The following is a 56,247-nucleotide window of genomic DNA, read 5'->3' on the forward strand; positions in this document are numbered from 1 at the left end:
AGCAAGGGCACCCACGCGCCGTCCGATCCCAGCCGCGCCCAGCTCGCCCCCCCCAGCGCCAGGACGACGGCGTCGAACTGCCCGGACGTGTCGCCGTCCGGCGTCGCGAAGCGCAGCGCTTCCCCCTCCCAGCCGAGCCAGCGGTGGCGCATGTGAAAACGTACACCGGCTTCCCGCAAGCGATGCAGCCAGGCACGCAGCAGGGGCGCCGCCTTCATGTCGGTCGGGAAGACCCGGCCCGAAGTACCGATGAAGGTGTCGATCCCGAGGCCGTGGATCCAGGCGCGCACGGCGTCCGGCCCGAAGGCATCGAGCCAGGCGCCGACCTGCGTGCTGCGTTCGCCATAGCGGAGAACGAAATCGGCATAGGGCTCGGAGTGGGTGATGTTCATGCCGCCCTTCCCGGCCAGCAGGAATTTGCGGGCGACCGAGGGCATCGCGTCGAAGACCTCGACCTGCACGCCGCCGGCGGCCAGGACTTCGGCCGCCATCAGGCCGGCCGGTCCGCCGCCGACGACGGCGACGCGCTGTGGAAGGGATGAAGGAATCGGCATGGGAAGCGGCACAGAAGATCGGGAGCCGCATTGTAGACGACAAGGCTGCGCCGGTCAGCCCCTGCCGAACGACTCAGGCCGCGGCAGCCTGCAACTGCGGCAGGGACGCCATCAGGTCCGCAAAGCGCTGCCCCTGGATCATCACGTGCTCGCGCGTCAGGCGCGCGGCCAGTTCGCCGTCGCCGTCGAGGATGGCCTGGACCATCTCGTCGTGCTCCGCATACGAATTGCTGACCCGGTCGCGCACGCGCAGCTGCAGGCGGCGGTAGGGCCGCAGGCGCCGGTACAGGCTGCGCGCCTGCTCGATCAGGAACTGGTTGTGGCTGCCGGTGTAGATCGCCTCGTGGAAGGCCTCGTTCTTCACATAGTAGTCGTCCGGGTCCTGCGAGGTCATCGCTTCCTTGCAGGCGGCGTGGGCCGCCCGCAGCGCGTCCTGTTCGGCCGGCGTCATGCGACGCGCGGCCAGGCGCGCGCAGATCGATTCCAGCTCCGACATCACCTCGAAGCGCTCGACCAGCTGCTGCGGTCCGAGTTCGGCGACCACGGCGCCGCGGCGCGGGCGGATCACGACCAGGCCCATCGAGGCGAGCTGGATCAGGGTTTCGCGGATCGGCGTGCGCGAGACGCCGAAGGATGCCGCCAGCTCGGTCTCGTCGAGGTGCTGGCCGGGGGCGAATTTGCCGACGGCGATCATCTCTTCGATTGCGTCCTTCAAGGTTTCCGACCTGCTCTTCATATGCTGCCCACTATTCATGTATTCGATATCTCATTATAAAAGCTAAGTATAGCTTGACAACGTATATTTTAAGTTTAATCTTGTATACACGAAGACGGACGATGCATACGGCTTGACCGCAGGCACGATCCGAACGATCACTACACTTCTTGGAGATAGATATGCCGGCAATCACCCGCAGGGCCGTCCTGGGCGCACTCGCTACCACCCCACTCTGGCTGCAGGCCGCACGTGCCCAATCGAACACGTCCCTCAAAATTTCGCACCAGTTCCCGGGCGGCAGCGTCACCCAGGGCGATTTCCGCGATCGCCTGTGCCGCATGTTCGCCACCGAGGTCGAAAAGCGCACCAAGGGCGCCCTGAAATTCTCGATCTATCCCGGCTCCTCCCTGATGAAGACGAACGCCCAGTTCTCGTCGATGCGCAAGGGCGCCCTCGACATGTCGCTGGTGCCGCTCTCGTATGCCGGCGGCGAAGTCCCGGAAGTGAACATCGGCCTGATGCCCGGCCTGGTGACCTCCTACGAGCAGGGCTACGGCTGGAAGAATGCCGAAGTCGGCAAGGAACTGGCACGCATCCTCGCCGAAAAAGGCATCGTGGTGGTGAGCTGGATCTGGCAGGCGGGCGGTGTCGCCTCGCGCTCCAAGCCGATCGTCGAGCCGGAAGACGCGCGCGGCCTGAAGGTGCGCGGCGGCTCGCGCGAGATGGACCTGATCCTGAAGGAAGCCGGCGCCGCCGTCGTCACCCTGCCCTCGAACGAAATCTATGCCGCGATGCAGACCGGCGCGATGGACGCGGCGCTCACCTCCTCGACCTCGCTGATCTCGTTCCGTCTCGAGGAAGTCTCGAAAGCCCTGACCACGGGCCGCACCGGCGCCTACTGGTTCATGTTCGAGCCGCTGATGATGTCGAAGGCCGTCTTCGACCGCCTGCCGAAGGACCAGCAGGCAGCCATCATGGCCGTGGGCGGCGAGCTCGAAGCCTTCGCCCGCAAGGAAGCGCAGGAAGACGACCAGGAAGTGGCGACCGTCTACCAGAAGAAGGGCGCCACGGTAGTCGACCTGAAGCCGGCGACCATCAAGAAGTGGCAGGCGATCGCCCGCAACACCGCCTGGAAGGATTATGCAGAGCGTAATCCGAACTGCGCCAAGCTGCTGGCCCTGGCGGAGAAGACGCTGTGAGCCACGGCTTCGAGCTCGAATCGGCACGGCTGCCCGCCGTGTCGGGCAGCGCGCCGGTCGCAGCGATGCAGCTGCTGCTGGCGCGCGTCAACTCGGTCCTGCTGAAGCTGTCGATGGTGGCGATGATCCTCACCGCCCTGGTGCTGACCTATTCGGTCGTGGCCCGCTACTTCTTCAAGACCCCGACCGACTGGCAGGACGAGGCTTCGGTCTTCATGCTGGTGGGCGTGACCTTCTTCTGCACGGCCTATGTCCAGTCCTTCCGTGGCCACATCGGCATCGAAGCCCTGGCCACGATCCTGCCGCCGAAGGTCAACGCCGCGCGCCTGTTCCTGGTCGACCTGCTCTCCCTTGCCTTCTGCGCCTTCTTTGCCTGGAAGTCGTGGGCGCTGTGCCATGAAGCCTGGGTCGACGGCCAGACCACGTCCTCGACGCTGGCGCCGCCGCTGTGGATTCCCTACTCCATGATGGCGGCCGGAATGACCCTGCTGGCCCTGCAGATCCTGGTTCAGGTGCTGGCCCACTTTACCGACAAGCGGGCCGTGGCCCCGACTGAAACCCGGAGCGCCCCATGAGCGACCTGACCCTGGGCGCCCTGTACGGCGCCGTCACGCTGATCGTCATGTTTTCCGGCATGCCGATCGCCTTCGCGCTCGGCCTGGTGGCCACCGCCTTCATGTACTTCTTCATGCCGGCCACCTCGCTCGACACGATCAGCCAGAACGTGTACGAGGAAATGGCCTCGATCACCCTGCTGTCGATCCCGCTCTTCATCCTGAAGGGCGCGGCGATCGGCAAGTCGCCGGCGGGCCGCGACCTGTACGGCGCGATCCACGCCTGGCTGCACAAGGTGCCGGGGGGACTCGGCATCGCCAACGTCTTCGCCTGCGCCCTGTTCGCGGCCATGGCCGGCTCCTCGCCCGCGACCTGCTCGGCGATCGGCTCGGCCGGCATCCCGGAGATGAGGAAGCGCGGCTATTCGCCCGGCTTCGCGGCCGGCATCATCGCCGCCGGCGGCACCCTCGGCATCCTGCTGCCGCCCTCGATCACCATGATCCTGTATGCGGTCGCCGCCGAACAGTCCCTCGGTCGCCTGTTCCTCGCCGGGATCGGCCCCGGCCTGCTGCTGGTGCTGATGTTCGCCGGTTACGCGGTCTACCGCGCACGCAAGGAATACGGCATGGCCAAGGCCGCCTATGAAGGCGGCGGCGTCAAGTCGGCCTATCTCGAGAACGAGCATTTCACGCTCTCGCAAAAGGTCGAGATGCTGCCGCGCGTGCTGCCCTTCCTGGTCCTGCTGATCGGCGTGATGATCGCGCTCTACGGCGGCTACGCGACGCCGTCGGAGACCGCCGGCCTGGGCGCACTGCTGGCGATCGTCCTGATCGCGGTCGTCTACAAGCTGTGGCACCCGAAGGACTTGTCTCCCTTCCTGGCCGCGACGATCAAGGAATCGACCATGCTGCTCCTGATCATCGGCATGTCGCTGCTGTATTCCTATGTGATGAGCTACCTGCACATCAGCCAGTCGGCCGCGCAATGGGTGGTCGACATGCACCTGTCGCGCTGGGTGCTGCTGTCGGTGATCCTGTTCATGGTGATCGTGCTCGGCTTCTTCCTGCCGCCGGTCTCCATCATCCTGATGACGGCGCCGATCATCCTGCCGCCGCTGCGCGAAGCCGGTTTCGACCTGATCTGGTTCGGCGTGGTGATGACGATCGTAATGGAGATGGGCCTGATCCACCCGCCGGTCGGCCTGAACATCTTCGTGATCAAGAACATCGCGCCCGACATTCCGCTGCGCGACGTGATCTACGGCGTCATGCCCTTCGTCGGACTGATGTTCGTCGCCGTCGTGCTGCTGTGCGTGTTCCCGCAGATCGCCACCGGCCTGCCCGCCATGCTGATGGGGGGAAGCTGATGAACGCGCCGGACAAGACCTGGAACACGCTCCAGGCCGACCGTAGGGCGCGCCTGGAAAGGACAGGCGCGGTGCTCGGGCGCGACCTGGACGGCAAGGCCGTCCCCAGCGGCCGGGTCCAGGACCTGCTGCACAGCGTGCTGGCCTGCGGCGACCGCGTCTGCCTCGAGGGGAACAACCAGAAGCAGGCCGATTTCCTGGCCGCGGCGCTGGCGGGACTGGATCCCTCGCGCATTAACAACCTGCACATGCTGCAGTCGGTGCTGGCGCTGCCGGAACACCTCGACGTGTTCGAACGCGGCGTGGCTTCGCGCCTGGACTTTTCCTTTTCCGGCCCCCAGGCCGGGCGGGTGGCGAAGCTGGCCTCGGCCGGCAAGCTGAACATCGGCGCGATCCACACCTATCTCGAGCTGTTCTCGCGCTACTTCATCGACCTGCCGCCGCGCGTGTCGCTGGTGGCGGCCGAAGCGGCCGACCGCAACGGCAACCTGTACACCGGCGCCAACACCGAGGACACACCGGCCATCGTCGAGGCGACCGCCTTCAAGAACGGCATCGTCATCGTCCAGGTGAACCGCATCATGGACACGCTGCCGCGCGTCGACATCCCGGGCGACTGGGTCGACTACGTGGTGCAGTCGCCGAAACCGTATTACATCGAGCCGCTGTTCACGCGCGACCCGGCCCTGATCTCGGAGATCCAGGTGCTGATGGCGATGATGGCCATCAAGGGCATCTATGCCGAGTACGGGGTCGAGCGCCTGAACCACGGCATCGGCTTCGACACCGCGGCCATCGAGCTGCTGCTGCCGACTTATGCGACCGACCTTGGCCTGAAGGGGAAGATCGGCCGTCACTGGGCCCTGAACCCGCATCCGGCGCTGATTCCGGCGATCGAATCGGGCTTCGTCGAATCCGTGTATTCCTTCGGTTCGGAGCTGGGGATGGAAGACTACATCCGCGCCCGCCCCGACGTGTTCGCGGTCGGCCCCGACGGCAGCATGCGCAGCAACCGGGCGCTGTGCCAGGCCGCCGGCCACTATGCCTGCGACATGTTCATCGGCTCGACCCTGCAGATCGACTTGCAGGGCAATTCCTCGACGGCCGTCGTCGGCCGCATCGCCGGCTTCGGCGGCGCACCGAACATGGGAGCGGATGCGCGCGGAAGGCGTCACGCGAGTCCGGCCTGGCTCAAGGCCGGCGCCGAGGCACGCGGGGAGCGCAACACGATCCCACGCGGCCAGAAGCTGGTCGTGCAGATGGTCGAGACCTTCCGCGAGCACATGCAGCCGGCCTTTGTCGAGCGCCTGGATGCCTGGGAACTGGCCGAGCAGGCCGGCTTCGAGATCCCGCCGGTAATGATCTACGGCGACGACGTGACCCACATCCTGACCGAAGAAGGCATCGCCAACCTGCTGCTGTGCCGTAGCGCAGAAGAGCGCGAACAGGCGATCCGCGGCGTGGCCGGCTACACCCCGGTGGGCCTGGGACGCGACCGGCGCATGGTCGAAAACCTGCGCGACCGCGGCGTCATCAAACGGGCCGAAGACCTGGGCATCGACAAGCGGCTCGCCACGCGCGACCTGCTGGCGGCCAAGAACATGAAAGACCTGGTGCGCGCATCGCACGGCATGTACGAGCCGCCGAAGCGCTTCCGCAACTGGTAACGATCATTGGTAGAAGAGACACCATGGAAAAGCTTACATACCGATTTGCAGGCGGCAGCCGCGCGCTGCCGCACACCGCGGAAGTCGTCGGCGTCGTCAGCTCCGGCAACCTCGAGGTGCTGATCGAATCGGCGCCCCTGAACGGAGACTGCGCGATCGAAGTCAATACCGCGGCCCTGGGCTTCGGCGCCACCTGGGAAGCCGTCATGCGCGACTTCCACGAGCGCTGGCAGCTGACGGACACCCGCATCGCCATCAACGACATGGGCGCCACGCCCGCCGTGGTCAGCCTGCGCCTGGACCAGGCCGTGGAGACCGTGCTGGGAGGCCCGCCATGAGCAGCTACCTGGAATTGTCGGCGCGCGAGCGCCTGGCCCAGCTCTTCGACGCGGGCAGCTTCACCGAATTCCTGCCGCCGAAAGCGCGCGTGATCAGCCCGCACCTGGCCCAGCTCGACGCCCCGGTCGCCTTCGATGACGGCGTCGCCGTCGGCCGCGCGTGCCTCGATGGCCGGACCGTCTTTGCCGCCGCCCAGGAAGGCGGCTTCATGGGCGGCGCGGTCGGCGAAGTGCATGGGGCCAAGCTGGTGGGCCTGCTGCGCCGCGCCATCGCCGAGCGCGCGGCGGGCGTGGTGCTGCTGCTCGAATCGGGCGGCGTGCGCCTGCACGAAGCGAATGCGGGCCTGGTCGCCGTTTCGGAAGTGATGCGCGCCGTGCTCGATGCCCGCAATGCCGGCGTGCCGGTGATCGCCCTGATCGGCGGCGCCAATGGCTGCTTCGGCGGCATGGGCATCGTGGCGCGCTGCACGAATGCCGTGATCATGTCGGAAGAGGCGCGCCTGGGCATGTCGGGACCGGAAGTCATCGAGACCGCCAGCGGCGTCGAGGAATTCGATTCGCGCGACCGCGCCCTGGTCTGGCGCACCACCGGCGGCAAGCATCGCTACCTGCTGGGCGACTGCCAGGAGCTGGTGGCGGACAAAGTGGCCGACTTCCGCGCCGCGGCCATTGCGACGCTGGATCGCCTCCAGGTGCAGGAGACTGCCCTGAGCCTGGCGGCCCTGGAAGCCGAGCAGGACATGCTGGCCCGGCGCCTGGATCGCTTCGGCACCCTGGAGGAACCAATGCAGATCTGGGCCGCGCTCGGGATCGCCGAGCCGCGCAGCCTGCCGCTGCTCGAAGCGGGGCCTTTCGTGGAACAGGTAGCCGCACACCGGATTGGAGCGAACTGATGGACTGGAACACAATCGCGAGCGCCCTGTTCCCGCGCGGGCACGACATCACCGAGCGCGACCTGTTTTTGAGCGGGACGGCCCAGGTAGGCGAGACGAGGGTGGCCGTCGTCGGCACCACCGGCCACGCGCCGATCGGGGTCGAGATCGCCCTGGCGCAGGCGCGTTTCATTTTGCAGACCGTGCGCGAGCACCCGGGGCGGCCGATCCTGATCCTGGTCGACACCGTCGGCCAGCGCCTGCGCCACCGCGACGAAATGCTGGGAATTAACAGCTACATGGCCCACCTGGGCAAATGCGTGGAACTGGCGCGCCGCCAGGGGCATCCGGTGCTGGGACTGGTGTACGACCAGGCCCTGTCCGGCGGCTTCATCACCAGCGGCCTGATGGCCGACGCCTGCTACGCGCTGCCCGATTCGACCATCCGCGTGATGGGCCTGCCGGCAATGGCGCGCATCACCAAGGTGCCCGAGGAGCGGCTGACCGAACTCGCGGCCAGCAATCCGGTCTTCGCGCCGGGGCCGGAAAACTACCTGCGCATGGGTGGGGTGCGAGAAATCTGGCAGGGCGAGCTCGGCGCGCAGCTGGAAGCGGCGCTGGCGGAGCTCGCCCCCGTCGACGAGCGCGCCGCGCTTGGCCTGGCGCGCGGCGGACGCAAGTTCGCGCAGCCCGTGATCGAAGCCATCATGGCGGGGCGCGATGTACTCGCGTCATGACCTGGTCTGGCTGACGGCGCAGGGGTGGAAAGAGGCAGCGAAGACGGTGCGCCCCGGCGACCTGCGATCGCTCGCGCTGTGGGAACGCCAGGGCTGGCCGGCGGTCGTGCGGCGGCGCGATGTCGGCCAGCCGGCCGGTATCGTTTCGCTCGGCATCGCGCTGCCGCCGGCCGGGGCCGACGCGCCGAAGGAGCGCATCGCGCTGCGCGTCCCGTCGCAGCATGTCGCGCGTCGCGCGGGTGCGCTGTCGCTGCCTGAGGCGATGGCGGCCGCACCCGAAACCTGGCGCGCGGACCTCGCTGCGCTGGGCGGCGGCACCGCGCTGCGTGCCTACGGTTCGCTCGCGCTGCAGGCCATCACCGGACTTCCCTACCTGACCCCGCGCTCGGACATCGACCTGCTGCTCGCGCCGCGCAGCCGCAGCGAACTCGATGCGGGAATCGCCGCGCTGTCGCGCCATGCGGACGCCCTGCCGCTCGACGGCGAAATCCTGTTCCCGGGAGGCGCGGCCGTGGCCTGGAAGGAGTGGCGCGACGCCCGCGACGGCATGCGGGTGCTGGTGAAAACGATGGACGCGGTGCGCCTCGATAGCCGCGCCGCGCTGCTGGCCACGCTGGAGGACCGATGAGCCTTGCCGCCATCGCCGCCCGCCGCGCACTGCTCGCGCCGCGCCCACCCGCCGCACCGGACCAGGCGCTGCATGGCGCCGTCGCGCGGCTGGCGCTGCGCTGCCTGTACGCCGAGCTGACGCTGTATCCGAAACCGGGCCTCGTTTCGCTGGTCGACAACGGCAGCCACGGCGACATGAATGCCGAGACCTTCATGCGCAGCCTGTTCGCGCTGCGCCATTATTTTTCCCGCATTTGCCGCGCAGGTGCCCACGGCGCGCTATTCGGCGAACTGAAGCGGCTGGGAATCGAGGCGGAAGCGCGCATGCTGCTCGCGACCCGCGGCATCAATACCCACCGCGGCGCGATCTTCAGCCTCGGCCTGCTGTGCGCGGCCATCGGCCGGGCGCGCGCCCAGGGTGTCGCCCTGACGCCCGCCGGCCTGCGTGCGGTGCTGCTGCTGCGCTGGGGCGAGGAACTGGCGGCGCATACGGTGCCGGGTGCACAGCAGTCGAACGGCCTGCGCGTGGCCGACCTGCACGGCGCCGGCGGCGCGCGCGAGGAAGCGGCGCTCGGCCTCCCGTCCGTGTTCGAGACCGGCCTGCCGGCGCTGCGCGCGACGCTCGCCGCGGGACGCGGCCTGCAGCAGGCGCGCATCGACGCCCTGTTCGCGCTGATGGCGCGCGTCAGCGACACCAACGTGTTCCACCGCGGCGGCGCGGCGGGCGCGGCCACCGTACGCGAGCAGGCGCAGGCCTTCCTCGACGCCGGCGGAACGGGCGATCCACACTGGCGCGAACGGGCGCTGGCCTGCCATCGCCTGTTCGTCGCGCGGCGCATCTCGCCCGGCGGCGCGGCGGACCTGCTGGCCGCCACCTGCCTCGTGCATGCTGCAACGAGCGGCACCCTGCCGTGAGCGCGCGCCTGCTGATCCTGTGTCCGGGCCAGGGCGGCCAGCACGCCGCCATGTACGACCTGGCGCGCGGCGATCCGGCCGGCGCCGCGCTGCTCGATGCCTGCGCGCCGGCGCTCGATCCGGATACCCTGTTCGACAACCGGATCGCCCAGCCGGCGATCGTCGCCGCCACCCTCGCCACCTGGGAAGCGCTGCGCCCTCGGCTGCCGGCGCCGGCGCTGGTCGCCGGCTACAGCATCGGCGAACTGGCTGCGCATGGCGTGGCGGGCGCTTTGCCTGCTCAGGATGCAATCGCACTGGCAAGCCGGCGCGCCGCGCTGATGGACGCCGCTGCCGCTGCAGGCGTGCGCGGCGCCCTGGCCGCCGTCAGCGCCCTGCCGCTCGAACGCGTGCGCGCGATCGCCCGGGCCTGCGACTGGCAGCTCGCCATCGTGAATGGCGAAGACGCTTGCGTCGCCGGCGGACCCGCTTCGACATACGAAACCTTTGCCGGCGCCTGCGAGGCCGCCGGCGCGCGCATGCAGCGCCTGCCGGTCGCCGTGGCTTCGCACACGCCCCTGATCGCCGCGGCGGTGCAGCCCTTTGCCGGCGCACTCGCCGGTGCGCCCTTCCACGGCTGGCAGTGCCCGGTACTGTCGGGGATCAGCGGTGTGCGCATCGCGAGCAAGGATGCGGCGGTCGAACACCTGTCGCGCCAGCTGGCGGAGACGATCGAATGGCGCGCCTGCATGGACGCGGCCGTCGAGAGCGGGATCAGCGTGGCGCTCGAGCTGGGGCCGGGCGCGGCGCTGGCGCGCATGTTCGCGGCGCGCCACCCGCAGGTTGCCTGCCGTTCGGTTGCGGAGTTCCGCAGCCTGGATGGTGTCGCCGCCTGGGTGGAGCGCCAATTCGAGCGCTAGCGGCCTCAATGTAAAGGAAGCTTGACATCACCGGAAACGCTGTCTACCATGTAAAGCATACTTTACATGGAGGCCAGTGTCATGCGTGAAAAGCGTATCGCCCGAATCTACTACCGCGAGCTGTTCGCCGCGTTCGCGCTCTACACCATCCTGCTGGTGGCGGCGATCAGGTTCGGGCGGCCGATGCCGGACAGCCTGCTGCGCACGGCGATCCTGGCCAGCCCGATGATCGGCTTTGGCGCGGCCATCTGGGCCATCGCGCGCCAGGTGCAGCGCGCCGACGAATACATCCGGATGCGGCTGCTGGAAAACATCGCGCTGGCCGCCGCGATCACGGCCGGCCTGAGCTTCACCTACGGCTTCCTCGAAACGGCCGGCTTTGCCAAGCTGTCGATGTTCACCGTCTGGGCCGTGCTCTGCCTGTCGCTCGGCGCAGTACAGCTCGTGCGCAAAGCGCTCGGCCGATGAACAACCATATTCGCGAACTGCGCGCCGAACACGGCTGGAGCCAGGCCCGCCTGGCCGAGCTGCTCGACGTTTCGCGCCAGACCGTGATCGCCATCGAGACCGGGCGCTACGACCCCAGCCTCCCGCTCGCCTTTGCGATTTCCCGTTTATTCCAGCAACCGATCGAAGCCATCTTCAACCCTGACCAGGAGCCCGCATGAAAGCCACCCTGTTGTTCGCACTGCTCGCCGCAAGCTTGACGCCGGCCTTTGCCGCTGACGTCCCGGCCGCCCCCAACCGCTTTGCCGGCGCCGTCGCACCGGCCGAGCGCTTCGAGCTGCAGGGCATGCTGGTCGAGCGCTTCGGTGCCGGCGGCAAGCCCTTGGTCCTGATACCGGGCCTCGCCACGGGCGGCTGGGTATGGCAGGAAACGGTGCGCGCGTTCGCCGGCAGCCAAGCCGTGTATGTCGTGACCCTGCCCGGTTTCGATGGACGCCCGGCGGTCGAGGGCAATCCCTTCGATGCGGCAAAAAGCGCGCTGAAGGAGCTGATCGCCTCGCGCCGGCTGGCCAGTCCGGTGCTGGTCGGGCATAGCCTGGGCGCGACGCTGGCGATCGCGCTGGCCGAGGAACTGCCGGGCCGGATCGGCGGCACGGTCGCCATCGACGGCCTGCCGGTCATGCCGCGCACCGAAGACAGCCCGCCGGAACAGCGCGCCGCGATGGCGGACGCGATGCGCCAGCGGATGGCGGCTGCCGACCCCGCCGCCTTCGCCGCCCAGCAGCGGCAATACATGCGCGCCATCGGCACGGTCGACATGGGCAAGGCGGACGACCTGGCGCAGCTGACCAGCCGCAGCGATCCCGCCGCCGTGGCGGCCTGGGTCGGCGCCGTGCTGGCACTCGACCTGCGCCCCGGCCTGTCGAAGATCACCGCGCCGGTACTCGTGCTGGCGCCCTTCTACGGCCCGGACAGCGCGGCCCAGGGCGGGATATCGTCGGCGGACAAGGTGGCGTATTATCGGGAACTGATGACCGGCACCCCGAAGCTGGAGGTCGCGCCGGTCGAGAATGCGCGCCACTTCGCCATGATCGACCAGCCGCAGGCGGTCAACGACGCGCTGCGCCGCTTCCTCAAAAACCTGTAAGGAGACAGCATGCCACCATTGGTCCATTGGATCGTCCAGTACCTGATCGCCGTCGTCTCGATGGCCGCGCTGCTGACCGGCATCGACATGATGGGCGGCGAGACCCTGCCGCGCGCCCTGCTCTCGGCCCTGGCCTGGTCGGCAGTCGCCTCGGCGCTGTTTATCGGCACCCGCTACCGCAACATGAAGCGCGGTATCGCCTGCGCCGTGTGCGACACGCTCGACAAGAAATAAGTTCCGTCCTCCTCCCTGATGCGCTTCAGTCCGGTATCTCTCCGCGCGAGGGATACTCGACAGTTATTCACGATGCATTTGTTAAGAAAACAAGATACTGCTTGACAAGCTTTATCAGGAGAATATTCTTATACATACCTAAAAGGTAGAAAAGTGAACGATGCGTGCCACAAGGCGCGCACGATTCGCCCGGTAGTGTCGTTTTACTCATCTTGGAGGATGAATATGTCGTTGAAGACAGGGCCGATTCTGGCTCGTAGAACCCTGCTGGGCGCGATCGCGTCCAGCCCCCTGTGGCTCGGCAGTGCATGGGCCGCGCAGTCGATGAAAATCTCGCACCAGTTCCCCGGCGGCAGCGTCATGGAAGGCGACTTCCGCGACCGGCTGTGCCGCATGTTCGCGGCCGACGTCGAAAAACGCACGCGCGGCAGCCTGAAGTTCTCGATCTATCCCGACGCCGCGCTGATGGCGCCGAACGCCCAGTTCGGCGCCCTGAAGAAGGGCAGCCTCGAACTGGCCCTGGTGCCGCTCTCGTATGCCGCCGCCGAGTCGCCGGAAGCGAACATCGGCCTGATGCCGGGCCTGGTGACCTCCTATGCGCAAGGCTATGGCTGGAAGAATGCGGAAGTCGGCAAGGAGCTGACCCGCATCCTGGCCGACCAGGGCCTGGTCGTGATCAGCTGGATCTGGCAGGCCGGCGGCGTCGCCGCACGCGGCACGCCGATCCTCGCGCCCGAAGACACGCGCGGCCTCAAGGTGCGCGGCGGCTCACGCGAAATGGACCTGGTCCTGCAGGAAGCGGGAGCGACCATCGTCAACGTGCCCTCGAACGACATCCATGCCGCGATGAAGAGCGGCGCGCTGGACGCCGCGTTTACCTCCTCGACCTCGCTGATCTCGTTCCGCCTGCAGGACGTGTCGCGTTCATTGACCACGGCGCGCAGCGGCGGCTACTGGTTCATGCTGGAACCGCTCCTGATGTCGAAGACCGTGTTCGACCGCTTGCACAAGGACCAGCAGGCCGCGATCATGGCGGTCGGCGCCGACCTCGAAAAGTTCGCGCTGCGCATGGCCCAGGGCGACGATGCGGCCGTGGCCAATGTCTATTCGCGCAACGGTGCGCGCGTGGTCGACATGGATGCCGACGCGCTCCGGAAATGGCAGGAGATGGCGCGCAATACCGCCTGGCGCGACTTCAGCGCGCGCAGCGACAACTGCGCCAGGCTGATGGCGCTGGCGGAAAAGTCGATCGTCGCACTGTAAAAAAAAGGGCGGCCCCGGCCGCCCTTTTTTGTTTACCCGCCGGTCACAGGCGGGAAGAAGGCCACTTCCCCGCCCTCTCTTACTTCCGTCTCCGGACCGCACATCACGTGCTCGAAGGCCATGCGCAGCGCGCGATCCTGGCCGAGGGCCTGCGCCCACACGCCGCCGCGTTCGACCAGGTGCGCGCGCACGGCGCCCACCGTCGTCACGCCCGGGGGCAGTTCGATGCGTTCGCTGGCGAGGCCGAGGGCTTCGCGCACGGACGCGAAAAATCGCAGTTCGATGTGCATGACGATGTGGTTTCTCCTAGTGTTGCAGTTCGGCGAAGGGAATGAAGCGCACGATGTCGCCTTCGTTGATGATGCGCCCCGGTGGATTGTCGATGATGCCGTCGCCCCAGACGGTCGAGGTCAGCACGCCCGAGCTCTGGTTCGGGAACAGGTCGAGGCCGCCGCCGGCATTCACGCGCGCGCGCAGGAATTCGTTGCGGCGGTCGGGCTTGGGCAAGCTGAAGTCGGCGCGCAGCTGCCAGGCGCGCGGTTCCACCGGTCCGCTCACGCCCTGCAGGCGCAGCAGGAAGGGACGCACGAACAGCAGGAAGGTGATGAAGCTCGACACCGGGTTGCCCGGCAGGCCGAGGAAGAACGCATGACCGTTTTCCCGCCGTACCTCACCGAAGGCCAGCGGCTTGCCCGGCTTGACGGCGATCTGCCACATGTTCAGCTGGCCCTCGGCTTCCACCGCCGGCTTGATATGGTCTTCCTCGCCGACCGAGACGCCGCCCGAGGTGATGATCAGGTCGTTCTCGCGCGCCGCCTCGACCAGCGTGGCGCGGGTGGCCGCGAGCGTATCGGGCACGATGCCGAAGTCGCTGATGACGCAGCCGAAGTTCTCCAGCAGGCCGCGCAGCGTAAAACGGTTCGAATTGTAGATCGCGCCCGGCGCCAGCACGCCGCCCGGCGCTTCGCCCGGCATGGTCAGCTCGTCGCCGGTAAAGAAGACGGCCACCCGCAGGCGCCGGCGCACCGGCAGGCTGGCCAGGCCGACCGAGGCGGCCAGTCCCAGCTCCTGGCTGCGCAGGCGCGTACCGGCGGCTAGGATGGTAGCGCCGGCCGCGATGTCCTCGCCCGTGCGGCGGATCCATTCGCCGCTCTTCGGGGTGTGGCGGATGGTGACGCTGTCGCCTGTCGGTTCGCATTGTTCCTGCATCACGACCGCGTCTGCGCCGGCCGGGATCATCGCGCCGGTGAAGATGCGCGCCGCGGTGCCGGGTTCCAGCGGCGCGCCCACCTGGCCGGCCGGGATGCGCTGGGTGACGCGCAGGACGGCGCCGCCATTGACGCAATCGGCCGCACGCACCGCATAGCCGTCCATCGAAGTGTTGTCGGCCGAGGGCACATCGATCGTCGACGCCTGGTCCTCGGCCAGCACGCGGCCGTTGGCTTCCAGGGTCGGCACCCGTTCGGTTTCCTGCACGGGACGGGCGGCGCCCAGCAGCGTGTCGAGCGCCTCGCGCACCGACAGCATCGGGCGCGGCGCCGGTTTCTCGGTGGCGCTCATGCTCACAGCCCCGTGTGCGCCGCGATGAAGGTCTTCATCTCGTCGACGTTCGGACGCATCACGACGAACTTCTGCGGCAGGCTTTCGATGTCCTCGAAGCCGGCCGGACGCTCGGCATCCGTACCCAGGGCCTCGAGGATGGTCTCGTTGAACTTCGCGGCCAGCGCGGTTTCCAGCACGATCATGGTCACGCCGGGCGCCATGTGTTCGCGCGCGACCTTGATGCCGTCGGCGGTGTGGGTATCGATCACGATGCCGTAATCGTCCGCCACCATGCGGATCGTTTCCAGGCGGTCGGCGTGGGTCGATTTGCCCGACACGAAGCCGTATTCGCCGACGCGCCTGAATTCGTCGCCGTCCGCACCCGGCGCGCCCGACAGGTCGAAGCCCCCGTGGGTGTCGACCTTGCGGAACAGCGCGTGGGTGCGCTCGCTGTCGCGTCCGACCAGGTCGTAGATGAAGCGCTCGAAGTTCGAAGCTTTCGAGATGTCCATCGACGGGCTGCTGGTGTGGAAGGTCTCGGCCGATTTGCGTACCCGGTAGACGCCGGTGCGGAAGAACTCGTCGAGCACGTCGTTCTCGTTGGTCGCGACCACCAGCTTGTCGATCGGCAGGCCCATCATGCGCGCGATATGGCCGGCGCAGATGTTCCCGAAGTTCCCCGACGGGACCGTGAACGAGACTTTTTGCGTGTTGTCGGTCGTCGCGGCGAGGTAGCCGCGGAAGTAGTACACGACCTGGGCGACGACGCGCGCCCAGTTGATCGAATTGACGGTGCCGATCTTGTGGCGTGCCTTGAAGGACAGGTCGTTCGACACCGCCTTGACCAGATCCTGGCAGTCGTCGAACACGCCTTCGACGGCGATGTTGAAGATGTTCGGGTCCTGCAGGCTGAACATCTGGGCGGTCTGGAAGGGGCTCATCTTCCCGGCGGGCGACAGCATGAACACGCGCACGCCGCGTTTTCCACGCATCGCGTATTCGGCGGCGCTGCCGGTGTCGCCCGAGGTGGCGCCGAAAATGTTCAGCTCATCCTCGTCCTTCGCCAGCGCATATTCGAACAGGTTGCCCAGCAACTGCATCGCCATGTCCTTGAAGGCCAGGGTCGGGCCGTTCGACAGCGCCTGCAGCACCAACTTGCGATTGCCCTCTTCCTCCAGCGTGCGCAGCGGCGTGATGTCGGCCGCCGACTCTCCGGCGCGCGCGTTGCGGTAGACCTCGGGCGTGTAGGTCTTGGCGGTCAGCGCCTTCAGGTCGGCTTCCGGAATGTCGGTCGCGAATTTGCGCAGGATTTCGTAGGCCAGCTCGGCGTACGGCAGCTTGCGCCAGGCGTTCAATTCCTCGCCGCTGACGCGCGGGTATTCGGCCGGCATGAACAGGCCACCGTCGGGGGCAAGGCCGCCGAGCAGGATGGAGGAGAAGGACTCGGGATTGCGGGAAGCGGACGCGCTGGTCGCGCGGGTAGACACGTATTGCATGTTGGGATAATCCGGTTGGGCTCGCGTTGACCATTTATTATAGTGCGAGCTGGGAAATCCTGTGTGCGGACGGGTTTTGCACAGGCGGCGCTGCGCGGAAGTGCCGCAGCTGCGCGCAGGGTGAACGCGTGGGCGGTGCCCACCCTACGTTACGCCTCGGTCAACGTAGGGTGGGCACCGCCCACGCGTACGTGCCAACGAATACCCGGCCGCCGATTCACATCGGCGATGCCGGAATACCACTACTCAACACGCGGCGTGGTTGACCGTCACCACATGAATCGCGAGACCACCGAGCGAGGTCTCCTTGTACTTCACCTGCATATCCGCCCCCGTCTGGCGCATCGTCTCGATCGCATTGTCCAGGCTGACGAAATGGGTTCCGTCGCCCTTCAGCGCCAGCGAGGCCGCCGTGATCGCCTTGATCGCGCCCATGCCGTTGCGCTCGATGCAGGGGATCTGCACCAGGCCGCCGATCGGGTCGCAGGTCATGCCGAGGTGGTGTTCGATGCCGATTTCGGCGGCGTTCTCGATCTGTTCGTTGCTGCCGCCGAGCGCCGCCACCAGGCCCGCCGCGGCCATCGCGCAGGCGACGCCGACTTCGCCCTGGCAGCCGACTTCGGCGCCCGAGATCGAGGCGTTGCGCTTGCAGAGCATGCCGATCGCGGCGGAAGTCAGCAGGAATTCGCGGATGCCCTTCACCGCGTCCGTCGGACGGCAGTCTTCGGCGTAGTAGCGGACCACCGCCGGGATGATGCCGGCGGCGCCGTTGGTCGGCGCGGTGACGACCCGGCCGCCGGCCGCGTTTTCTTCGTTGACCGCCATAGCATACAGCGTCACCTGGTGGGTCGCGTCATGCGGCAGTTCGTTCACGCGCTTGCCCTCGATGCAGTGCGCCTGCTTCCACAGCGTGGCGGCGCGCCGTTTGACGTTCAGGCCGCCCGGCAGCTGGCCGTTCGTGACCAGGCCGTGGGCAATACAGTCGCGCATCACGCTCCAGATGCGGTCCAGGCCCGCGTCGAGTTCGGGCTCGGTCATGCGCGCCAGCTCGTTCGCGCGCAGCATGTGCGGGATCGACAGCTTGTGCGCGCGGCCCTGGGCCAGCAGCTCGGCCATGGTCGCGAAAGGGAACGGCACCTGCACGCGGCCCGGCTCGACGCCCTGTTCCTGCGCGCGCTGCGCTTCGCCGGCTGCGGTAATAAAGCCGCCGCCGACCGAATAGAAGATGCGTTCGATGACGCTGCCGTCCGCCAGCTGCAGCACGAAGCGCATGCCGTTCGGGTGCTCGGGCAGGCTGGAGGCCTTGTGCCAGACGAGGCCCGTGCGCATCGAGAACGGTACTTCCTTCGTTCCCAGCAGGCGCAGCACGCCGTCCAGTTCCGCTTCGGCGAGTTTATCTTCGACCGTATCCGGATCGATATCCTGCGGCGTCTCGCCCATCAGGCCGAGGATGACCGCCTTGTCGGTCGCATGGCCGACGCCGGTCAGCGCCAGCGACCCGTACAAATGGGCCTCGACGCCAACCGCGGCGTCAAGCGGACCGCACTCCAGCAGGAAGCGGCGCGCCGCCACCATCGGGCCCACCGTATGCGAGCTCGAAGGCCCGATACCGATCTTGAACAGATCGAAAACGCTCATGTCCATCTGTTTGTCTCTTTAATTTTTTATTATTGTGTGTGTTCAGGCAGTGGCGCCGACGTCGATATTCTCGAGCATGCTGGCCACCATCTCTTCGATGCCGACGCGGGCCTTCCAGCCCCAGTCGCTGGTCGCGCGGCTGTCGTCCAGGCTCTTCGGCCAGGTATCGGCGATCTGCTGGCGGCTGTCCGGCTTGTAGGCGATCTCGAAACCAGGCTTGCGCTTGCGGATGCTCGCCGCCAGTTCGCGCGGGTTGAACGAGACGCCGGCCACGTTGTACGAGGAGCGGATCACGACCTTCTCGCCCGGCGCATCCATCAGTTCGATGGTGGCGCGGATCGCGTCCGGCATGTAGATCATCGGCAGCGTCGTTTCCGGGCCGAGGAAGCATTCGTAGGTTTCGCCCTTCAGCGCGGAGTGGAAGATCGCGATCGCATAGTCGGTCGTGCCGCCGCCCGGAGGCGATTTGAAACTGATGATGCCCGGGTAGCGGATGCTGCGCACGTCCACGCCATACTTGGTGTGGTAATACTCGCAGAGGCGCTCGCCGGCCAGCTTGCTGATGCCGTAGATCGTGGTCGGGTCCATCACCGTGTACTGCGGCGTGTTCTCGCTCGGCGTGTTCGGGCCGAAGGCCGCGATCGACGAAGGCCAGAACACCTTGAGGGGCTTGCCGGCTTCCAGCCGCGCGCGCGCCACTTCCAGGATGTTGAGCAGACCATCCATGTTCAGGGTCCAGGCCTTCAGGGGCGCCTGTTCGCCGGTGGCCGACAGCAGCGCCGCCAGCTGGTAGACCTGGGTCACGCCCTCTTCCTCGACCAGCGACATCAGGCGCGCCTTGTCCAGCACGTCGAGCTGGGCATAGCGCGCGGCGCCGTAGACGTTGTTGGCGCCGATGTCGGTGGCGAGGACGTTGGCGGCGCCGTGCTGCTCCGCCAGTGCGGAGACCAGTTCGCTGCCGATCTGTCCGTTGGCGCCGATGATGAGGATGCGTTCCATGTGTGTTCCCAGAGTGTTCGATTAATTATTCTTGAGGATGCCGAGTTCGCGGCCGGCCTGCTCGAAGGCCTTCAATACGGTGTCGAGCTGTTCGCGGGTGTGCGCCGCCGACAGCTGGACGCGCACGCGCGCCTGCCCCATCGGCACCACCGGATAGAAGAAGCCCGACAGCAGCACGCCCAGTTCGAACATGCGCGCCGCGAATTTCTGCGCCACCGGCGCATCGAACAGCATCACCGGCACCACCGGGTGGGTGCCCGGCTTGATGGTGAAGCCGATGCGCTCGATCTCCTTGCGGAAGTAAGCGGTGTTCTCGTGCAGGCGGTCGCGCAGCTCGGTCGACTTCGAGATCCGGTCCAGCACCGACAGCGAGGCGCCGGCGATCATCGGCGCCAGCGTATTCGAGAACAGGTAGGGACGCGACTTCTGGCGCAGGGTTTCGATGACTTCCTTGCGGCCCGAGGTAAAACCGCCCATCGCACCGCCCAGGGCCTTGCCCAGGGTGCCGGTGATGATGTCGATCCGGCCCATCACGCCGCAGTGCTCGTGCGTGCCGCGGCCGGTCGCGCCCAGGAAGCCGGAAGCGTGCGATTCGTCGATCAGGGTCAGGGCGCCGTACTTGTCGGCCAGGTCGCAGATTTTATCGAGCTGGGCGATCGTGCCGTCCATCGAGAAGGCGCCGTCGGTGACGATTACCTTGTGGCGCTTGCCGGCGGCGGTCGCGGCCTGCAGCTGGGCTTCGAGGTCGGCCATGTCGTTGTTGGCGTAGCGGTAGCGCGCCGCCTTGCACAGGCGGATGCCGTCGATGAGGGAAGCGTGGTTCAGGGCGTCCGAGATGATGGCGTCGTTCTCGTCGAACAGCGGCTCGAACACGCCGCCGTTGGCGTCAAAAGCCGCCGCGTACAGGATGGTGTCTTCGGTGCCGAGGAATTCGGACAGCTTGCGCTCGAGTTCCTTGTGCACGGTTTGCGTGCCGCAGATGAAACGCACGGAGGACAGGCCATAGCCGTACTTCTTGAGTGCTTCTTCGGCTGCCTTCTGCGTTTCCAGGTCGCCCGACAGGCCAAGGTAGTTGTTCGCGCACATATTGATCAGGGTGCGGCCGTCTTCGGACTGAACCTGCGCGCCCTGGCGCGAGGCGAGCACGCGCTCCGGCTTGAACAGGCCCTGCTCGCGCAGGGTGGACAGGTTCTGCTGCAGCCCAGTGTAAAAAGCGTTTTTCGCTTGCTCGCTCATCTGCTTACCTCGTCTGTGGATGCCGGCTTGACCGGCGGTTGGACTATGCTGTACCGTTCTTCGGTTGCCCCGCATATTTACTGGGCTGTCGCGTTTTCGGTATCTCGAACTGAAATTCAATATAATGAATATTACGCCGGCCTGTTGAACTTGGCAAGGTCCGGCAATTTCACCACTACTAGATCTGTCCCGACAATGAAAACCCTGGTCCCGACCAACAACGCCCCGCCCGAAGTCGGCGCCACCCTGCAGCGCCTGCGCCTGGCACGCGGTCTCACGCTGGAGGACCTGTCGCGCATCGCCGGCGTGTCGAAGTCGATGCTGTCGCAGATCGAGCGTGAAAAAGCGAATCCTACCATCGCCATCACCTGGCGTCTTGCCAACGCGCTAGGCGTGCAGATCGGCGAACTGCTGTCCTCGGAAACGCGCGAGGTCGAGGCGATCCGGGTGCTGGACGCGCACGAAACCCCGACCCTGCCGGGCGCCCACGCGGGCTATACCCTGCGCATCCTGGGGCCGATGGAGCTGGCCGGGCAGTACGAATGGTACGAGCTGACCCTGGCGCCGGGCGGCGAACTGGCCTCGCAGGCGCACGATCCGGGGACCAAGGAGCATATGACGGTGATTAACGGGACGCTCGAGGTCGAGGTAGGGACGTCGAAGCGCAAGGTCAAGGCCGGCGGGACGGCGCGGTATCCGGCGGACCAGGACCATATCGTCAGGAATGTGGGGAAGACGGAGGCGAAGGCATTGCTGGTGGTGGTGCACCGGTAGGAGGGAGACTAGTTTTCGATGTGATCGCGGTGCGGGCGCCGTACCGCGTGGGCACGGAGTGCCCACCCTACGGACTACGGTGCGCTACGGTTCGGGTGCTATTTATCGATAACGGCTGCGTAACGTAGGGTGGGCAGTGCCCACGCGTTCGGTCGGTTGAGCAGACTTGCATTAAATAGCAACGGGCCGGTCGAATCCCACGATTCCACCGGCCCGTTTCATTCCTCACTCAAGCGGCCCGCGGGCCGCCTGTTGCGTTTACATCTTCAAGGCCTTCGTCAGGAAGCCCCAGCGATCCGCCACTTCCTCGATCTGCTTGGCCGTCGGCTTGCCGGCGCCATGCCCGGCCTTGGTATCGATGCGGATGATGATCGGGTTGCAGCCCGCCTGCGCCGCCTGCGCCGTGGCGGCGAACTTGAAGCTGTGGGCCGGCACCACGCGGTCGTCGTGGTCGGCCGTGGTCACCATCGTGGCCGGATACTGCGTGCCCGGCTTCAGGTTGTGCAGCGGCGAATACTTGACCAGCGCCTTGAACTCGTCCGCGTTGTCCGCCGAACCGTAGTCCGAGGTCCAGGCCCAGCCGATCGTGAACTTGTGGAAGCGCAGCATGTCCATCACGCCCACCATCGGGATCGCCGCGCCGAACAGGTCCGGACGCTGGGTCATGGCCGCGCCCACCAGCAGGCCGCCGTTGCTGCCGCCGCCGATCGCCAGTTTGGACGGCGAGGTCACCTTGTTCGCCACCAGCCACTCGGCCGCGCCGATGAAGTCGTCGAACACGTTCTGCTTCTGGAGCTTCGTGCCCGCATTGTGCCAGGCTTCGCCGTACTCGCCGCCGCCGCGCAGGTTGGCGACGACGTAGACGCCCCCCATTTCCATCCACGCCAGGTTGGCCGGCGAGAAGCCCGGCAGCATCGAGATGTTGAAGCCGCCGTAGCCATACAGGTAGGTCGGGTTGCTGCCGTCGAGTTTGATGCCCTTCTTCGAGACGATGAACATCGGCACTTTGGTGCCGTCGCGGCTGGTGTAGAACTGCTGGCGCGTTTCATAGGCGTTCGGGTCAAAGTCGACCTTCGGCTGGCGGAACACGCTGGTCTTGCCGCTCTTCATGTCGAGGCGGTAGATCGTCGTCGGGGTGGTGAAGCTGGTGAAGGAGAAGAAGGTCTCCGTGTCGCCGCGCTTGCCCGTGAAGCCCGATACCGAACCGATGCCCGGCAGCGCGATCTCGCGCACCAGTTTGCCCTCGAGCGTGTGCACGCGCACGACGCTGCGCGCATCCTTCAGGTTCTCCGTAATCAGGCGATTGCCGATGATGTGGGCGTTCGACAGCGTGTCGCCCGATTCCGCGACGATCTCTTTCCAGTTTTTCTCGTCCGGCTTGTTGACGTCGATGGCGACGATGCGCTGGCGCGGGGCCTTGCTGTCGGTGCTGAAATAGAAGGTCGAGCCGACGTTGTCGACGAAGTCCCAGGCGGCGTCGAAGTTGTCGACCAGCGGCAGGACTTTCGAATCGGCCTTCGTCAGGTCCTTGATGAAGACCCGGTATTTATGCGCCGTGCCCTTGGTCGCCGTGATCAGCAGGTATTTGCCGTCGTCGGTGGTCTGGGCGCGGAAGCCCCATTCCTTTTCGTCCGGACGGTCGTAGACCAGGATGTCGGCGCTTTGCGGGGTGCCGATCTTGTGGAAGTACAGCTTCTGGAAGTAGTTCACGCCGGCCAGTTTCGTCGCTTCTTCCGGCTCGTCATAGCGGCTGTAGAAGAAGCCCTTGCCGTCTTTGGTCCAGGCGGTCTGCGAAAACTTGACCCACTTCAGGTGGTCGTCCAGATCCTTGCCGGTCTCGATATCGCGCACCTTCCACTCGTTCCAGTCGGAACCCGAGGCGGCGGTGCCGTAGGCCAGCAGTTTGCCGTCCGGGCTGACTTCGACGCCGGCCAGGGCCACCGTGCCGTCCGCCGCCAGCGTGTTCGGGTCGAGCAGCATGCGCGGCGTGTCGCCCAGCTTCTTCATCGTGTACAGCACCGACTGGTTCTGCAGGCCGTCGTTGCGGCTGTAGAAGTAGCGGCCGCCCTCTTTCGACGGCACCGAATAGCGCTCGTAGTTCCACAGCTTCGTCAGGCGCTGGCGGATCGCTTCACGCTGCGGGATCTGGCCGAGATACGCTTGCGTGACCGCGTTCTGGGCATCGACCCATCCCTTGGTCTCGGCGCTGTTCGCGTCTTCCAGCCAGCGGTAAGGGTCGGCCACCGTGGTGCCGTGGTAGTTGTCGGTCTGGGCGACCTTTGCCGTGACCGGATAGGTCAGCGCGGAACCCGCCGCGCAGGTGGCCGGGTCGGCTGCCTGCGTAGCGCCAAAGACCGTCATCAGGGCGACGGCCAAGGTTGCATGTCTCATGTGCATATTCTTCTCGAAACGGTGGAAGGAAGGCGGAGTGCCGAAAAGAATCATAACGCGAAACCCGACAGGAAGCGACCCGGCGTTTGCCCCGTACATACAGGCGCCCCGACGCGTGTGCGGCCGACCTGAAGCGCCGCCCGGGCGGCCCGGCGCGGCGGAAAACGCCAGTGTGTTACCCGGTGTCGCGTTTCGCCAGCACCTCGCGATGGCTCAGCTGCCACTTGTGCGACAGGTCGATCGCCCAGCCGATTTCCGCGGGACTCAGGCGCCGCGCGACGATGGTCTTGTTGACGTTGGCCGCGCTGTCGCCGCCCTCGGCCGCCAGCAGCATCCACATGTAGGCGCGCACCGGGTCGCGCGCCACACCCAGGCCGCTGCCGACCATGCCGCCCAGGTTGTACTGGGCCAGCGCATGGCCCTGTTCGGCGGCCTGCTCGTACCAGTAGACGGCCTGCTTGTCGTCATGGGGCACGCCCTGGCCGCTGGCGTACATCACGCCCAGGTTGTTCTGGGCGCTGGCGTCGCCCTGCTCGGCGGCCAGGCGATACCAGTAGGCGGCGCGCACCTCGTCCTTGTCGACGCCCTGGCCGTTGGCGTAGATGACGCCGAGGTTGAACTGGGCGTTCGGCGCGCCCTGCTCGGCAGCCCGGCGGTACCAGTCGAACGCGCGTGCCGGGTCGCGCGCGGTGCCGCGCCCATGCGCATACATATTGGCCAGGTTGTACTGGGCCGCCATGTGCCCGCCCTGGGCCGCGCGCGCATACCACTCGAGGGCGCGCGCCTCGTCGCGCTCGACGCCCCTGCCGTTGACGCACATGGTCGCGAACAGGAACTGCGCTTCGCGGTCGCCATGCTCGGCCGCCCGCTGCAGCCAGGCGCAGGCGCGGCGCGCATCGAGCCGCACGCCCTGCCCCCCGGCGTAGGCGATGCCGAGTTCGCGCTGGGCGCCGCGGTCGCCGGCGGCGGCAGCCTTGCGGAACCAGAACAGGGCCTGGCTGGCGCTGGCGTCCACGCCCTGCCCGCGCTGGTACATCAGGCCGAGGTTCAGCTGGGCCGCGGCCTCGCCCTGCAGGGCGGCCTTGCGAAACCAGGCCATCGCCAGCGGGTAATTGACGGCCGCCCCGACGCCCTCGAGATAGCATTCGCCGAGCTGGTTCTGGGCGCCGGCCATGCCCTGCTCGGCGGCGCGGTAATACCAGGACAGGGCGCGCTCGGGATCGACCGCCATGCCGCGCCCCTGGCGGAACATGTGGCCCAGGTTCTGCTGGGCCGAGGCGTCGCCCTGTTCGGCGGCCCGGCGGAACCAGCGCGCGGCCTCGAGGTCGCAGCGCTCGACGCCGCGCCCGTGGTAGTACATGGCGCCCAGGTGGTTCTGGGCAAAGGCCAGGCCCTGGCCCGCCGCCAGGCGCAGCCAGTGCACGGCGCTGGTGTCGTCGCGTTCGACGCCGCTGCCCTTCTTGTACATCAGGCCCAGGTTGAACTGCGCGTACGCATTGCCGCGCTCGGCGGCGTCGCGGAACCACAGATAGGTCTGGTGGCTCTCGTTCTGGAGCTTCTGGTTCATGCGAATCCCCGTCTGGACAAACGTCAGCCGCGTTCGGTTGGCCAATGCCTGTGGCAAGCGGCCTCATTTGTATTAACAAAATTTTAATGAAAGCGACCCTGTGCGGGTTTGACCGGGCACAATCGTGCCGGTGCGCGACCCATAAAAAAACCCGCCGGGCGTGCGCGCGGCGGGTTTCAGTCGAGGCCTGCCTGGCTTCAGGACAGCGACGAACGGTTCGGCCCAAGCCCGTAGACCAGCATCGCCAGCAGCGCGAGGCACCAGACGATCAGGGCACCCGACGGCAGGTCGAGGATGACCGACAGCACCAGGCCGATTGCGTAGCCGCCGACGCCGACCAGGTAGGCGAAGGGCAGCTTGCGCGACTCGCGATAATGGCGCACCGCCAGGCTCGGCACGATCAGGCTGGCGAACACCAGGTAGACGCCGACCAGCTGCACCGAGGCCGTCACGGCCAGCGCGAACACCAGGTAGAAGCCGAGCCGCCCGAGACGGTTGCGGAAGGCCGCCAACAAGGCGAGGATCAGCACCGCGCCGAGCGCCGGCATCGCCAGCTGGTCGTAGCTGACCCAGAGGATCTGGCCGGCCAGCAGGTCCTGCAGGTGCTCGCCGCCGTGCGGATTATGTGCGAGCAGCAGCAGGCCGGCGGTTGCGGCCAGCACGAACAGCACGCCGATCTGCGCTTCCTGGACCTCGGGCCAGCGCTTCTCGGTCCAGGTCAGGAGCAAGGCGCCGAGCACCGCCGCCACCCCGGCCGCGATCTGGATGGTCCAGCCGTGCGGGTCGAAGTCCGCCGCGCTGGCGACGATCACGCCAAGCGCGGCGATCTGGGCGATCGCCAGGTCGATGAAGACGATGCCGCGCTTGAGCACCTGGGCGCCGAGCGGGATGTGGGTCGCGAGGACCAGCAGGCCGGCAACGAAGGCCGGGAGGACGATCAGGAAATCGACGTGTTGGGCGAAGTTTTGCACGTTACTTCACTGCCTGCGTCAGACGTTGCACCGTGGTGTCGAACAGTGCGAACAGGTCACCGCTTTCCTTGTCGGCGCCGACCGTAAACGGAACCACGACCGCCGGGATGTGGGCCCGCTGCGACAGCCAGTTCGAGGCCCGCTCGTCCTGGTAGGCCGCGCGCAGCACCAGTTTCGCCGGCTGCTGCTGGAGCTGGGCCAGCAGCTGGCCCAGCTGGGCCGCACTCGGCTCGACGCCCGGTTTCGGTTCCAGGGTGCCGACCTGGCGCATGCCGAGCCAGCTCATCAGGTATTCCATGTTGCGGTGGTGTTCGACCAGGGTCAGGCCGCGCAAAGGCGCCGCCTGGGTTTCCCATTTGCGCATGGCCTGCGACCAGCGGCCGGCGAAATCGGCCTGGCGCGCGGCATAGTATGCGGCATTCGCCGGGTCGATGGCGGCCAGGCGCTTGGCCAGCTGGGCGCTGATCAGGGCGATGTTGTGCGGGTTCAGGTGCACGTGCGGGTTGCCGAAGGCATGGACGTCGCCTTCGGCGCGATCGAGTTTGGCCGGCACGTCCAGGCGCGGGACGAAGCTGCCGGCTTCGAAGTAGCCCGGCTGGCCCTTGGCGATCTTCGCGTTGCCGGACTGCTGCACCAGCAGCGGCAGCCAGCCCGCTTCCAGATCCAGGCCGGTGCACACCAGCAGGTCGGCATTGCGGGTGCGCGCGATCAGGCCCGGACGCGCTTCGACCCGGTGCGGATCCTGCAGCGCATTGGTCGCGCTCGAGACGCTGGCCTTGTCGCCGGCCAGTTCCGTGGTCAGCGCCGCCCATTCCGGTTCGCAGGTGAGGACGTTGATTGCCGCCTGCGCAGGCAGGGCAAGAGACAAGGCCAGCGCGCCGGCGGCCAGCAGTTTGTTCGATACGGATTTTGTCAGGGTTCTCATGCTGCTCTCCTTAGAAGGTATGGCCGGCGTGGGCGCCCAGGCTCATGATGTATTGCAGGTAGACCTGGTTGTCGGTCTGGCCCGGACGCGCTTCGTCGCGCGCGAACTGGAGGCGCAGGCGCGAGAATTCCGAGGGACTCCAGTCGAGCATCACGCTGGAACGTTGTGGCTTATACCGAACGAGGGCCGGAAACGCGTCCATGCCCAGCGCGCCGCTGTCGACCAGGCCGATGAAGGGAGTGCCGGAGGACAGGCGGTCAAAACGCAAGCCTGCGCGCCAGTTCGGCATGAACTGGTACACGCCCTGCAGGTACCAGCCGGACTGGGTGCTCGCGTAGGCGTCGGCCAGTTCTCCCGCGGCCAGCGTGCCGCTTTCCTTGCGCCGCATGTATTCGCCCTGCAGCTTGAAATTGGTCCGGGTCGGATTGCCGTTCGGCGCCCATTTGTAGACGGCGTCCGCCATCCAGATGCTGGACTTGCCGCTGAAGGCGTTCGGGATGCCGTCGAACTCGTAGGCGCGGTCGGCCGCGCCGGTGCGCAGGTACGACAGGCCCGCGCGCCAGCTGGCGGAGTCGCCGATGTCGTCGCCCGCGTGCGCGAACACGCTGGTGGCGTTGAAGCCGTTCTTGTTGCGGTCGTTGCCGGGGAAGCTGCGCCCGCTGCCCACCTCTGCGCCGACCTCGAGGAAGGTGTTGAACGGCGCGAGCCAGCGCACCTGCACGCCGTCCGGCTTGTACTGGCCGCCGAAGAAGGCCTGGTAGGCCAGCGGCGCGTCGACGAAGTCCCAGGTGTGGCTGTGCTGGGCGTTCAGGTAGCCGACCCCGGACAGGAAGCGGCCCGCCTTGACGTTCGTGCCGCCGCCCAGCTCGCGGGTGCGTACGAACGCTTCTTCGACCGAGGCTTCGTTCTCGCCGGTGAGGGCAAAGGTCAGCTGGCCCGCGAACATCGGGTCGATATTCGCCGCCATCGTCAGTTCGGACTCGCCCAGGTTGAAGCTGCGGCTGCCCGGCCCGACCTCGCCCACCGGCGGCATGAAGCCGCCGAAACGGTAGGTACTCGGATCCTGCGACAGGTTGGAGAAGGTGCCGCCCAGCACCAGCGAAATGCTCGGATTGAAGCTGTTGTCGCCGGCCGCGGCCGTCGTCGGCGCTGCCGGAGCCGGCGCGGCCGGTGCGGCCGGCGCATTGGCCTGCTGGGCGCTGGCTGCCGCGTTCTGCGCTTCGGCCACGGCCGCCTGCGCATCCTGCAGGCGCTGCTCCAGTGCCTGCAGGCGCGCCTCATAGCTTTGTTTCATTTCCTGGATCTGGGCACGGATGGCGGCCAGCTCGGGGCTCTCGGCGGCGCCGGCGGACAGGGGCAATGCAAAGGCGGCGGCGATCGCCACCGTCATGACGGAGTGTTTGAACATCGTGTTCCTTCTTTCGAATAGAGAATGCGGGGCAGCTTCCGGCACGGGCAGGAAGGCCACTCGGTAAAACGGGTCTCTAGACGAAGGGAGGCGGCGCGCGCGAATGGAAAACGCAGACGGTGCGCGGGGTGCGCTCGGTGGTGGTGAGCGCGATGATGCGTTCGGTCTGCAGGTCGAGCGGGGCGAACTGGCGCGGCGTGCTGCCGATCGCGCTCGCCATCTGGGCAAAGGCGAGGCACTCGCTGCAGCTGCGGTCCCCTGCGACGGCGCTGGAGAGGTCGTTGTCGCTGTCGAGCTTGACGAACGCCGCGTTCGGATGCGTGGACCCGAGCTTGCCGGTCCAGTGCGACATCGCATGCGCGAACGCCATCTGCTGGGAGACCAGCAGAAGCAGCGAGAGCATTACATGGACAAGTCGGCGACGCATCATGATGGCGGCATTGTAATGCGCACAAGGCAACTACGGAACAACTAGCGCGTCTTTTTTTCCACAGCGTATTTACCGAGCCAGGTCGGCACCTTGCTTGCTGCCAGCTTGTTGATCGACACCAGCAGGTCCGGCGCGACCTGGGACAACCCGTAGGAGCTGCCGATGTGGCGCCCGATATGGATCAGCACTTCAGCCGCGACTTCGGCATCGGCCTCGGCCCGGTGGGCCGCACTGCGGAAAGCGATGCCGAGCTGGCGCGAGAGCGTGCCCAGTTTATAGCTCGGCATGCCGGGGAACACGCGGCGCGACAGCTTTAAGGAGCAGACCAGGCCATCGTGGCCGCAGCCGCGGCCGAGGCGCTCGGCTTCTGCCAGCAGGAACTTCTCGTCGAAGCTGGCGTTATGCGCCGACAGCGTATCGCCGCCGATGAAGTCGAGCAGTTCCGGCACCACCTGGCGCGCGGGCGGCGCCGAATCGACCATCTCCTGGGTGATACCGGTGAGACCCGTAATAAAAGCCGGGATGCGCGCGCCGCAGTTCACGAGCGAGACATAGCGCTCGGTGACCTGCCCGCCGACGATGCGTAAAGCCGCGACCTCGGTGATGCGGTCGCCCATGGCGGGCGACAAACCCGTGGTCTCGAAGTCGAGCATCACGATGGGGCGTTCAAATATGGACATGCGATCCTTTTAGCCGAATTTGCGCTGCGCGTCCAGCGCCAGGCCGGCGCCGATGCTGCCGAACAGGTCGCCCTCGACCTTGCGTGCGCCGGGCAGCAGCGCGCCGATCCGTTCGCGCAGCAGGCCCACGCCGCTGGAGCCGCCGGTGAAGAACACGGTGTCGACCTGGCCGGCCCCGATACCTGCATCGTCCAGCAGGCGCAGCACGGTGGCGTCGATCGCGTCGAGCAGCTGGCCGATCGCGGCCTCGAAGCTCGCGCGTTCGACCATCAGGGTCTCCGGCGGCGCCAGCCGGTCAAGCTCGAGCGCGACCTGCGGCTGAGAGGACAAGCCGATCTTCGCGCCCTCGACCTGCATCGCCAGCCAGTGGCCGGCGCGCTCGTCGATCAGGTCCTGCAGGCGGGCCAGCTTCGCCGGTTCACGCGCATCGCGCACCAGGTCGTCGAGCTGGGCGATGCTCTTCCTCGTATAGGCCTGGTTGATGGTATGCCAGGTCGCCAGGTTGAAGTAATAACTGGACGGGATCTCGGCGCCCGAGCGCAGCGCGCTTCGATAACCCAGCAGCGGCATCACCGAGGCCAGGCTCAGGTATTTGTCGAAGTCGGTGCCGCCGATGTGCACGCCGCCGGTGGCGAGGATGTCGTCGCGGCGCTCGGCCTTGCCGGCGCGGCCCGGTCCCAGGCGCACCAGCGAAAAGTCCGAGGTGCCGCCGCCGATGTCGGCGATCAGGACCAGTTCCTCGCGGTCGATCTGGGATTCGTAGTCGAAGGCGGCGGCGATCGGCTCGTACTGGAACGCGATCTCGCGGAAACCGACGCCGCGCGCCACTTCCGCCAGCGTATCCTCGGCCAGCTTGTCGGCGGCCGGGTTGTCGTCGATGAAGAAGACCGGACGCCCGAACACCGCGCGCTCGAATCCACGCCCCGCCTCGGTCTCGGCGCGGCGTTTGACTTCGCCGATGAACTGGGCCAGCAGCATCTTGAACGGCAGCGCGCGCCCGCCCACTTCGGTCTGGCCGTCCATCAGGCTCGTGCCCAGCAGGCTTTTCAGGGAGCGCATCAGGCGCCCTTCGTAACCGGCCAGGTAGTCGGCCAGGGCCGCGCGGCCATAGCGCACCTCTTCGTCGTCGGCATTGAAGAACACCACCGACGGCAGCGTTGCCTTGCCGTCTTCGAGTGTCAGCAGCGCGCTTGCCCCCTGGGCCGGCTTGTCCTGCCCTGGCTTGATCCAGCCAACCGTGGAATTCGACGTACCGAAGTCGACGCCGCAAGCATTCGTCATGTGTGCCTTTCTCAGAAGGGGCGAGATCTTACCAGAAATCAGCTTCCCTGGCGAAGGCTCGATCGGCGCCGTTGCGCGAGGGCTACGTAGCAACTGCGGTCCCTCGCGCGCGGCGCGTCAATACAGCCTCTCCTATAATGGAACAATCCGTGTCACTCACACATGCCCGCCATGGCGCATACCTGGATCCTGAAGCGCAACTGCTCGCTGACGCCGCGCCAGTCGGCGGGCGCCTACGCACTCCTGTGCGCCGGATCCTTCGGTATCGCCCTGGTCTTCCTGCTGCAGGGAATCTGGGTCGTGCTGGCGTTTTCCATCGTCGAAATGGCAGCCGTCGGCTGGGCCCTGCTGCATTACGCGCGCCACGCGCTGGACGTGGAACGCATCGCGCTGACGGATGGTTCCCTGGTCGTCGAGCGCATCGACGCCGGGCGCAGCAGCCAGTTCCAGCTCGACCCGGTACGCACCCGCATCGAGCCGCCGCTGCCGCGCAGGCGCAAGCTGATCCTGCTTGAGTCGCCGGGTACGCGTGTCGAGATCGGCAGCTACGTTTCGGAGCCGATCCGCCAGCAGGTGGCGCAGGAACTGGCCCGCGCCATGCGTTCCCACCCAGCACGTTTCCTATAGAAATGTCGTCTTCGTTGTAAGTTTGATCTTACATTGTCACGGCGGCGCTACCGATAGGTGTTTTCTATTAGCGTTTTTATAATTCTCTCTTAGATCTGCCAAGCGCCACAAGCGTGAAGGCAACAACAGAGAGGAAGACATTTTGGGCAACAAGGAACAAGGATTCGCCATCGTCGTCCACGGCGGCGCGGGCGAACCGCTGGAGTTCGCCGACGGCTGCGAGCGTGCTGCGCGGCAGGCGCGCAGCAAACTGCTGGAGACGGGCGACGCCCTCGACGCCGCCATCGCCGCGGTCCTGGTGCTCGAAGAAGACGAACGTTTCAATGCCGGCACCGGTTCGGTGCTATGCCTGGACGGCGCCACCATCGAAATGGACGCCTCGATCATGGACACCCGCGGCCGCCTGGCCGCCGTCGCCGGCGTGCGCGACGTGCGCAACCCGGTCCTGCTGGCGCGCGCAGTGGCCGACACGCCGCACGTCTTCCTGGCCGGCGAAGGCGCCGACCGCCTCGCGCGCGCCCTCGGACTGGAGCGCGCGCAGCCCATCCGCGCCAGCCAGCGCGACAAACACCAGAAGCTGCTGAAGGAGCTGGCCGGCTCGGTGCCGGCCATGCCCGGCATCGACAACCGCCTGTTCGAGCGCTTCTGGAATTACAAGACCCCGCTGCAACTGCCGCCGAGCGCCGCCCACGACACGGTCGGTGCCGTCGTGCGCGGGCCGGATGGCCATTTCGCCGTGGCCGGTTCGACCGGCGGCTCGGCCCCTTCCCTGCTGGGACGGGTCGGCGATACCGCCATCATGGGCAGCGGCTTCTATGCCGGGCCGCTGGGCGCGATCGCCGCCACCGGCGTCGGCGAGCACATCGTGCGCCACATGCTGGCGCGCACCGTCTACGGCTATCTCGAACAGGGCATGCCGCTGCAGCTGGCCCTCCAGCGCGGCATCGACCTGATCGACAGGGACGTCGACACGGGCCTGATCGGCGTCACCAGAACGCAAGCTGCCTCCTGCAGCAACACGCATATGCCAATTGGGAAGATCGAACAGCAATGAAAACCGAACCACACCACACCGCATCGCACGGCCACCTCGTCATCATCGGCGGCCACGAGGACCGCAAGCACGGCAAGGAAATCCTGGCCCGTTTCGTCGAACTGGCGGGCGGGGAGAATGCCCGCATCGTCGTCATCACCGCCGCCAGCCAGATCGCCGAAGAGATGTGGGACCAGTACGACCAGGCCTTCGGCGACCTTGGCGTCCGCCAGCGCTTCCACCTGCCGCTGGCGAGCCGCCAGGACGCGAACGACGAAGCCAAGGTGCGCATGGTGGCCGAGGCCGACGGCATCTTCATGACCGGCGGCGACCAGAAGCGCCTGCTGGCCATCATCGGCGGCACTGCACTCGACGCCGAGATGCACACCGCGCTCAAGGTACGCGGCGCCTGCATCGGCGGCACCAGCGCCGGCGCCTCGGCCATGTCGGGCCATATGCTGGCCCAGGGCAAGACCGACCTGCTGCCCGAGAAGGGCGCGGTCAGCCTCGCGGCCGGACTCGGCTTCCTGCACCGCGTCGTCATCGACCAGCATTTTTCGGAGCGCCAGCGCCTGTCGCGGCTCCTGTCGGTGGTGGCGCAGAACCCGTATTTGCAGGGCATCGGGATCGACGAGGACACGGCCCTCGTGGTCGAGCGCGGACGCGGCATCGAGGTGCTGGGCGAAGGCTCGGTCACGGTGGTCGACGGCCGCACGATGGACACCAACATGGCCGACATCCAGGAGCGCGACACGCCTGAACTGATCGACGTGCGCCTGCACCTGCTGCCGGCCGGCAGCCGCTTTTACCTGCCGACGGACGACGAACCGCTGACCAAGCCGATGTCGCCCTCGCTGCGCGATTTCTTGGAAAATGTAACGAAACGGAACCCGATCTCATGAGAATTCTCGAACAACGCTTCCTGCGCGGCCCGAATCTGTACAGCGCCGCACCTTGCCTGATGGCGGTCGCCGATCCGGCCGGTCTCGACCTTGCGCCCGGGTTCGGCGCGCGTCTGCTGGCACTGCTGCCGGAGCTGTCGCCCGAAGTAGCGGCGCGCCTGGCCGGCATTCAGAATGCCGCGCAGGCGCTTGAACCAGTCGTGATGGAACTCCAGCGCCTGGCCGGCGCCCCGGCCGATTTCAGCCAGACCCTGGACGTGCCGCGCAAAACCGAGGTCCGGCGCGCCGTCTGCGGCTACCGTACCGAACAGGTGGCACGCCTCGCCTTCGACACGGCACTCGATCTGATCAAGGCCGTCGCGCGCGGCGAAGACTTCGATCTCGCCCGGGCCGTCGATGCGCTCCATGAAACGGCCGAGGATTATGCGATCGGCACCAGTACCGGCGCCGTGGTCAACGCGGCGCTCAAGCGCGGCATCCCCAGCCTGCGCATCACCGACGAAGCAAACCTGTTCCAGCTCGGCTGGGGCTCGAAGCAGAAGCGCCTGCAGGCGACCATCACCGGCGCCACCAACTCGATCGCGGTCGGCATCGCCAGCGACAAGCAGCTGACCAAGACCCTGCTCGAGCAGGCCGGCGTGCCGGTCCCGGGCGGCTCCACCGTCACCACGCTGGCGGACGCCCAGCGCGTGGCGCGCCGCCTGGGCGGCCCGGCCACCATCAAGCCGCTCGACGCCAACCAGGGCAAGGGCGTCACCACCACCTGCACCACGCCGGAGGAAGTCGAGCGCGCCTTCGAGCACGCCCGCAAGTACGGCCGCTACGTGATCGTCGAGGAATTCCTCGAAGGGCGCGACTACCGCGTGCTGGTCACCGGTAACAAGATCGCCGCCGCTTCCTGGCGCCGTCCGCCCTGCGTGACCGGCGACGGCAAATCCACCGTGCGCGAACTGGTCGAGGTCGAGAACCGCAACCCGGCGCGCGGCGAAGGCCACACGAATATTCTTACCAAGATCCCGCTGGATGACCTGGCGGCTTCCACGCTCGCGAAACAGGGCTATGGCTTCGATTCGATCGTACCAGGCGGCGTCAGCGTCGACCTGCGCGGCAACGCCAACCTGTCGACCGGCGGCACCGCCGAAGACGTGACCGACCTGCTGCCCGAAGAGACTCGCGAGATCTGCATCCGCGCCGCGCGCACCATCGGCCTCGATGTCGCCGGCATCGACGTGATCTGCCAGGACATCTCGCAGCCGCTGCGCGAACAGAAAGGCGGCATCATCGAAGTCAATGCCGCCCCGGGCATCCGTATGCACCAGTACCCGAGCCGAGGCACCCCGCGCGACGCCGGCGCGGCGATCGTCGAGGCCCTGTTCGGCGACAGCGACGGCCGCATCCCCGTGGTTGCCATCACCGGCACCAACGGCAAGACCACGACCTCGCTGCTGATCGCGCACGCCGCCCGCCTGTCGGGCCTGCGCACCGGCGTCACCACTACCGAGGGCGTCTACATCGACGGCCAGCTGACCATGAAGGGCGACTGCACCGGCTACCGCTCGGCACGCAGCCTGCTCACTTCCCCGGAAGTCGACTTTGCCGTGCTGGAAACGGCGCGCGGCGGCATCCTGAAACGCGGCCTTGCCTATGACCGCTGCGACGTCTCGGTGGTGCTGAACGTCTCCTCCGACCACCTGGGCCTGGACGGCGTCGAGACCATCGAGGACCTGGCGCGCGTGAAAGCGGTCGTCGCCCAGCGTGCTTCGCGCGCGGTGGTACTGAATGCCGAAGACGATTACTGCGTGGCCATGGCCAGGGACCTGGCGGAGAACGTCGAAGTCCTGTACTTCGCGCTGGATGAAGACAACCCGGTCCTGCTGCGCCACCTGGAGCGCGGCGGCCGCGGCGTCTACCTGGAAGACAACACCGTCGTGCTGGCGACCGGCGCGCGCCATGAAGCCCTGGTGGACGTGCGCCAGATGCCGGTCTCGCTGAACGGCTGCGCGCGCTACAACATCGCCAACGCCCTGGCCGCGACCGCCGCCCTGGCCGCGAGCGGCTTCGGCAACGCCGAGATCGTGGCCGGCATGCGCAGCTTCGTCTCGGACAGCAAGCACAACCCGTTGCGCTCGAACGTGTTCGACGTCGACGGCGTGACCGTCATCGTCGACTACGCCCACAACTGCGCTGCCTACGCCGCGCTGTCGGAAACGGCGCGCGCCATGACGCCGGGCCGGGTGGTCGGCGTGGTCGCCGCCCCGGGCGACCGCCGCGACGCCGACCTGGTCGACGTCGGCCGCACCTGCGCCGCCGGCTTCGACGAGCTGGTCGTATACGAGACCGAGAACCGCGGCCGCTCCGAGGGCGAAGTGGCCGCTTTGCTGGTGCAGGGTGCGCGCCTGGGCCGCGTTGCCCAGGACAAGCTGTCCTGCGAGCTGGACGTGCACCGCGCGATCCGCAAGGGTTTGTCGCTGTGCCAGCCCGGCGACGTGCTGGTGTTCGGCTGCGGGTCGTCGATTTCGGAACTGACGGAGGCGCTGCGGCCGACCAGGCCGGAGATTGCGCAGCGGATCGAGGCGGAAGCGGTGTGATTCTTGCTGCCGGTGGATGCGAGGGCGGCCCGGGGGCCGCTCTTTTTTCTTGCTTCGCCGGTAGGCAAACGGTGTAACGCGTGGGCTCGGAGAGCCCACCCTACGGTGCACCACGGTCTCGACTCAACCCGGCGATGGCCGTGCACCGTAGGGTGGGCACTTGTGCCCACGCGGATCACCGCCCGCACAAGGCCTGCGTTCGCAATGGCCACCTGCAAAAAACCCCGCACACGGCGGGGTTCTTCATTCGGGCGACAACTATCAGACCGTCTGCGCCTCGATCCTGTCCGCACTCTCCGGATCGTCCACGCGCAATGCGTCGATGAAGGTCTTCAGCGAAGACCCGCAGGCAAACACCAGCACGTCCCCAGCGCGGCACAGCGACAGGCCGAGGCGGATCGCCTTGTCGACCTCGATCTCGCGATGCGTCGTATCCGACGGCCCGACCACCTTCTCGATGCCTTCGATGATCAGGTCGACTGCGCCGCCGACCTCGCGCCCGCGGCTTTGCGACTCATAGACCACCAGCTCGTCGAAGCGCTCGCCGCAGACTTCCCCGATCTGGACCAGGTCGCTGTCGCGGCGGTCGCCGGGCGCGGTCACGATGCCGACCAGCTGGCCCGGCAGCAGCGCGCGCGCCATTTCGGCCAGCGCCGCGTAGGCCGCCGGGTTGTGGGCGTAGTCGACGATCACGGTCACGCCGCGCACGTCGAACACGTTCGTGCGCAGCGGGTTGGTCTTGCTGTCGGAGACGAAGGTCGACAGGCCGGCGGCGATCTGCAGGTTCGAGAAGCCCGAGGCCATCAGCGCCGCGCTGGCCGCCAGTGCGTTGGCGATGTTGTAGCGCGCGCGGCCGCCGAAGGTCGAGGGCATGGCCTCGACCCGCATCAGTTCCTGGTGCAGGGTGCCGTCGGCGATGACGATGGCGTTGTCCTGCAGGTAGGCGCCGCGGCCTCCGTCTTCCAGGTGCTGCAGGAAGGTCGGGTTTTCGGCGTCCATCGAGAAGAAGATGATTTCCGCGCCCGGCCTGGCGCGGCGCGCCATCGACACGCACAGCGCATCCTCGGCATTGAGCACGACCGCCTTCGACGCCGAGGTGGCCACCACCGCCTTGACTTGCGCCAGGTCTTCGATGGTGTCGACCCCGTCCAGCCCCAGGTGGTCTCCGGCGACGTTCAGCACGACGCCGACGTCGCACTGGTCGAAAGCCAGGCCGCGCTTCAGGATGCCGCCGCGCGCCGTTTCCAGCACGGCGAAGTCGACGTCCGGGGCCGACAGCACGGTGCGGGCCGACCAGTAGCCGGTGCAGTCGCCCTTGACCAGGCGCTTGCCGTTGACGAACACGCCTTCGGTGGTGGTGACGCCCGTGCCCAGGCCCGCGACGCGCGCCGCGTGGGCGATCATCAGGGTGGTCGTGGTCTTGCCGTTGGTGCCGGTGACGGCGACCACCGGAATGCGGCCGTTCGATGGGCCCATCAGGCCGTCGACGATGGCCTCGCCCGCGTCGCGCGGCAGGCCGGCGCTCGGGTGCTGGTGCATCCGGATGCCGGGCGCGGCATTGACTTCGATCACCGCCCCACCCTGCTCGTCCAGCGGCAAGGCGATGTCGCGGCAGACGATGTCGATGCCGGCCACGTCCAGGCCGATCTTGCTGGCCGCGCGCACGCACAGGGCGCGCGTCGATTCGGGCAGGAGGTCGGTCACGTCTTCGGCGGTGCCGCCGGTCGAGAGGTTGGCATTGCTGCGCAGTTCGACGCAGACGCCCGGCGCCGGCACGGAATCAGGCGCGTAGCCCTGGCGGCGCAGCATGTCCTCGGCGTGGGCGTCGAGCGCGAGGCGGGTCAGCACATTGCTGTGGCCCGCGCCGCGCGCCGGGTTCTGGTTTTCGATCTCGACCAGTTCCGTGATGGTCGACACGCCGTCGCCGGTCACGTGGGCCGGACGGCGCAAGGAAGCGGCGGCAATGCGGCCGCCAGCCACCAGCACGCGGTAGTCGCGGCCCTCGACGAAACGCTCGACGATGATGCGGCGTCCGTATTCGCGCGCGAATGCGAAGGCTTTCTCGACTTCCTCCGGCGTCGAGCACCTGGTGGTGACGCCCTTGCCCTGGTTGCCGTCGAGCGGCTTCAGCGTGACCGGCACCCGCAGGCGGCGCGCGATGCGCTGCGCCTCTTCCAGCGCGGTGACGGTGCCGCCTTCGGGTACCGGCACGCCGGCTTCCATCAGCAGCGCCTTGGTCAGCTGCTTGTCGCTGGCGATTTTGACCGCGACGTAGCTGGTGTCGCCGGTGGTCGTGGCCTGCAGGCGCTTCTGCTTCGAGCCCCAGCCCAGCTGGAACAGGTTCGCCTCGTCGGTGATGCGCGTGTACGGAATGCCGCGCTCGTGGGCCGCGGCCAGCACGGCAGCCGTGCTGGTGCCGATGGCATAGCGCGAGCCCAGGGAACGCAGCTCCTGCAGGCGCGGCTCGATGTCGAATTCCTCGCCGCCCGCCAGCGCCGTGACCAGGTCGACCGCCAGCTGGAAGCTCGGCTCGGCCAGCTTTTCGATCGCATACTGCACCACCACGCGGTACTGGCCCGGGCGCCCGGCGGCCGGGCGCGTGCGGCCATAGCCGACCGTCGGGCCGGCCAGCGACTGCAGGGCCAGGGTGACGTGTTCGACCACGCGCGCCAGGTAGGTGCCGGCGCGCAGGCGCTGGGCGAAGCCGCCCGGCTGGCCGGTCGGCAGCAGCTGGCCGTGCAGGGACGGCAGCGCCGCCAGCAGCGCGTCGTTGAAGCCGGGGATGTCTTTCGAGGAGACGCCGTACAGGTCTTCCAGGTCGATCAGGCTGAGCAGGCAGGGGGTGTCCGCGTGGACGTTCGGTCCGCGCAGGAATCGTTGTTCGAGGATGTACACGAGAATGTCCCTATTGTTGGAATTTTATGTAGTCGACGGCCGCCGCTCTCCGCGTGGGGGCGGCGGCCGCTTGCTTGCGTGTTGAGGGCTTTAACTGTCCAGGAGCTGGGTGTACATGCGGGTCGCCATCAGGCCGGCGGCCGTATGGTGGCCCGCAGGCGTCATCAGCTCGAGCAGCAGCGCCATCGCTTCCGCCTTGCCGGCGGCGGAGGCGACGCGGCCTTCGAGCAGCGCCAGTTCGTTGTCCGACTCGCTGTCGCGTGCCGCCCGACGGCGGATCAGGCCGCGCTCGGGGAAGTTGGTGCTGCGGTCGGCGTGCTGGCCCAGGTTGTCCAGGGTGCGCTGGCGCGCGCGCCAGGTCAGCGTGCGTTCCTGTTTGACGGTGGCGCCCGGCGCCGTGACGATCCAGTCGCGCAGCACCTGCAGTTCGTAGGCCGAGAAGACGCCGAACATCTCGGCGCGTTCGCCTTCGACCAGGCGCCAGAAGCGGCTGTTCTCCACCTCTTCGCCGCGCTTGATCCAGCCTGCCGTTTCCATGGCCGACAGGAAGCCCGGGATCTGGCCCGGTTCGGCCAGCCAGTCGTTGACCGAGCGGCCGGCGACGCGGCAGTAGTCGGAGTGCATGTTCTTGCCGACCCTGCTCTTCTGGGCCAGGACGGTCACCACTTCTTCCTGCAGGTCGAAGTCGGCGATCACGGAATTCGTGCTCGCGCCCAGTTCGTTGAGGCGGTAGCCGTCGAGCACGCGCTTGTAGAAGGCGGCGCGGTCGCCGACGCGCGGCATCAGGTCGAGCAGGGCCTGCACCGCCTTTTGCGCGTGGCCGGTGGCGGCATTGTCGACCGTGACGTGCAGCTGGAAATAATAGGGGTCGATGCCGAATTCGTTCAGTTCATACGAGGTAATCAGGAGGTGCAGCGGCAGCTGCTCGTAGCCGAGGTTGAAGCCGATGACCTCCGGCAGAAAGCGCTCGGCGTTATGGCCCAGGGCCAGTTGGATCGCGCCCTGCACGAAATGGTCGTCGCTCAGCTGCTCCCAGTTGTCGATGCCGTGGGTAGCGAGCAGCTTGCGGTAGATCGTGACATGGTTCTTGTCCGGCACGCCCTCGCCCAGCTCTTCGAGATAGGTCTTGATCAGCGGGTGGAAGTCAGGGCTGTCCCAGTTCCTGAGCATGCCGTACAGCCAGGATCCGTCGACCAGCTTGGTCGGCGCGGCCGACTTGATGAAATTCAGCGCATGCGCCTTGTTGGAGAAATAGCGGCGCGGCGCACCGCCCTTGCGGGCCGCCAGGTATTCGCGGTACTGGATGCCGACGGCTTCACTGCGCGCCTCGATCCAGGCCGGGAGCTGGGCCAGGGTGGGCGGCAGGTCGGCCGGGATGTCCTGCACGGCGGCGATCTGGTCGCGCAGGAAGGCCTCGCCGGCGCGGGCGTTGTGCTGCGGGTCGGCGTACAGGGCGAAGTACAGGTCCCGCGCGCGCGCATGCGCGTGCACGCGGCGTGCGGCCTGGACGGATTCTTGTACATCGGTAACGGGCGATGGCATCATAAACGTTTGTTCACAATCTTGTTGAATGATCACCGGAATTATCCGGGCTGGGCCATGCACCGCACATCGGCACGCACCCTCAATGCATGTAAGACAAGCCTTACAAAAATGCAAAAATGTTCACACTCGGTGCAACTGCGGGGTGTGCGAGGGCTCGTCGCCGAGGCAAATGCCCAGATCACGTGCGGTTGCGACCGTGTCGCCATCGACCGGCACCAGCCTGGTGCGCCCGGCGACAGCATCCAGGGGCACCAGTTCGATCGTTTGCGGCCCGAGCGCGACCATGACCCCATCCTGTCCGGCAGCCAGCGCGCGCACCGCGGCCGCGCCGAATCGGGCGGCGATCACCCGGTCGAAGGCCGAGGGAGGGCCGCCGCGCAGCAAGTGTCCAAGCACGACGCTGCGGCATTCTTTTGTCGTGAGCGCAGCCAGCTGCGCCTCCACACGCGCGCCGATGCCGCCGAGGCGCTCGGCGTGCCCGGCCGCGGCCCCTTGCCGCACTTCGCGCGCGCCACCCTCCTGCTGCGCGCCCTCGGCCACGACCACGATCGCATGGTGGTGGCCGGCCGCATCGCGCCGCGCGATCGCTTCCAGCACCGCCTCGATCCGGTAGGGGATTTCAGGAATCAGGATCGCATGGGCGCCGCCGGCGATGCCCGCATGCAGGGCGATCCAGCCTGCGTAGCGGCCCATCACCTCGACCACCATCACGCGGTGCTGGCTGTGCGCCGTCGTGTGCAGGCGGTCGATGCATTCGGCGGCGAAGCCCACCGCGGTATCGAAACCGAAGGTGAAGAAGGTCCGGTCGAGGTCGTTGTCGATGGTCTTCGGCACCCCGGCCACGCGCAGGCCCTGGGTATGCAGGGCCTGGGCGATCCCCATCGAGCCGTCGCCGCCGCAGATCACCAGTGCGTCGAGCCCGCGCGCGCGGCACAGGGCGACGACTTCCGCCGTACGGTCGCGCTCCACGACTTGCCCGTCCGCACCGGGCGTCGGATAGTGGAGCGGATTGCCGCGGTTGGTGCTGCCGAGGATGGTGCCGCCGAGGTGGCCGATCGATTGCACGTCCAGGGCGCGCAGGCGCGTCACCGGTTCCCCGGCGCAGGTGTCGGGCGCGAGCAGCCCGTTGAAACCGTCGCGGATGCCGTGGCACTCCCAGCCGAGGCGCCCGGCCGCGAGCACGACGGCGCGGATCACGCCGTTCAGCCCGGGCGCGTCGCCGCCTCCAGTCAGCACGCCGATGCGGCCGATGGGTGCGGGGATCGATTTCGCTGCTTGCGCGGCCACCTTGCCTCCCGTTCAGGATCGCCAATACGAGCATGATGCGGGCGTGTGGAGCACGGCGGCGCACGCATGCGCAAAGCCAACGCCGTCGCAGGCCGGACGACGGACAGGCGGCGATACGCTTGCATGCATGTGCAGTGAGCCGAACAGGCGTAGCATGTACTCCATTGTGTCTTCAGTCGGGCACAGGGAGACGGCGATGAAGCAGTCCGAAGTCCTGATCGTAGGCGCCGGCCCGAGCGGCCTGGTACTGGCCCTGTGGCTGAAGGCCTTCGGTGTCGGGGTGCGCATCGTCGATGCCGCAAGCGGGCCCGGCACCACCTCGCGCGCCCTTGCCGTGCAGGCGCGCACGCTCGAGCTCTACCGCCAGCTCGACCTGGCGCAGGCGGTCGTGGACGCAGGCCATCCGATCGAGTTTTTCAATCTCTGGGCCGAAGGCAAGCATCGCGCGCGCATCCCGCTCGGCGCGATCGGCGCCGGCCTGACGCCCTACCCTTTCTTCTTCATTTACCCGCAGGACCGCCATGAGCAGCTGCTGGTCGAGCGCCTGGCGGCGGCCGGCCTCGAAGTCGAGCGCAGCACTACGCTGGCCGGCTTCGAGGAGCGGGGCGACCTGGTCGAGGCCAGGCTTGTCGATGGGAACGGCCGCGAGGAAGTGTGCGCCGCCCGTTACCTGATCGGCTGCGACGGCGCCCACTCAAAGGTACGCAATGTCATGGGAGTCGGCTTCCCGGGCGGCACCTATCGCCAGGTCTTCTACGTGGCCGACATCGAGGGCGACAGCCCCGCCCTGAACGGCGAGCTCAACATCGACCTGGACGAAGCGGACCTGCTCGCCGTGTTCGCCACCGCGCCCCAGGGCCGCGGGCGGCTGGTGGGTACCGTGCGCGACGACCGCGCCGAACAGGCGGAGACCCTGCAGTTTTCCGATGTCAGCCAGCGGGCGATCGACAACCTGATGATCAGCGTCCGGATGGTGAACTGGTTCTCGACCTACCGCGTGCACCACCGCGTCGCCGAGCACTTCCGGCGCGGACGCGCCTTCCTCGTCGGCGACGCCGGCCATATCCACAGTCCGGCCGGGGGCCAGGGCATGAACACCGGCATCGGCGACGCGATCAATCTCGCCTGGAAGCTGGCCGCCGTCCTGCACAAGCAGGCGCCCGAGGAGCTGCTCGACAGCTATGAAGCCGAACGCCTGCCCTTCGCACAACGCCTGGTGCACACGACCGACCGCGCCTTCAGCTTCCTCACGGCCGATGGTCCCGTCGCCGAGATCGTGCGCACCGGCATCGTCCCGCGCCTGATGCCCCTGGTCGGCAAGCTGCCCGCCGCACGCGAATTCCTGTTTCGCACGATCTCGCAAACCCTGGTGCATTACCGGACCGCGCCGCTGAATGCGGGCCATGCCGGCAAGGTACACGGCGGCGACCGCCTGCCCTGGGTGCAGTTCGACGGCGGCGACAATTTCGCGCCGCTGCCGCGCCTGGGCTGGCAAGTCCATGTCTACGGTGAGGTGGGCGCGGAACTGGCGACCTGGTGCGCGCTGCACGGCGTGGCCCTGCGCCGCTATGACTGGAACGAGGCTTGCGCCGAAGCCGGCCTCGCACGCGACGCCGTCTACCTGCTGCGCCCGGATACGTATGTCGGCCTGGCCGCCGGCACGCCGTCGGTCGCGCTGCTGGACGACTACCTGCGCGCGAACGGGCTCAGGCTGTAGGGCCAGATCGCGGCAGGCGCAATGCGGGGCGGCCTAATGCGAGGCAGGCTTGATGCGAGGTGGGCTCAATGCTTTTTGCCGCCGCCCGAGACCTTGTTTTCGGTCGCCCAGGCGCGGCGCTTGGCTTCGGCCGGCGCAACGCCCTTCTTCTCATAGCCTTCCTCGATATGCCTGGCCTGGCGTTTCTGCTTGTCGGTATAGGACGATTTATCTCCCTGGGGCATGATGATTTCTCCTCGTGGCAAGGGTTTGGCATCGGCCGCGACGGCGGCCGCATGGTGAGAAATTTAGCATTTCGCCATCGAACGCCGGCGCACCTTTCCAATTGTCATCAACTAGCCAGAGCGGAAATTTACATCAGGCAAAGCTGCGCCACCTCAGCCGGTTTGGCGCGATGATCGAGCCTTCCGCGTTCGCGTTCGCGCTCGCGCCCACCACCATCGGAGAACCATGGACCTCACCGTCAACAACAGCACCACCGCCGCCACCCTCGTCACCGTCTTCGCCGAACTCCAGGACGGCCGCTTCGTCGCCAAGGTCATGCCGGAAACCGACGTGCCCTACACGCCCTATTTCGAGAACGAACTCGACCAGGTGATCGTCTACATCGCGCCGAACGATGAGCAGTTGCAGGCCATCCTTGCCGCCCTCAACGAACGGCGCCTGCCCTTCGGCGACCTGCAGAATTATGGTGCGGCCGGCGGCGGCACCTCGACCATTCCGGTTTGAACCGGGCGGCAACTGCCGCGCTGCGGCGTGCCGGGCCTGATGAGAGTTCCTGTTTTCGCCTGGAGCAACAACATCGTGCGCCAGGCGATTCGGACGTCCGGTATCGACCGCTTGAATGCGCACCCCTGAGCAGTCCTTGCCGATTCCAGAAAGCGGTCGTTCAAGGCCCGCGTCAAGCTGCCACCCGCTGGCGCCGCCAGTGAGCCGACGGCTCGAGCGACTTGGTGGGCTGCTCAGCCCGGCAGCTTTGCCGCAAGAACGTCCACCTTTTCGATTGACGGCGGCTTGGCAAATAACTCACCTGCTTTTTCCATGAGCGCGGCCGCGACGGCGCCGGAAAGATGAGCTTGCCGCCCAGCCTCATCTGGAAACGCGTCAAAGATGCCGAAGGTCGACGGCCCCAGGCGGATGCCGAACCAGGCTGTAGTAGCCGGCTCTGCCTGAACGAGGGGAAGACCATTCAACAGAAAGTTCTCTACGTCTTTCTCCTTACCCGGCTTGGCTTCCAGACGCACGAACAACGCGAGTTTGACCATGATATATCTCCTGTTGTGAACAAGACATCACTTCACCCACTTTCCAGCAAGCCCCATGCAATGATGATCGGTCCGCCACCAGTTGCGGCTTAGTCGCCTTCTTCACGTGGGCGCAAGCAGTCTACCGGCAAAGGACCGATACCGCCCCGAAGCGGACGGGCAACTGTCGAACTATGGCTCGCGTCCTTTGTCGCGCTCTGGCGTCTCTGGAGTAAGCGGAACAAACGGGCCTTGCATACGACGCTTCAGATAACGCTCGCCATCTGGGGAATTGAAAGCCTTCCACAACCTGAAGGCCACATAGGCAATAAAAACCACGGTGATCGTCAGACCGATTGCGCGTACGTCCATTGCTTTCTCCTCAGGTGTCTGTTCTGGTTGAAATTGGCCACCTGGACAAGCATATCAGCTTACCAAGCCGACAAGATCACGTCGTGACCAACTTTCGCTATCAACGGCCGATAGCGGACGACCGGAATAGCTCAGTGTACGGAGTCGTTGCCGGACGGGTAAGCAAAAAGACGGATCGGCGCCTCAGCCGCGTGCCCGCGGCAAGCCCTGGCTGCCTGCCCCGCGGCCGTTTCGCCCTGCGCGAGCAGGCCCGGCAGGCGCTTCGATACGCGTGACCAGCACCGCCGCGATACGCCGGTCCTTCACCTCCGCTACCTCGAAGCGCAAATCGTCGACCACGACCTGCTCGCCCACCGCCGGCAGCGTGCCCAGGCGCTCGAGCATGAAGCCGGCCAGCGAGCTGTAGTCGTCGCTCTCGCTCACCAGGGCATCGGTGCCGAGCTCCTGCTGCACGTAATGCAGGTCGGCGGCGCCGTCGATGCGCCAGCAGTCCGGTCCTTCGCACACCACGGCGGGCTGCTCGTCCTCGTCCGGGAATTCGCCGGCGATCGCTTCCAGGATGTCGATCGGCGTCACCAGGCCCTGCAGGGTCCCGTATTCGTCGGCGATCAGCACTAGCTGGCCGTGCGAGCGCTTCAGCGTGTCCATCACTTTTAAAACGTCGCCCGTCTCGGGCAGGATGATCGGCGTGCGTACGTGCCCGGGATCGATCCGGCCGCCGAGCGCCAGGTCGGCCATCAGGTCGCGCGCGCGCACGACGCCGATGATCTCGTCCAGTTCCCCTTTGCAGACGGGGAAGAAGCTGTGCGGGGTTTCCATGATCTGGCCGCGGATGACGTCCGCCGGGGCATCGATATCGATCCAGGATATGTCCGAGCGGTGGGTCATGATCGAGCGGATCGAGCGCTGCGACAGGCTCAGCACGCCGCTGATCATGTTGCGCTCGGCCGGCTCGAAGGCCTCGGCCACGCTCGTTTCGGGCGGCGCGTCCGGCCCGCCGGCCGCCACCGGCTCGACTTTGCCGCCCAGCATGCGCAAGATGGCGTCGGCCGTGCGCTCGCGCAGCGGCAGCCGGCTTTCTTCTTTCGCGACATTCCGTGAAGCCATTTGATTGAGCGCTTCGATCGCCACCGAAAATCCGATCGCCGCATACAGGTAGCTCTTCGGAATATGGAAGCCGAAACCTTCCGCGATCAGGGACAGGCCGATCATCAGCAGGAAACTCAGGCACAGCACGACCACCGTGGGGTGGGCGTTCACAAAAGCGGTCAGGGTTTTCGAGGCAAACAGCATCACGCCCATCGCCGCCACGACGGCCGCCATCATGACCCAGAGTTCGTCGACCATGCCGACTGCGGTGATGACGGAATCGAGCGAAAACACGGCGTCGAGCGCGATGATCTGGGCCACGACCACGGCGAAGCGCGCGTACTCGACGGGCCCGCTGCGGCGGGCAGTCTTGCCCTCGACCCGTTCATGGAGTTCCATGGTCGCCTTGAACAGCAGGAACAGGCCACCGAGCAGCAGGATCAGGTCGCGCCCCGACAGGTCGAGGCTGCCGAGGCTGAACAGGGGCGCGGTCAGCGTGACGATCCAGGAAATCATCGTCAGCAGGCCGACCCGCATCAGCATCGCCAGCGACAGGCCGAGCAGGCGCGCGCGGTCGCGCTGCCCGGGCGGGAGTTTTTCGGCGAGGATGGCGATGAAGATCAGGTTGTCGATGCCGAGAACGATCTCGAGAACGACGAGGGTAAAGAACCCTATCCAGATGTTCGGATCCAGCAAGCCTTCCATGCCGCGCCCCGCCCGCGCGCCGGCTAGACGTAAGCCGGCAGGGTCGGCAGCAGTTTGTCGAGCGTGATCGGATAATCGCGCACCCGCACCCCGGTCGCGTTGTAGATCGCGTTCGCCACCGCCGCCGCCACGCCGCAGATGCCGAGCTCGCCCACGCCCTTGGCCTTCATCGGCGAACTCATGGGATCGGTTTCGTCGAGGAAGACGACTTCCTGGTGCGGGATGTCGCCGTGCACCGGCACTTCATAGCCGGCCAGGTCGTGGTTGACGAAAAAGCCGATGCGCTTGTCGACCACCAGGTGTTCCATCAGCGCCGCGCCGACGCCCATCGTCATGGCGCCGATGACCTGGCTGCGCGCCGACTTCGGGTTCAGGATGCGCCCGGCCGCGCAGACGGCCAGCATGCGGCGCACGCGCACTTCGCCCGTCGCGGAATCGACGCCGACTTCGACGAAGTGGGCGCCGAAGGTCGATTGCTGGGTTTTCTTTTCCAGGTCGCCGTATTCCATGATGTCTTCGGCCGTGATCACGCCCTCGGGTGCCATCTGCGCCACCTGCGCCAGCGGAATCGAACGGGTGCCGAGGCGGATCGCCCCATCGGCGAACTCGGCCGTTGCCGGATCGAGGCCGGCCCTGGCGGCCACCATCTCGCGCAGCTTCATGCAGGCCGCGTACACGCCCGCGGTGGAACTGTTTCCGCCCCACTGCCCGCCGGATCCGGACGACACCGGGAAATTCGAGTCGCCCAGCAGCACGGACACGCGCCCGATCGGCAGGCCCATCATCTCGGCCGCGGTCTGGGCAATGATCGTATAACTGCCGGTGCCGATATCGGTCATGTCGGTTTCGATGGTGACGCTGCCGTTCTTTTCCAGGCGGGCGCGCGCGGCCGACTTCATGTTCATGTTGTTGCGGAAGGCCGAGGCCACGCCCATGCCGATCAGCCAGCGGCCTTCGCGCCGCTTGCCGGGCTCGGGATTGCGGTTCTTCCAGCCGAAACGCTCCGCGCCCTGGCGCATGCATTCGACGAAGCGGCGCTGGGAAAATTTACGGGCCCGGTTCTCCGGGTCGACCGTGGTGTCGTTGACGATGCGGAAGGTCACCGGGTCCATTTTGAGCTTTTCCGCCATTTCGTCGATCGCGATCTCGAGCGCCATCATGCCCGGCGCCTCGCCCGGAGCGCGCATCGCGTTTGCTTCCGGCAGGTCGAGGGTGGCCAGCTTCAGTTGCGTAAAGCGGTTCGGACCGGCGTAAAGCAGCCGGGTCTGCTGGACCGCCGTTTCCGGCTGACCACCGGGCAGGTCGCCCGACGTGCTTTCGTGGGCGATCGCCGTGATGCGGCCCTCGCGGGTGGCGCCGATGCGGATGCGCTGGATGGTCGCCGGGCGGTGCGTGGTGTTGTTCATCATGATCGCGCGTTGCAGGGCGATTTTCACAGGGCGGCCGGCCGCGCGGGCGCCGAGCGCCGCCATCAGCGCTTCCGAGCGCAGGAACAGCTTGCCGCCGAAGCCGCCGCCGATGAAGGGCGAGACCAGGCGCACGTTTTCCTTCGGGATGCCGAGGGTCTTGGCCAGGTCGCCCTGGCTCCAGGCGATCATCTGGTTCGAAGTCCACAGCGTCAGTTTGTCTCCCTCCCACACCGCCAGCGAGGCATGCGGTTCCATCATCGCGTGCGACTGGTCGGGCGTGGTGTAGGTGGCGTCCAGTTTCACGGGGGCGCTGGCGAAGGCGCCGGCGAAGTCGCCGGTCTTCGTTTCCGGCTTTTCTTCCTTCTTCGGCAGCTTGGCGCTGTTCTTCGCCTGCTTCAGGTCGTATTCGCCCTTTGCCTTCACGTACTCGACCTTGACCAGGCTGGAAGCGGCGCGCGCCTGCTCGAAGGTTTCGGCGACGACCACGGCCACGGCCTGGTGGTAGTGCTGCACTTCGGGCCCGGCCAGCAGCCGCGCGGTGTTGAACTTGCCCTTGCCGATCTTGCCCGCGTTTTCGTAGGTGACGATGGCCAGCACGCCGGGTGCGCGTTTGGCCGCCGCGGTGTCGATCGAGGCGATGCGGCCCTTGGCGACGGCGGCGCCGATCACATAGCCGTAGGCCGGGTTCGGCGCGGCCTCGTGCTGCTCGTAGGCATAGGGCGCGGTGCCGGTGGTCTTGTACGGGCCGTCGATGCGGTCCGTGGGCTTGCCGATGACCTTCAGCTGGTCGATCGGGTTGGTGGTGGCGGGTGTGGTGAATTTCATGCCCTCAGCCTTTCTTTGCGTCGACCAGCACCGATTCCAGCGTGCGCCGGACCAGCGGGACTTTGTATGCGTTTTCGCTCGTCGTTTTCGCGCCGGCGAGCAGGGTGTCGCTTGCCGCGCCGGCGCCGCGCGCCAGGGCCGCGTCCGCCGCCGGCAGGCGCCAGGGTCGATGCGCGACGCCGCCCAGCGCGACCCGGCCGCTGCCGTCCGGCAGCACCACGGCCGCCACCGACACCAGCGCAAAGGCGTACGAGGCCCGGTCGCGCACCTTGCGATAAAAGTGTTTGCCGCCGAGCGGGCGCGGCAGCACGACCGAGGTGATCAGTTCGCCCGACACCAGGGTGTTTTCGATATGCGGGGTATTCCCCGGCAGGCGATAAAAATCGGCGATCGGGATCACGCGGGTGCTGCCGTTGGCGCGTACCGTCTCCACGCCGGCGTCGAGCAGCTGCATGGCCACCGCCATGTCGCTCGGATGGGTGGCGATGCAGGCGTCGCTCTGGCCGACGATCGCGTGGTTGCGCGTGTAGCCGCCGATGGCCGAGCAGCCGCTGCCGGGAACGCGCTTGTTGCACGGCAGGTTCGTGTCGTAGAAATAGGGACAGCGGGTGCGCTGCAGCAGGTTGCCGGCCGTGGTCGCCTTGTTGCGCAGCTGGGCCGAAGCGCCGGCCAGCAGGGCGCGCGCCAGCACCGCATAATCGCGCCGTACGCGCGGGTCGCTGGCAAGGTCGGTATTGCGCACCAGGGCGCCGATGCGCAGCCCGCCGCCCTCGACTGCTTCGATGCGGTCGAGCTTCAGGCCGTTGACGTCGATCAGGTGCGGCGGCGCCTCGATCTCCAGCTTCATCAGGTCGAGCAGGTTGGTGCCGCCGGCGATGAAGCGCGATCCCGGGTGGCGCTCGGCCGCAGCGGCCGCCTCGGCGGGTGTGCGCGCGCGTTCGTAGGTAAATGCCTTCATGCCTTGACTCCTCCCACTTCAGTGATCGCCTCGAGGATGTTGGAGTAGGCCCCGCAACGGCACAGGTTGCCGCTCATGCGCTCGCGGATCTCGTCCACGCTCAGCAAGGGCTTCACGTTGAGGTCGGCGCTGACATGGCTCGGGATGCCTTGGCGGATCTCGTCCAGCACGGACACGGCCGAGCAGATCTGCCCCGGCGTGCAATAGCCGCACTGGTAGCCGTCGTGCTTCACGAAAGCCGCCTGCATCGGGTGCAGTTTGTCCGGCGTGCCGAGGCCCTCGATCGTGGTGATCTCGTCGCCGTCGTGCATGATCGCAAGCGACAGGCAGGAATTGATGCGGCGGCCGTTGACGATGACCGTACAGGCGCCGCACTGGCCCTGGTCGCAGCCCTTCTTGGTGCCGGACAGTTTCAGGTGCTCGCGCAGGGCGTCGAGCAGGGTCGTGCGGGTGTCGACCGTCAGCTCGCGCCGCTGGCCGTTGACGCGCAGCGTGGTTTTCGCCGTGCTCGGCGGCGGATTCACCGGCTGGGCTGCCCCGGCCCCGGGCTGGGCGGTGGCCACGGCGGGAATCGCCGCGCTGGTGGCGGCGGCGGCGCCGGTGATCAGCAAGTCGCGCCGCGACAGTTTCAGGTCGCTCAAGTCGTCCATATCGTCAAACCTTCCGAACTGGGCCGCGTCCTGCGGCCCGCGTGAGTGGTAGGCCAGGCGCGCCGAACGGCGCCTGGCAGGTCGTCCCATCATAAAGAGATTCGCGATAGCGGGCGGCACGGTTGACCGGACCGCACAATGCCGCTTTCGGGTGCGCTGCGCCGGCTCGCCGTGCACCTTAGGGCGTGCGCGCAGCCCCAGGGTGCGCAAAGGCCCTCGCCCGCCTGGCGGGCGCGGCAGGGTAAAATCACGGTTTTGCTCGAGGCCAAGACCATGACCAAACAAGCCCCGCCCGCCACGCCGCCCCTGGGCGGTTCGGAACTGATCCTCGGCCTGGAAGACCGGCCCCGTCCCCTGATCGGCATCCTGGCCGCCCTCCAGCACCTGCTGGCGATCATCGTGCCGATCGTGACGCCGGGCCTGCTGATCTGCCAGGCGCTGGGCGTGTCGGCGCGCGACACCAACCTGATCGTCTCGATGTCGCTGGTCATCTCGGGCATCGCCACCTTCGTGCAATGCCGCCGCTTCGGGCCCTTCGGCGCGGGCCTGTTGATCGTGCAGGGCACGAGCTTCAATTTCGTCGGACCCCTGATCGCCGGCGGCAGCCTGATGGTCAAGGCGGGTACGCCGGTCGAAGGCGTGATGGCGGCGATCTTCGGCGTCGTGGTCGCCGGCTCTTTCGTGGAGATGGGCGTCTCGCGCATCCTGCCTTTCGTGAAACGCATGATCACGCCGCTGGTGACCGGCATCGTGGTCCTGATGATCGGCCTCACCCTGATCAAGGTCGGGCTGATCAGCATGGGCGGCGGTTTCAGCGCGATGCAGAACGGCAGCTTCGCCAATGGCGAAAACCTGCTGCTCTCCGGCGTGGTGCTGGCCCTGATCGTGGCGATCAACCGCGTGCCCGTGGTCTGGGTGCGCAGCTGCGCGATCGTCATCGCCCTCGCCGCCGGCTATGCGCTGGCCGGCGCGATGGGCCGGCTCGATTTCACCGGCATGCACGAGGCGCCCCTGTTCCAGGTGCCGCGCCCCCTGCACTTCGGGCTCGATTTTTCCTGGTCGCTGTTCATTCCGATGATCGTGATCTATCTCGTTACCTCGCTCGAGGCGATCGGCGACGTCACGGCGACCAGCAAGATCTCGCGCGAGCCGGTCGAGGGGCCGCTCTGGATGCGGCGCATCAAGGGCGGTGTGCTGCTCAATGGCGCCAATTCCCTGCTGGCCGGCGTCTTCAATACCTTCCCGAGTTCGATCTTCGCCCAGAACAACGGCGTGATCCAGCTGACCGGCATCGCCAGCCGCCACATCGGCGTGTGGCTGGCGCTGATGCTGGTCGTGCTCGGCCTGTTCCCGGCCGTCGCCGGCGTCATCCAGGCAGTGCCGGAACCGGTGCTCGGTGGCGCGGCCATGGTCATGTTCGGCGCCGTCGCCGCGGCCGGCATCAACATCCTGGCCAGCATCCACCTCGACCGGCGCGCCTTGCTCGTGATTGCGGTGTCGCTGGCACTGGGCCTGGGCGTGTCGCAGGTGCCGGAATTCCTGGCCCACATGCCCCATGCACTGCGCAACGTGCTCGAGTCGGGCGTCGCCACCGGCGGCATCTGTGCCGTGCTGCTGAACTGGTTCCTGCCGGCCAGCCCCGAAGTGGACACGCAAGCGGGCGCAGTGCATCGCTAAGCCGCAGCGCCCGTCACCGGCGTCGGCAGCGGCCTGCCCGCGAAGTGCGCGAGCAGGTTGTCCAGCGCCAGCCGGCCCATCGCCGTGCGGGTCTCGACCGTAAAACTGCCGACGTGGGGCGTCAGCACGGCATTCTCGCATTCGCGCAGCGCGGCCGGCACGCGCGGCTCGTCGGCGAAAACGTCGAGCGCGGCGCCGCCGAGGCGCCCGTCCTGCAGGGCCGCGATCAGCGCCGCTTCGTCGACCAGCGAGCCGCGGGCGATGTTGACCAGGGTGCCGTCCGGGCCGAGGGCCTCGAGCACGGCGCCGTCGATCATCGCGCGCGTGGCCGCACCGCCGGGTGCGCACACGACCAGGTAGTCGCTTCCGGCGGCCAGCGCCAGCAGCGACTCGCTGCGCGGATAGGGCGCATCGGCCGTGCTGCGCTGGTAGTAGCGGATCGCCATGCCGAAGCTTGACAGGCGCGTGGCGACCGCGCGGCCGATCCGTCCGAGGCCGACGATGCCGGCCACCTTGCCGCGCAGGCTGCGGCTCGCGCGCAGGGGGACCTTCGCCTCCCATTCCCCCGCCCGCACATAGCGGTCGAGCTGGGGCAGGCGGCGGCTGGCGGCCAGCAGCAGCGCCACCGCCAGGTCGGCGACGTCCTCGGTCAGGACGTCGGGCGTGTTGGTGACGGCGATGCCGCGCGGCGCCAGCGCAGCGAAATCGACCGCATCGACGCCCACGCCGTGCACGGCGACGATCTCCAGCGCCGGCAGGCGCGCCGCCAGCGCGCCATCAATGCCGGCGACACCGGTGGTGTAGACGCCGCGCACCTTCTGCCCGATGCGCTCGATGAAGGCGGCGCGCTCGGCCAGCGCCACCTGCGCCATGCGGTGGCAGACGAAAGCGCGCTCCAGCGCTTCATCGACTTCGGCTACCCAGCCGGAACCCAGCAACAGTATTTCTGGACGCACCCTGGTCTCCCCTCGTTTCACATGCAAAGAGTATAGGGCCTAGTCGACATCCTGCCACCAGGCCGGGCCGGCGTGCGGCTGCAGGATGGCGAGCGGCTCGCCGATCAGCGGCGTCGCCAGCGGCAGGCCGCGCGCGCCCGCCAGCGCGACGATCCGCTCCATCGGTTCCTGCCAGCGGTGCAGGGCCAGGTCGAAGCTGCCGTTATGGATCGGCACCAGCCAGGCGCCCTTCAGGTCGAGCGCGGCCTGCAGGGTTTCCTCGGGCTGCATGTGGACGTCGGGCCACTGCTTGTCGTAGGCGCCGGTTTCGACCAGGGCCAGATCGAAGGGGCCGTAGCGCTCGCCGATCGCCCTGAAGCCGTCGAAATAGCCGCTGTCTCCGCTGAAGAAGACCCGCAGCTTGCCGGTCGTGATGACCCAGGACGCCCACAGCGTCGCATTCCGGTCATTCAGGCCGCGCCCGGAAAAATGGCGGGCCGGCGTCGCCACGAAACGCACGCCGGCTATCGTGGCCCCCTGCCACCAGTCGAACTCGCGCACCCTGGCCGCATCGACGCCCCAGCCGACCAGGCGCTTGCCCACGCCGAGGGGCGCCAGGAAATGCGCGGTCTTGCCGGCCAGGGCAAGGATGCTGGCGTGGTCGAGGTGGTCGTAATGGTCGTGCGACAGGATCACGGCCTTGATCGGCGGCAGCTCCTCGATGGCGATCGGCGGTGCCGAGAAGCGCCGCGGACCGGCCCACTGCACCGGAGAAGCGCGCTCGGAGAACACCGGATCGGTGAGGTAGAACTCGCCCGCAAGTTTCAGCAGCACGGTCGAATGGCCGAGGCGCATCAGCGTATTGTCGGGCGCATCCAGCAAGGCCTGCCGGGTCAGGCTGCGCACCGGGATCGGGTGCGTGGGGCTTGTCCCTTCCGGCTTGGCGAGCATCGCCGTCCACCACATGCGCGCCTGCTCGCCGAGGCTGTGTTCGCGCATCGGGGTCGGATTGGCAAAGGCCTCGCCCTTGTATTGCGGAGAGACATGTGCCGTGCGCACCGCCGGCTTGAGCGCGCAGGCGCCGACCAGGGCGATCGCCATGAGGACGAGGGTGATGGTGAGAAGACGCATTGGCAGCCGGTTCGATGTTGGTAGCGCCATCTTAACCGGCGTCGTGCGTGTTAATCCGGCCGGGGTTTGCATGCCCTTATGAACGCAGCTCATGAATCGGCTGCTAGAATGAGGACGAATTTTCATGAAGGGAGAGTCCATGGCGCGCGACAACATCAACGACATGCTGGTCTTCTTCGCCGTCGCCCGCGAGCGCAGCTTCACCCGCGCCGCCGCCAAGCTCGGCATGACGCAATCGGCCCTCAGCCACATCGTCCGTTCGCTGGAGGCGCGCCTCGGCGTGCGCCTCTTGAGCCGCACCACGCGCAGCGTCTCGCCCACCGAAGCGGGCGAGCGCCTGCTGCAGAACGTGGCGCCGCGCCTCGAAGAAATCGAGGCCGAGATCGCGGCCGTCAGCGACCTGGGCGGCAAGCCGGCCGGCACGGTACGCATCACCGCCATCGACCATGTGATCGACCAGGTGCTGTGGCCGCGCATCGCGCCCCTGCTGCCGCAGTACCCCGACCTGCACGTCGAGTTCAGCGCCGATTACCGCATCGTCGACATCGCGGCCGAACGCTACGACATCGGCGTGCGCCACGGCGACCAGGTCGACAAGGACATGATCGCCGTGCGCCTGACGCCCGACGTACAAATGCGCATCGTCGGTGCGCCCGCGTATTTCGCGCACCGTCCGGTGCCGGCTTCGCTGGCCGAGCTCATGAAGCACAACTGCATCAACCTGCGCCTGGCCAGCAGCGGCGGCATCTATGCCTGGGAACTGCAGCGCGCGGGCCAGGACATCGAGGCCCGCGTGCGTGGGCAGGTCGTCTTCTCGAACGCCGGCCACATCCTGCAGGGCGCGCTGGCCGGCGCCGGCCTCGGCTTCCTGCCCGACGAACTGGTCGGCGAGCACTTGCGCGCCGGGCGCCTGCTCAGCGTGATGGAGGACTGGTGCCCGCTGTGGCCGGGCCTGCATGCCTATTACCCGAGCCGGCGCAATTCCTCGCGCGCCCTGGCCCTGGTGATCGACGCGATCCGCCACAAGGGCTGAACCGCTTAGTGCTCGTGGGGCTGGTCCGCCAGCGCGCTCAGGTAATCCGCGTCGCCGACCTTCTCCATCCAGACCACGTTCACGCCGTCCAGCGCTTCCTGGACCGCGATGTGCGTCATGGCCGTGGTCGCGGTGGCGCCATGCCAGTGCTTGTGGCCGGGCGGGCACCAGATCACGTCGCCGGCGCGGATCTCGACTTTCGCTTCTCCCTCGCACTGGGTCCAGCCGCAGCCGGCGGTGACGATGAGAGTCTGGCCCAGCGGATGCGTATGCCAGGCCGAGCGCGCGCCCGGTTCGAAGGTGACGCTGGCGCACGAGACCCGGCTGGGTAGCGGCGCCGCGTTGAGCGGGTCGATGCGGACGGTGCCGGTGAACCAGGCCTCGGGGCCCTTGACCGATGGCTGCGAGCCTGCGCGTTTGAGTTCCATGTCTTCTCCTCTTATTCGCCGTACTGCTCGTCGCTGACTTTTTCCATCCATTCGACATTCTTGCCGGCGGCCGTCTCCTGGATCGCGAGATGGGTCATCGCGGTCCCTGGTACCGCGCCATGCCAGTGCTTGACGCCGGGCGGGATCCGGATCACGTCGCCGGGACGGATTTCCTCGATCTTCCCGCCCCAGCGCTGCACGCGGCCGACGCCGGCGGTGACAACCAGGGCCTGGCCCAGCGGATGGCTGTGCCAGGCCGAACGCGCGCCGGGTTCGAAAGTGACGTAGGCGGCACCGGCGCGGGCCGGTTCGGTCGGCGTGAACAGCGGGTCGACGCGC

General features: G+C 67.3%; 54 protein-coding genes (2 of these 54 cut by a window edge). 24 read left to right on the forward strand and 30 right to left on the reverse strand.

Translation table 11 applies throughout. The features are described 5' to 3' along the window. Positions 1–554, reverse strand: partial view of a TIGR03862 family flavoprotein gene (locus tag LPB04_RS18185; RefSeq protein ID WP_193685905.1) — the 5' portion only. 682 nt of this gene lie to the left of the window's left edge; 554 of the gene's 1,236 nt are visible here — the first part of the coding sequence; the start codon lies at positions 552–554; its stop codon lies off the left edge, out of view. Between the two features lie 73 nt (positions 555–627). Continuing rightward, entirely contained in the window at positions 628–1,290 is a 663-nt protein-coding gene (locus LPB04_RS18190; RefSeq protein ID WP_193685906.1) for a GntR family transcriptional regulator, read from the reverse strand. Positions 1,291–1,451: 161 nt separating this feature from the next. On the opposite strand from LPB04_RS18190, the gene LPB04_RS18195 reads away from it, so the two are divergent. The 15 genes from LPB04_RS18195 (at position 1,452) to dctP (ending at position 13,520) form a co-directional block, all read left to right on the forward strand. Then, a complete protein-coding gene (locus tag LPB04_RS18195; RefSeq protein WP_193685907.1) occupies positions 1,452–2,471 on the forward strand; it encodes a TRAP transporter substrate-binding protein in 1,020 nt (339 codons plus the stop codon). After that, complete coding sequence (locus tag LPB04_RS18200; RefSeq protein ID WP_193685908.1) at positions 2,468–3,046, forward strand: TRAP transporter small permease; 579 nt, start codon at positions 2,468–2,470, stop codon at positions 3,044–3,046. Before LPB04_RS18195 ends, LPB04_RS18200 begins: the two co-directional genes overlap by 4 nt. Then, on the forward strand, positions 3,043–4,392 hold the full coding sequence (locus LPB04_RS18205; protein ID WP_193685909.1) for a TRAP transporter large permease: 1,350 nt from the start codon (positions 3,043–3,045) through the stop codon (positions 4,390–4,392). The genes LPB04_RS18200 and LPB04_RS18205 overlap by 4 nt, the downstream gene beginning before the upstream one ends. Further along, positions 4,392–6,059, forward strand: coding sequence for a malonate decarboxylase subunit alpha (mdcA, locus tag LPB04_RS18210; RefSeq protein WP_193685910.1), 1,668 nt, complete (start codon positions 4,392–4,394; stop codon positions 6,057–6,059). Before LPB04_RS18205 ends, mdcA begins: the two co-directional genes overlap by 1 nt. Before the next feature lie 23 nt (positions 6,060–6,082). After that, positions 6,083–6,397: a malonate decarboxylase acyl carrier protein gene (mdcC, locus tag LPB04_RS18215; protein ID WP_193685911.1), complete on the forward strand. Its 315-nt coding sequence runs from the start codon at positions 6,083–6,085 to the stop codon at positions 6,395–6,397. Next, complete coding sequence (locus LPB04_RS18220; RefSeq protein ID WP_193685912.1) at positions 6,394–7,290, forward strand: biotin-independent malonate decarboxylase subunit beta; 897 nt, start codon at positions 6,394–6,396, stop codon at positions 7,288–7,290. The genes mdcC and LPB04_RS18220 overlap by 4 nt, the downstream gene beginning before the upstream one ends. Beyond that, positions 7,290–8,006, forward strand: a complete 717-nt coding sequence (mdcE, locus tag LPB04_RS18225; RefSeq protein ID WP_193685913.1) for a biotin-independent malonate decarboxylase subunit gamma — start codon at positions 7,290–7,292, stop codon at positions 8,004–8,006. The genes LPB04_RS18220 and mdcE overlap by 1 nt, the downstream gene beginning before the upstream one ends. Further along, complete coding sequence (mdcG, locus tag LPB04_RS18230; protein ID WP_193685914.1) at positions 7,990–8,634, forward strand: malonate decarboxylase holo-[acyl-carrier-protein] synthase; 645 nt, start codon at positions 7,990–7,992, stop codon at positions 8,632–8,634. Before mdcE ends, mdcG begins: the two co-directional genes overlap by 17 nt. Further along, the gene (gene mdcB, locus LPB04_RS18235) at positions 8,631–9,530 is read left to right on the forward strand and encodes a triphosphoribosyl-dephospho-CoA synthase MdcB (protein ID WP_193685915.1); all 900 of its coding nucleotides are present in this window, start codon (positions 8,631–8,633) and stop codon (positions 9,528–9,530) included. The genes mdcG and mdcB overlap by 4 nt, the downstream gene beginning before the upstream one ends. Then, positions 9,527–10,429, forward strand: coding sequence for an ACP S-malonyltransferase (locus LPB04_RS18240; RefSeq protein ID WP_193685916.1), 903 nt, complete (start codon positions 9,527–9,529; stop codon positions 10,427–10,429). Before mdcB ends, LPB04_RS18240 begins: the two co-directional genes overlap by 4 nt. 81 nt (positions 10,430–10,510) lie before the next feature. After that, a complete protein-coding gene (locus LPB04_RS18245) occupies positions 10,511–10,897 on the forward strand; it encodes a hypothetical protein (RefSeq protein ID WP_227496466.1) in 387 nt (128 codons plus the stop codon). Next, entirely contained in the window at positions 10,894–11,097 is a 204-nt protein-coding gene (locus tag LPB04_RS18250; RefSeq protein WP_193685918.1) for a helix-turn-helix transcriptional regulator, read from the forward strand. Before LPB04_RS18245 ends, LPB04_RS18250 begins: the two co-directional genes overlap by 4 nt. Then, entirely contained in the window at positions 11,094–12,023 is a 930-nt protein-coding gene (locus LPB04_RS18255; RefSeq protein ID WP_193685919.1) for an alpha/beta fold hydrolase, read from the forward strand. The genes LPB04_RS18250 and LPB04_RS18255 overlap by 4 nt, the downstream gene beginning before the upstream one ends. 9 nt (positions 12,024–12,032) lie before the next feature. Further along, a complete protein-coding gene (locus LPB04_RS18260) occupies positions 12,033–12,257 on the forward strand; it encodes a hypothetical protein (protein ID WP_193685920.1) in 225 nt (74 codons plus the stop codon). A gap of 225 nt (positions 12,258–12,482) precedes the next feature. Further along, the gene (gene dctP / locus LPB04_RS18265) at positions 12,483–13,520 is read left to right on the forward strand and encodes a TRAP transporter substrate-binding protein DctP (RefSeq protein WP_193685921.1); all 1,038 of its coding nucleotides are present in this window, start codon (positions 12,483–12,485) and stop codon (positions 13,518–13,520) included. 32 nt (positions 13,521–13,552) lie between these two features. Here the strand turns inward: dctP and moaD are convergent, their stop codons facing one another. The 6 genes from moaD to kbl all read right to left on the reverse strand — a co-directional run bounded on the left by moaD (position 13,553) and on the right by kbl (position 20,431). Continuing rightward, positions 13,553–13,810, reverse strand: a complete 258-nt coding sequence (gene moaD / locus LPB04_RS18270; RefSeq protein WP_193685922.1) for a molybdopterin converting factor subunit 1 — start codon at positions 13,808–13,810, stop codon at positions 13,553–13,555. A gap of 16 nt (positions 13,811–13,826) precedes the next feature. After that, positions 13,827–15,080 (reverse strand): molybdopterin molybdotransferase MoeA, encoded by a 1,254-nt coding sequence (locus tag LPB04_RS18275; RefSeq protein ID WP_227496467.1) that lies wholly within the window; start codon positions 15,078–15,080, stop codon positions 13,827–13,829. Between the two features lie 2 nt (positions 15,081–15,082). Continuing rightward, positions 15,083–16,558, reverse strand: coding sequence for a threonine synthase (gene thrC, locus LPB04_RS18280; RefSeq protein ID WP_193685923.1), 1,476 nt, complete (start codon positions 16,556–16,558; stop codon positions 15,083–15,085). Positions 16,559–16,804: 246 nt separating this feature from the next. Beyond that, on the reverse strand, positions 16,805–18,202 hold the full coding sequence (locus LPB04_RS18285; protein ID WP_193685924.1) for an L-serine ammonia-lyase: 1,398 nt from the start codon (positions 18,200–18,202) through the stop codon (positions 16,805–16,807). Positions 18,203–18,238: 36 nt separating this feature from the next. Then, a complete protein-coding gene (locus tag LPB04_RS18290) occupies positions 18,239–19,195 on the reverse strand; it encodes an NAD-dependent epimerase/dehydratase family protein (protein ID WP_193685925.1) in 957 nt (318 codons plus the stop codon). A gap of 21 nt (positions 19,196–19,216) precedes the next feature. Beyond that, complete coding sequence (kbl, locus tag LPB04_RS18295) at positions 19,217–20,431, reverse strand: glycine C-acetyltransferase (RefSeq protein ID WP_193685926.1); 1,215 nt, start codon at positions 20,429–20,431, stop codon at positions 19,217–19,219. A 195-nt stretch (positions 20,432–20,626) separates the two neighbouring features. On the opposite strand from kbl, the gene LPB04_RS18300 reads away from it, so the two are divergent. Then, entirely contained in the window at positions 20,627–21,205 is a 579-nt protein-coding gene (locus tag LPB04_RS18300) for a helix-turn-helix domain-containing protein (RefSeq protein WP_193685927.1), read from the forward strand. A 258-nt stretch (positions 21,206–21,463) separates the two neighbouring features. On the opposite strand, the gene LPB04_RS18305 is transcribed toward LPB04_RS18300, so the two are convergent. The 8 genes from LPB04_RS18305 to LPB04_RS18340 all read right to left on the reverse strand — a co-directional run bounded on the left by LPB04_RS18305 (position 21,464) and on the right by LPB04_RS18340 (position 30,858). Then, positions 21,464–23,602 (reverse strand): prolyl oligopeptidase family serine peptidase, encoded by a 2,139-nt coding sequence (locus LPB04_RS18305; protein WP_193685928.1) that lies wholly within the window; start codon positions 23,600–23,602, stop codon positions 21,464–21,466. A 169-nt stretch (positions 23,603–23,771) separates the two neighbouring features. Beyond that, positions 23,772–25,163 carry a tetratricopeptide repeat protein gene (locus LPB04_RS18310; RefSeq protein WP_193685929.1) on the reverse strand — a complete coding sequence of 464 codons (1,392 nt, stop codon included), beginning with the start codon at positions 25,161–25,163 and terminating at the stop codon, positions 23,772–23,774. Between the two features lie 197 nt (positions 25,164–25,360). After that, positions 25,361–26,134, reverse strand: a complete 774-nt coding sequence (locus LPB04_RS18315) for a metal ABC transporter permease (protein ID WP_227496468.1) — start codon at positions 26,132–26,134, stop codon at positions 25,361–25,363. Position 26,135: 1 nt separating this feature from the next. Then, positions 26,136–27,059, reverse strand: coding sequence for a metal ABC transporter substrate-binding protein (locus LPB04_RS18320; protein ID WP_193685930.1), 924 nt, complete (start codon positions 27,057–27,059; stop codon positions 26,136–26,138). 10 nt (positions 27,060–27,069) lie between these two features. Beyond that, the gene (locus LPB04_RS18325; RefSeq protein WP_193685931.1) at positions 27,070–28,467 is read right to left on the reverse strand and encodes a hypothetical protein; all 1,398 of its coding nucleotides are present in this window, start codon (positions 28,465–28,467) and stop codon (positions 27,070–27,072) included. Between the two features lie 76 nt (positions 28,468–28,543). Continuing rightward, entirely contained in the window at positions 28,544–28,870 is a 327-nt protein-coding gene (locus LPB04_RS18330) for a hypothetical protein (RefSeq protein WP_193685932.1), read from the reverse strand. A 68-nt stretch (positions 28,871–28,938) separates the two neighbouring features. After that, positions 28,939–29,577, reverse strand: coding sequence for a 3'-5' exonuclease (locus LPB04_RS18335; RefSeq protein WP_193685933.1), 639 nt, complete (start codon positions 29,575–29,577; stop codon positions 28,939–28,941). A gap of 9 nt (positions 29,578–29,586) precedes the next feature. Continuing rightward, the gene (locus LPB04_RS18340) at positions 29,587–30,858 is read right to left on the reverse strand and encodes an Hsp70 family protein (RefSeq protein ID WP_193685934.1); all 1,272 of its coding nucleotides are present in this window, start codon (positions 30,856–30,858) and stop codon (positions 29,587–29,589) included. Between the two features lie 171 nt (positions 30,859–31,029). Here LPB04_RS18340 and LPB04_RS18345 point away from each other — a divergent pair, with 171 nt between their 5' ends. The 4 genes from LPB04_RS18345 to cphA (LPB04_RS18360) all read left to right on the forward strand — a co-directional run bounded on the left by LPB04_RS18345 (position 31,030) and on the right by cphA (LPB04_RS18360) (position 36,008). Next, complete coding sequence (locus LPB04_RS18345; protein WP_227496469.1) at positions 31,030–31,485, forward strand: DUF2244 domain-containing protein; 456 nt, start codon at positions 31,030–31,032, stop codon at positions 31,483–31,485. A 142-nt stretch (positions 31,486–31,627) separates the two neighbouring features. Then, a complete protein-coding gene (locus tag LPB04_RS18350; protein ID WP_193685936.1) occupies positions 31,628–32,539 on the forward strand; it encodes an isoaspartyl peptidase/L-asparaginase in 912 nt (303 codons plus the stop codon). Beyond that, the gene (locus tag LPB04_RS18355) at positions 32,536–33,420 is read left to right on the forward strand and encodes a cyanophycinase (protein ID WP_193685937.1); all 885 of its coding nucleotides are present in this window, start codon (positions 32,536–32,538) and stop codon (positions 33,418–33,420) included. The genes LPB04_RS18350 and LPB04_RS18355 overlap by 4 nt, the downstream gene beginning before the upstream one ends. Beyond that, positions 33,417–36,008: a cyanophycin synthetase gene (gene cphA, locus LPB04_RS18360; RefSeq protein ID WP_193685938.1), complete on the forward strand. Its 2,592-nt coding sequence runs from the start codon at positions 33,417–33,419 to the stop codon at positions 36,006–36,008. Before LPB04_RS18355 ends, cphA (LPB04_RS18360) begins: the two co-directional genes overlap by 4 nt. A 261-nt stretch (positions 36,009–36,269) precedes the next feature. On the opposite strand, the gene cphA (LPB04_RS18365) is transcribed toward cphA (LPB04_RS18360), so the two are convergent. The 3 genes from cphA (LPB04_RS18365) to LPB04_RS18375 form a co-directional block, all read right to left on the reverse strand. Continuing rightward, the gene (gene cphA / locus LPB04_RS18365) at positions 36,270–38,903 is read right to left on the reverse strand and encodes a cyanophycin synthetase (RefSeq protein WP_193685939.1); all 2,634 of its coding nucleotides are present in this window, start codon (positions 38,901–38,903) and stop codon (positions 36,270–36,272) included. A gap of 90 nt (positions 38,904–38,993) precedes the next feature. After that, on the reverse strand, positions 38,994–40,448 hold the full coding sequence (locus LPB04_RS18370) for an iron-containing redox enzyme family protein (protein ID WP_227496470.1): 1,455 nt from the start codon (positions 40,446–40,448) through the stop codon (positions 38,994–38,996). A 120-nt stretch (positions 40,449–40,568) separates the two neighbouring features. Then, a complete protein-coding gene (locus tag LPB04_RS18375) occupies positions 40,569–41,735 on the reverse strand; it encodes a 6-phosphofructokinase (protein ID WP_227496471.1) in 1,167 nt (388 codons plus the stop codon). A gap of 196 nt (positions 41,736–41,931) precedes the next feature. Here LPB04_RS18375 and LPB04_RS18380 point away from each other — a divergent pair, with 196 nt between their 5' ends. Then, positions 41,932–43,452 (forward strand): FAD-dependent monooxygenase, encoded by a 1,521-nt coding sequence (locus LPB04_RS18380; protein ID WP_193685940.1) that lies wholly within the window; start codon positions 41,932–41,934, stop codon positions 43,450–43,452. A 65-nt stretch (positions 43,453–43,517) separates the two neighbouring features. Here the strand turns inward: LPB04_RS18380 and LPB04_RS18385 are convergent, their stop codons facing one another. After that, positions 43,518–43,676, reverse strand: a complete 159-nt coding sequence (locus tag LPB04_RS18385) for a hypothetical protein (RefSeq protein WP_193685941.1) — start codon at positions 43,674–43,676, stop codon at positions 43,518–43,520. Positions 43,677–43,902: 226 nt separating this feature from the next. Here LPB04_RS18385 and LPB04_RS18390 point away from each other — a divergent pair, with 226 nt between their 5' ends. Then, a complete protein-coding gene (locus tag LPB04_RS18390; RefSeq protein ID WP_193685942.1) occupies positions 43,903–44,181 on the forward strand; it encodes a hypothetical protein in 279 nt (92 codons plus the stop codon). Positions 44,182–44,414: 233 nt separating this feature from the next. On the opposite strand, the gene LPB04_RS18395 is transcribed toward LPB04_RS18390, so the two are convergent. The 6 genes from LPB04_RS18395 to paoA form a co-directional block, all read right to left on the reverse strand. Beyond that, positions 44,415–44,717 (reverse strand): putative quinol monooxygenase, encoded by a 303-nt coding sequence (locus tag LPB04_RS18395; RefSeq protein ID WP_193685943.1) that lies wholly within the window; start codon positions 44,715–44,717, stop codon positions 44,415–44,417. Between the two features lie 171 nt (positions 44,718–44,888). Further along, entirely contained in the window at positions 44,889–45,068 is a 180-nt protein-coding gene (locus LPB04_RS18400; RefSeq protein ID WP_193685944.1) for a hypothetical protein, read from the reverse strand. 183 nt (positions 45,069–45,251) lie between these two features. Beyond that, positions 45,252–46,862: a TerC family protein gene (locus LPB04_RS18405; protein ID WP_193685945.1), complete on the reverse strand. Its 1,611-nt coding sequence runs from the start codon at positions 46,860–46,862 to the stop codon at positions 45,252–45,254. Positions 46,863–46,885: 23 nt separating this feature from the next. Then, the gene (gene paoC / locus LPB04_RS18410; protein ID WP_193685946.1) at positions 46,886–49,096 is read right to left on the reverse strand and encodes an aldehyde oxidoreductase molybdenum-binding subunit PaoC; all 2,211 of its coding nucleotides are present in this window, start codon (positions 49,094–49,096) and stop codon (positions 46,886–46,888) included. Positions 49,097–49,100: 4 nt separating this feature from the next. Then, positions 49,101–50,054 (reverse strand): FAD binding domain-containing protein, encoded by a 954-nt coding sequence (locus LPB04_RS18415; RefSeq protein ID WP_193685947.1) that lies wholly within the window; start codon positions 50,052–50,054, stop codon positions 49,101–49,103. Next, the gene (gene paoA / locus LPB04_RS18420) at positions 50,051–50,704 is read right to left on the reverse strand and encodes an aldehyde dehydrogenase iron-sulfur subunit PaoA (protein ID WP_193689074.1); all 654 of its coding nucleotides are present in this window, start codon (positions 50,702–50,704) and stop codon (positions 50,051–50,053) included. The genes LPB04_RS18415 and paoA overlap by 4 nt, the downstream gene beginning before the upstream one ends. A gap of 273 nt (positions 50,705–50,977) precedes the next feature. Here paoA and LPB04_RS18425 point away from each other — a divergent pair, with 273 nt between their 5' ends. Continuing rightward, the gene (locus tag LPB04_RS18425; protein WP_193685948.1) at positions 50,978–52,381 is read left to right on the forward strand and encodes a nucleobase:cation symporter-2 family protein; all 1,404 of its coding nucleotides are present in this window, start codon (positions 50,978–50,980) and stop codon (positions 52,379–52,381) included. Here the strand turns inward: LPB04_RS18425 and LPB04_RS18430 are convergent. Together LPB04_RS18430 and LPB04_RS18435 are read right to left on the reverse strand one after the other, a co-directional pair. Then, entirely contained in the window at positions 52,378–53,337 is a 960-nt protein-coding gene (locus tag LPB04_RS18430) for a 2-hydroxyacid dehydrogenase (protein ID WP_193685949.1), read from the reverse strand. The genes LPB04_RS18425 and LPB04_RS18430 overlap by 4 nt on opposite strands. A gap of 39 nt (positions 53,338–53,376) precedes the next feature. Then, complete coding sequence (locus tag LPB04_RS18435; RefSeq protein WP_193685950.1) at positions 53,377–54,447, reverse strand: MBL fold metallo-hydrolase; 1,071 nt, start codon at positions 54,445–54,447, stop codon at positions 53,377–53,379. 139 nt (positions 54,448–54,586) lie between these two features. Here LPB04_RS18435 and LPB04_RS18440 point away from each other — a divergent pair, with 139 nt between their 5' ends. Further along, on the forward strand, positions 54,587–55,480 hold the full coding sequence (locus LPB04_RS18440) for a LysR family transcriptional regulator (protein WP_193689075.1): 894 nt from the start codon (positions 54,587–54,589) through the stop codon (positions 55,478–55,480). Positions 55,481–55,485: 5 nt separating this feature from the next. On the opposite strand, the gene LPB04_RS18445 is transcribed toward LPB04_RS18440, so the two are convergent. Together LPB04_RS18445 and LPB04_RS18450 are read right to left on the reverse strand one after the other, a co-directional pair. After that, positions 55,486–55,908 (reverse strand): (R)-mandelonitrile lyase, encoded by a 423-nt coding sequence (locus LPB04_RS18445; protein ID WP_193685951.1) that lies wholly within the window; start codon positions 55,906–55,908, stop codon positions 55,486–55,488. Between the two features lie 11 nt (positions 55,909–55,919). After that, positions 55,920–56,247 carry the 3' portion of a (R)-mandelonitrile lyase gene (locus LPB04_RS18450; RefSeq protein WP_193685952.1) on the reverse strand. The gene runs 143 nt beyond the window's last position, so the window shows 328 of its 471 coding nt (coding positions 144–471); the start codon falls outside the window, past its right edge; its stop codon occupies positions 55,920–55,922.

It is taken from the genome of Massilia litorea (genome assembly GCF_015101885.1).
Taxonomy (GTDB): Bacteria; Pseudomonadota; Gammaproteobacteria; order Burkholderiales; family Burkholderiaceae_D; genus Telluria; species Telluria litorea.

Bases quoted from the DNA above. Each gene is read 5' to 3' on its own strand.
- mdcA (WP_193685910.1), top strand. From the start codon at position 4,392: ATGAACGCGCCGGACAAGACCTGGAACACGCTCCAGGCCGACCGTAGG.
- paoC (WP_193685946.1), bottom strand. From the start codon at position 49,096: ATGAAATTCACCACACCCGCCACCACCAACCCGATCGACCAGCTGAAG.
- mdcG (WP_193685914.1), top strand. From the start codon at position 7,990: ATGTACTCGCGTCATGACCTGGTCTGGCTGACGGCGCAGGGGTGGAAA.
- LPB04_RS18380 (WP_193685940.1), top strand. From the start codon at position 41,932: ATGAAGCAGTCCGAAGTCCTGATCGTAGGCGCCGGCCCGAGCGGCCTG.
- LPB04_RS18190 (WP_193685906.1), bottom strand. From the start codon at position 1,290: ATGAAGAGCAGGTCGGAAACCTTGAAGGACGCAATCGAAGAGATGATC.
- mdcC (WP_193685911.1), top strand. From the start codon at position 6,083: ATGGAAAAGCTTACATACCGATTTGCAGGCGGCAGCCGCGCGCTGCCG.
- LPB04_RS18290 (WP_193685925.1), bottom strand. From the start codon at position 19,195: ATGGAACGCATCCTCATCATCGGCGCCAACGGACAGATCGGCAGCGAA.
- LPB04_RS18405 (WP_193685945.1), bottom strand. From the start codon at position 46,862: ATGGAAGGCTTGCTGGATCCGAACATCTGGATAGGGTTCTTTACCCTC.
- LPB04_RS18325 (WP_193685931.1), bottom strand. From the start codon at position 28,467: ATGTTCAAACACTCCGTCATGACGGTGGCGATCGCCGCCGCCTTTGCA.
- LPB04_RS18205 (WP_193685909.1), top strand. From the start codon at position 3,043: ATGAGCGACCTGACCCTGGGCGCCCTGTACGGCGCCGTCACGCTGATC.
- mdcB (WP_193685915.1), top strand. From the start codon at position 8,631: ATGAGCCTTGCCGCCATCGCCGCCCGCCGCGCACTGCTCGCGCCGCGC.
- LPB04_RS18385 (WP_193685941.1), bottom strand. From the start codon at position 43,676: ATGCCCCAGGGAGATAAATCGTCCTATACCGACAAGCAGAAACGCCAG.
- LPB04_RS18250 (WP_193685918.1), top strand. From the start codon at position 10,894: ATGAACAACCATATTCGCGAACTGCGCGCCGAACACGGCTGGAGCCAG.
- LPB04_RS18260 (WP_193685920.1), top strand. From the start codon at position 12,033: ATGCCACCATTGGTCCATTGGATCGTCCAGTACCTGATCGCCGTCGTC.
- LPB04_RS18220 (WP_193685912.1), top strand. From the start codon at position 6,394: ATGAGCAGCTACCTGGAATTGTCGGCGCGCGAGCGCCTGGCCCAGCTC.
- LPB04_RS18340 (WP_193685934.1), bottom strand. From the start codon at position 30,858: ATGACGAATGCTTGCGGCGTCGACTTCGGTACGTCGAATTCCACGGTT.
- LPB04_RS18345 (WP_227496469.1), top strand. From the start codon at position 31,030: ATGGCGCATACCTGGATCCTGAAGCGCAACTGCTCGCTGACGCCGCGC.
- cphA (WP_193685938.1), top strand. From the start codon at position 33,417: ATGAGAATTCTCGAACAACGCTTCCTGCGCGGCCCGAATCTGTACAGC.
- thrC (WP_193685923.1), bottom strand. From the start codon at position 16,558: ATGCAATACGTGTCTACCCGCGCGACCAGCGCGTCCGCTTCCCGCAAT.
- LPB04_RS18310 (WP_193685929.1), bottom strand. From the start codon at position 25,163: ATGAACCAGAAGCTCCAGAACGAGAGCCACCAGACCTATCTGTGGTTC.
- LPB04_RS18195 (WP_193685907.1), top strand. From the start codon at position 1,452: ATGCCGGCAATCACCCGCAGGGCCGTCCTGGGCGCACTCGCTACCACC.
- LPB04_RS18425 (WP_193685948.1), top strand. From the start codon at position 50,978: ATGACCAAACAAGCCCCGCCCGCCACGCCGCCCCTGGGCGGTTCGGAA.
- LPB04_RS18355 (WP_193685937.1), top strand. From the start codon at position 32,536: ATGAAAACCGAACCACACCACACCGCATCGCACGGCCACCTCGTCATC.
- LPB04_RS18330 (WP_193685932.1), bottom strand. From the start codon at position 28,870: ATGCTCTCGCTGCTTCTGCTGGTCTCCCAGCAGATGGCGTTCGCGCAT.
- kbl (WP_193685926.1), bottom strand. From the start codon at position 20,431: ATGAGCGAGCAAGCGAAAAACGCTTTTTACACTGGGCTGCAGCAGAAC.
- LPB04_RS18390 (WP_193685942.1), top strand. From the start codon at position 43,903: ATGGACCTCACCGTCAACAACAGCACCACCGCCGCCACCCTCGTCACC.
- LPB04_RS18285 (WP_193685924.1), bottom strand. From the start codon at position 18,202: ATGGACATGAGCGTTTTCGATCTGTTCAAGATCGGTATCGGGCCTTCG.
- LPB04_RS18300 (WP_193685927.1), top strand. From the start codon at position 20,627: ATGAAAACCCTGGTCCCGACCAACAACGCCCCGCCCGAAGTCGGCGCC.
- dctP (WP_193685921.1), top strand. From the start codon at position 12,483: ATGTCGTTGAAGACAGGGCCGATTCTGGCTCGTAGAACCCTGCTGGGC.
- LPB04_RS18335 (WP_193685933.1), bottom strand. From the start codon at position 29,577: ATGTCCATATTTGAACGCCCCATCGTGATGCTCGACTTCGAGACCACG.
- paoA (WP_193689074.1), bottom strand. From the start codon at position 50,704: ATGGACGACTTGAGCGACCTGAAACTGTCGCGGCGCGACTTGCTGATC.
- mdcE (WP_193685913.1), top strand. From the start codon at position 7,290: ATGGACTGGAACACAATCGCGAGCGCCCTGTTCCCGCGCGGGCACGAC.
- LPB04_RS18435 (WP_193685950.1), bottom strand. From the start codon at position 54,447: ATGCGTCTTCTCACCATCACCCTCGTCCTCATGGCGATCGCCCTGGTC.
- LPB04_RS18370 (WP_227496470.1), bottom strand. From the start codon at position 40,448: ATGATGCCATCGCCCGTTACCGATGTACAAGAATCCGTCCAGGCCGCA.
- LPB04_RS18320 (WP_193685930.1), bottom strand. From the start codon at position 27,059: ATGAGAACCCTGACAAAATCCGTATCGAACAAACTGCTGGCCGCCGGC.
- moaD (WP_193685922.1), bottom strand. From the start codon at position 13,810: ATGCACATCGAACTGCGATTTTTCGCGTCCGTGCGCGAAGCCCTCGGC.
- LPB04_RS18445 (WP_193685951.1), bottom strand. From the start codon at position 55,908: ATGGAACTCAAACGCGCAGGCTCGCAGCCATCGGTCAAGGGCCCCGAG.
- LPB04_RS18395 (WP_193685943.1), bottom strand. From the start codon at position 44,717: ATGGTCAAACTCGCGTTGTTCGTGCGTCTGGAAGCCAAGCCGGGTAAG.
- LPB04_RS18245 (WP_227496466.1), top strand. From the start codon at position 10,511: ATGCGTGAAAAGCGTATCGCCCGAATCTACTACCGCGAGCTGTTCGCC.
- LPB04_RS18255 (WP_193685919.1), top strand. From the start codon at position 11,094: ATGAAAGCCACCCTGTTGTTCGCACTGCTCGCCGCAAGCTTGACGCCG.
- LPB04_RS18415 (WP_193685947.1), bottom strand. From the start codon at position 50,054: ATGAAGGCATTTACCTACGAACGCGCGCGCACACCCGCCGAGGCGGCC.
- LPB04_RS18275 (WP_227496467.1), bottom strand. From the start codon at position 15,080: ATGAGCGCCACCGAGAAACCGGCGCCGCGCCCGATGCTGTCGGTGCGC.
- LPB04_RS18400 (WP_193685944.1), bottom strand. From the start codon at position 45,068: ATGGACGTACGCGCAATCGGTCTGACGATCACCGTGGTTTTTATTGCC.
- LPB04_RS18440 (WP_193689075.1), top strand. From the start codon at position 54,587: ATGGCGCGCGACAACATCAACGACATGCTGGTCTTCTTCGCCGTCGCC.
- LPB04_RS18305 (WP_193685928.1), bottom strand. From the start codon at position 23,602: ATGCACATGAGACATGCAACCTTGGCCGTCGCCCTGATGACGGTCTTT.